Origin of the sequence: Facklamia sp. P12932, from assembly GCF_050409545.1 — a bacterium.
Taxonomy (GTDB): domain Bacteria; phylum Bacillota; class Bacilli; order Lactobacillales; family Aerococcaceae; genus Facklamia.
Genome location: NZ_JBNUPG010000007.1, coordinates 1 through 57,671 on the forward strand (window position 1 = coordinate 1; position 57,671 = coordinate 57,671).

The 57,671-nt window shown below is 35.6% G+C and carries 52 protein-coding genes and 1 pseudogene (1 of these 53 running past the window's edge); 10 read left to right on the forward strand and 43 right to left on the reverse strand.

The window, feature by feature from the left end; translation table 11 throughout:
- Positions 1-1,438: 1,438 nt before the first annotated feature.
- The 3 genes from rplT to infC are packed head-to-tail and all read right to left on the reverse strand — an operon-like array spanning position 1,439 to position 2,549.
- On the reverse strand, positions 1,439-1,795 hold the full coding sequence (rplT, locus tag ACQV2P_RS04445) for a 50S ribosomal protein L20 (protein ID WP_428874468.1): 357 nt from the start codon (positions 1,793-1,795) through the stop codon (positions 1,439-1,441).
- 21 nt (positions 1,796-1,816) lie between these two features.
- Positions 1,817-2,014 (reverse strand): 50S ribosomal protein L35, encoded by a 198-nt coding sequence (rpmI, locus tag ACQV2P_RS04450; protein WP_258436501.1) that lies wholly within the window; start codon positions 2,012-2,014, stop codon positions 1,817-1,819.
- 34 nt (positions 2,015-2,048) lie between these two features.
- Positions 2,049-2,549 (reverse strand): translation initiation factor IF-3, encoded by a 501-nt coding sequence (gene infC / locus ACQV2P_RS04455; protein ID WP_258436502.1) that lies wholly within the window; start codon positions 2,547-2,549, stop codon positions 2,049-2,051.
- A 412-nt stretch (positions 2,550-2,961) separates the two neighbouring features.
- Here infC and ACQV2P_RS04460 point away from each other — a divergent pair, with 412 nt between their 5' ends.
- Positions 2,962-4,230, forward strand: a complete 1,269-nt coding sequence (locus tag ACQV2P_RS04460) for a serine hydrolase (RefSeq protein WP_428894676.1) — start codon at positions 2,962-2,964, stop codon at positions 4,228-4,230.
- Positions 4,231-4,311: 81 nt separating this feature from the next.
- On the opposite strand, the gene ACQV2P_RS04465 is transcribed toward ACQV2P_RS04460, so the two are convergent.
- Positions 4,312-5,490, reverse strand: coding sequence for an O-antigen ligase family protein (locus tag ACQV2P_RS04465; RefSeq protein WP_428874552.1), 1,179 nt, complete (start codon positions 5,488-5,490; stop codon positions 4,312-4,314).
- Positions 5,491-6,089: 599 nt separating this feature from the next.
- On the opposite strand from ACQV2P_RS04465, the gene ACQV2P_RS04470 reads away from it, so the two are divergent.
- The 3 genes from ACQV2P_RS04470 to ACQV2P_RS04480 all read left to right on the forward strand — a co-directional run bounded on the left by ACQV2P_RS04470 (position 6,090) and on the right by ACQV2P_RS04480 (position 8,128).
- Positions 6,090-6,248 carry a serine hydrolase gene (locus ACQV2P_RS04470; RefSeq protein ID WP_428874555.1) on the forward strand — a complete coding sequence of 53 codons (159 nt, stop codon included), beginning with the start codon at positions 6,090-6,092 and terminating at the stop codon, positions 6,246-6,248.
- A gap of 237 nt (positions 6,249-6,485) precedes the next feature.
- On the forward strand, positions 6,486-6,653 hold the full coding sequence (locus ACQV2P_RS04475; protein ID WP_428874550.1) for a hypothetical protein: 168 nt from the start codon (positions 6,486-6,488) through the stop codon (positions 6,651-6,653).
- Positions 6,654-6,889: 236 nt separating this feature from the next.
- Positions 6,890-8,128 carry a D-alanyl-D-alanine carboxypeptidase family protein gene (locus ACQV2P_RS04480; RefSeq protein ID WP_428874549.1) on the forward strand — a complete coding sequence of 413 codons (1,239 nt, stop codon included), beginning with the start codon at positions 6,890-6,892 and terminating at the stop codon, positions 8,126-8,128.
- Between the two features lie 18 nt (positions 8,129-8,146).
- Here the strand turns inward: ACQV2P_RS04480 and ACQV2P_RS04485 are convergent.
- The 19 genes and pseudogenes from ACQV2P_RS04485 to pepA all read right to left on the reverse strand — a co-directional run bounded on the left by ACQV2P_RS04485 (position 8,147) and on the right by pepA (position 30,420).
- Positions 8,147-8,678, reverse strand: a pseudogene (locus tag ACQV2P_RS04485) (ABC transporter ATP-binding protein).
- Between the two features lie 9 nt (positions 8,679-8,687).
- Positions 8,688-8,858: a hypothetical protein gene (locus ACQV2P_RS04490; protein ID WP_428874846.1), complete on the reverse strand. Its 171-nt coding sequence runs from the start codon at positions 8,856-8,858 to the stop codon at positions 8,688-8,690.
- A 243-nt stretch (positions 8,859-9,101) separates the two neighbouring features.
- On the reverse strand, positions 9,102-11,042 hold the full coding sequence (gene thrS / locus ACQV2P_RS04495) for a threonine--tRNA ligase (RefSeq protein ID WP_428874847.1): 1,941 nt from the start codon (positions 11,040-11,042) through the stop codon (positions 9,102-9,104).
- A gap of 330 nt (positions 11,043-11,372) precedes the next feature.
- Entirely contained in the window at positions 11,373-11,570 is a 198-nt protein-coding gene (locus ACQV2P_RS04500; protein ID WP_428873625.1) for a hypothetical protein, read from the reverse strand.
- A gap of 25 nt (positions 11,571-11,595) precedes the next feature.
- A complete protein-coding gene (gene dnaI, locus ACQV2P_RS04505) occupies positions 11,596-12,525 on the reverse strand; it encodes a primosomal protein DnaI (RefSeq protein ID WP_428873624.1) in 930 nt (309 codons plus the stop codon).
- Between the two features lies 1 nt (position 12,526).
- Positions 12,527-14,062, reverse strand: coding sequence for a DnaD domain protein (locus ACQV2P_RS04510; protein WP_428876503.1), 1,536 nt, complete (start codon positions 14,060-14,062; stop codon positions 12,527-12,529).
- Positions 14,046-14,537, reverse strand: a complete 492-nt coding sequence (gene nrdR / locus ACQV2P_RS04515; protein WP_428873622.1) for a transcriptional regulator NrdR — start codon at positions 14,535-14,537, stop codon at positions 14,046-14,048. Before nrdR ends, ACQV2P_RS04510 begins: the two co-directional genes overlap by 17 nt.
- Before the next feature lie 49 nt (positions 14,538-14,586).
- Entirely contained in the window at positions 14,587-15,180 is a 594-nt protein-coding gene (coaE, locus tag ACQV2P_RS04520) for a dephospho-CoA kinase (protein WP_428873621.1), read from the reverse strand.
- A gap of 37 nt (positions 15,181-15,217) precedes the next feature.
- Positions 15,218-16,069, reverse strand: coding sequence for a DNA-formamidopyrimidine glycosylase (gene mutM, locus ACQV2P_RS04525; RefSeq protein ID WP_428874850.1), 852 nt, complete (start codon positions 16,067-16,069; stop codon positions 15,218-15,220).
- A 128-nt stretch (positions 16,070-16,197) separates the two neighbouring features.
- Positions 16,198-18,213, reverse strand: coding sequence for a DUF2079 domain-containing protein (locus ACQV2P_RS04530; RefSeq protein WP_428894677.1), 2,016 nt, complete (start codon positions 18,211-18,213; stop codon positions 16,198-16,200).
- A gap of 8 nt (positions 18,214-18,221) precedes the next feature.
- Positions 18,222-21,002 carry a YfhO family protein gene (locus ACQV2P_RS04535; protein ID WP_428874852.1) on the reverse strand — a complete coding sequence of 927 codons (2,781 nt, stop codon included), beginning with the start codon at positions 21,000-21,002 and terminating at the stop codon, positions 18,222-18,224.
- Positions 20,999-21,940 carry a glycosyltransferase PgfS gene (pgfS, locus tag ACQV2P_RS04540; RefSeq protein ID WP_428894678.1) on the reverse strand — a complete coding sequence of 314 codons (942 nt, stop codon included), beginning with the start codon at positions 21,938-21,940 and terminating at the stop codon, positions 20,999-21,001. The genes ACQV2P_RS04535 and pgfS overlap by 4 nt, the downstream gene beginning before the upstream one ends.
- Positions 21,937-22,338, reverse strand: a complete 402-nt coding sequence (locus ACQV2P_RS04545) for a GtrA family protein (protein ID WP_428873616.1) — start codon at positions 22,336-22,338, stop codon at positions 21,937-21,939. Before ACQV2P_RS04545 ends, pgfS begins: the two co-directional genes overlap by 4 nt.
- A 225-nt stretch (positions 22,339-22,563) precedes the next feature.
- On the reverse strand, positions 22,564-23,718 hold the full coding sequence (locus ACQV2P_RS04550) for a DUF819 domain-containing protein (RefSeq protein WP_428874854.1): 1,155 nt from the start codon (positions 23,716-23,718) through the stop codon (positions 22,564-22,566).
- 214 nt (positions 23,719-23,932) lie between these two features.
- Positions 23,933-26,608 carry a DNA polymerase I gene (gene polA / locus ACQV2P_RS04555; RefSeq protein ID WP_428894679.1) on the reverse strand — a complete coding sequence of 892 codons (2,676 nt, stop codon included), beginning with the start codon at positions 26,606-26,608 and terminating at the stop codon, positions 23,933-23,935.
- Positions 26,609-26,671: 63 nt separating this feature from the next.
- Positions 26,672-28,006: a UDP-N-acetylmuramate--L-alanine ligase gene (gene murC, locus ACQV2P_RS04560; protein ID WP_428873613.1), complete on the reverse strand. Its 1,335-nt coding sequence runs from the start codon at positions 28,004-28,006 to the stop codon at positions 26,672-26,674.
- On the reverse strand, positions 28,006-28,674 hold the full coding sequence (locus ACQV2P_RS04565; protein ID WP_428873612.1) for a hypothetical protein: 669 nt from the start codon (positions 28,672-28,674) through the stop codon (positions 28,006-28,008). The genes murC and ACQV2P_RS04565 overlap by 1 nt, the downstream gene beginning before the upstream one ends.
- Before the next feature lie 29 nt (positions 28,675-28,703).
- Positions 28,704-29,333, reverse strand: a complete 630-nt coding sequence (ytpR, locus tag ACQV2P_RS04570) for a YtpR family tRNA-binding protein (RefSeq protein WP_428894680.1) — start codon at positions 29,331-29,333, stop codon at positions 28,704-28,706.
- A gap of 13 nt (positions 29,334-29,346) precedes the next feature.
- Positions 29,347-30,420, reverse strand: coding sequence for a glutamyl aminopeptidase (gene pepA / locus ACQV2P_RS04575; protein ID WP_428873610.1), 1,074 nt, complete (start codon positions 30,418-30,420; stop codon positions 29,347-29,349).
- Positions 30,421-30,617: 197 nt separating this feature from the next.
- Between pepA and ACQV2P_RS04580 the strand changes: the two genes are divergently transcribed.
- From ACQV2P_RS04580 to trmB, 3 genes are all read left to right on the forward strand, one after another.
- Entirely contained in the window at positions 30,618-30,944 is a 327-nt protein-coding gene (locus ACQV2P_RS04580) for a hypothetical protein (RefSeq protein WP_428873609.1), read from the forward strand.
- A 178-nt stretch (positions 30,945-31,122) separates the two neighbouring features.
- Positions 31,123-31,902 (forward strand): phosphotransferase family protein, encoded by a 780-nt coding sequence (locus ACQV2P_RS04585; protein WP_428894681.1) that lies wholly within the window; start codon positions 31,123-31,125, stop codon positions 31,900-31,902.
- Between the two features lie 12 nt (positions 31,903-31,914).
- Positions 31,915-32,592 carry a tRNA (guanosine(46)-N7)-methyltransferase TrmB gene (gene trmB / locus ACQV2P_RS04590; protein WP_428874857.1) on the forward strand — a complete coding sequence of 226 codons (678 nt, stop codon included), beginning with the start codon at positions 31,915-31,917 and terminating at the stop codon, positions 32,590-32,592.
- Between the two features lie 43 nt (positions 32,593-32,635).
- On the opposite strand, the gene pepF is transcribed toward trmB, so the two are convergent.
- From pepF to spxA, 4 genes are all read right to left on the reverse strand, one after another.
- Positions 32,636-34,450: an oligoendopeptidase F gene (gene pepF / locus ACQV2P_RS04595; protein ID WP_428874859.1), complete on the reverse strand. Its 1,815-nt coding sequence runs from the start codon at positions 34,448-34,450 to the stop codon at positions 32,636-32,638.
- Between the two features lie 122 nt (positions 34,451-34,572).
- Complete coding sequence (locus ACQV2P_RS04600) at positions 34,573-35,688, reverse strand: competence protein CoiA (RefSeq protein ID WP_428873605.1); 1,116 nt, start codon at positions 35,686-35,688, stop codon at positions 34,573-34,575.
- A 58-nt stretch (positions 35,689-35,746) separates the two neighbouring features.
- The gene (locus tag ACQV2P_RS04605; protein WP_428874861.1) at positions 35,747-36,502 is read right to left on the reverse strand and encodes an adaptor protein MecA; all 756 of its coding nucleotides are present in this window, start codon (positions 36,500-36,502) and stop codon (positions 35,747-35,749) included.
- Positions 36,503-36,664: 162 nt separating this feature from the next.
- Positions 36,665-37,063: a transcriptional regulator SpxA gene (gene spxA, locus ACQV2P_RS04610; RefSeq protein ID WP_428873603.1), complete on the reverse strand. Its 399-nt coding sequence runs from the start codon at positions 37,061-37,063 to the stop codon at positions 36,665-36,667.
- A gap of 333 nt (positions 37,064-37,396) precedes the next feature.
- On the opposite strand from spxA, the gene trpS reads away from it, so the two are divergent.
- Entirely contained in the window at positions 37,397-38,386 is a 990-nt protein-coding gene (gene trpS / locus ACQV2P_RS04615) for a tryptophan--tRNA ligase (protein ID WP_428874862.1), read from the forward strand.
- 48 nt (positions 38,387-38,434) lie between these two features.
- Here the strand turns inward: trpS and ACQV2P_RS04620 are convergent, their stop codons facing one another.
- The 9 genes from ACQV2P_RS04620 to ACQV2P_RS04660 form a co-directional block, all read right to left on the reverse strand.
- Positions 38,435-38,893 carry a Fur family transcriptional regulator gene (locus ACQV2P_RS04620; RefSeq protein ID WP_428874863.1) on the reverse strand — a complete coding sequence of 153 codons (459 nt, stop codon included), beginning with the start codon at positions 38,891-38,893 and terminating at the stop codon, positions 38,435-38,437.
- A 127-nt stretch (positions 38,894-39,020) separates the two neighbouring features.
- Entirely contained in the window at positions 39,021-40,514 is a 1,494-nt protein-coding gene (gcvPB, locus tag ACQV2P_RS04625; protein WP_428873600.1) for an aminomethyl-transferring glycine dehydrogenase subunit GcvPB, read from the reverse strand.
- A complete protein-coding gene (gene gcvPA, locus ACQV2P_RS04630; RefSeq protein ID WP_428874864.1) occupies positions 40,514-41,863 on the reverse strand; it encodes an aminomethyl-transferring glycine dehydrogenase subunit GcvPA in 1,350 nt (449 codons plus the stop codon). The genes gcvPB and gcvPA overlap by 1 nt, the downstream gene beginning before the upstream one ends.
- Before the next feature lie 119 nt (positions 41,864-41,982).
- Positions 41,983-42,342 (reverse strand): glycine cleavage system protein GcvH, encoded by a 360-nt coding sequence (gene gcvH, locus ACQV2P_RS04635; protein WP_428873598.1) that lies wholly within the window; start codon positions 42,340-42,342, stop codon positions 41,983-41,985.
- An 83-nt stretch (positions 42,343-42,425) separates the two neighbouring features.
- Positions 42,426-43,562 (reverse strand): glycine cleavage system aminomethyltransferase GcvT, encoded by a 1,137-nt coding sequence (gene gcvT / locus ACQV2P_RS04640; protein ID WP_428894682.1) that lies wholly within the window; start codon positions 43,560-43,562, stop codon positions 42,426-42,428.
- Positions 43,563-43,580: 18 nt separating this feature from the next.
- The gene (locus tag ACQV2P_RS04645) at positions 43,581-44,207 is read right to left on the reverse strand and encodes a cyclodeaminase/cyclohydrolase family protein (protein WP_428873596.1); all 627 of its coding nucleotides are present in this window, start codon (positions 44,205-44,207) and stop codon (positions 43,581-43,583) included.
- A 9-nt stretch (positions 44,208-44,216) separates the two neighbouring features.
- A complete protein-coding gene (locus ACQV2P_RS04650; protein WP_428873595.1) occupies positions 44,217-45,071 on the reverse strand; it encodes a bifunctional 5,10-methylenetetrahydrofolate dehydrogenase/5,10-methenyltetrahydrofolate cyclohydrolase in 855 nt (284 codons plus the stop codon).
- Between the two features lie 94 nt (positions 45,072-45,165).
- Positions 45,166-46,836, reverse strand: coding sequence for a formate--tetrahydrofolate ligase (locus ACQV2P_RS04655; protein ID WP_428873594.1), 1,671 nt, complete (start codon positions 46,834-46,836; stop codon positions 45,166-45,168).
- A gap of 300 nt (positions 46,837-47,136) precedes the next feature.
- Positions 47,137-48,252, reverse strand: a complete 1,116-nt coding sequence (locus ACQV2P_RS04660; protein WP_428873593.1) for an ATP-NAD kinase family protein — start codon at positions 48,250-48,252, stop codon at positions 47,137-47,139.
- Positions 48,253-48,396: 144 nt separating this feature from the next.
- Between ACQV2P_RS04660 and ACQV2P_RS04665 the strand changes: the two genes are divergently transcribed.
- Together ACQV2P_RS04665 and ACQV2P_RS04670 are read left to right on the forward strand one after the other, a co-directional pair.
- The gene (locus ACQV2P_RS04665; RefSeq protein ID WP_428873592.1) at positions 48,397-48,948 is read left to right on the forward strand and encodes a chromate transporter; all 552 of its coding nucleotides are present in this window, start codon (positions 48,397-48,399) and stop codon (positions 48,946-48,948) included.
- Between the two features lie 4 nt (positions 48,949-48,952).
- Positions 48,953-49,507: a chromate transporter gene (locus tag ACQV2P_RS04670; protein WP_428873591.1), complete on the forward strand. Its 555-nt coding sequence runs from the start codon at positions 48,953-48,955 to the stop codon at positions 49,505-49,507.
- Between the two features lie 158 nt (positions 49,508-49,665).
- Here ACQV2P_RS04670 and ACQV2P_RS04675 read toward each other — a convergent pair whose 3' ends face one another.
- The 7 genes from ACQV2P_RS04675 to ACQV2P_RS04705 form a co-directional block, all read right to left on the reverse strand.
- Positions 49,666-50,544: a M15 family metallopeptidase gene (locus ACQV2P_RS04675; RefSeq protein ID WP_428874865.1), complete on the reverse strand. Its 879-nt coding sequence runs from the start codon at positions 50,542-50,544 to the stop codon at positions 49,666-49,668.
- Between the two features lie 129 nt (positions 50,545-50,673).
- A complete protein-coding gene (locus ACQV2P_RS04680) occupies positions 50,674-51,996 on the reverse strand; it encodes a nucleotide sugar dehydrogenase (RefSeq protein WP_428894683.1) in 1,323 nt (440 codons plus the stop codon).
- Between the two features lie 48 nt (positions 51,997-52,044).
- Positions 52,045-52,806, reverse strand: a complete 762-nt coding sequence (locus tag ACQV2P_RS04685; protein ID WP_428873588.1) for a glycosyltransferase family 2 protein — start codon at positions 52,804-52,806, stop codon at positions 52,045-52,047.
- Between the two features lie 13 nt (positions 52,807-52,819).
- On the reverse strand, positions 52,820-53,887 hold the full coding sequence (locus ACQV2P_RS04690) for a hypothetical protein (RefSeq protein WP_428894684.1): 1,068 nt from the start codon (positions 53,885-53,887) through the stop codon (positions 52,820-52,822).
- Positions 53,884-55,185 carry an O-antigen ligase family protein gene (locus ACQV2P_RS04695; RefSeq protein WP_428873586.1) on the reverse strand — a complete coding sequence of 434 codons (1,302 nt, stop codon included), beginning with the start codon at positions 55,183-55,185 and terminating at the stop codon, positions 53,884-53,886. Before ACQV2P_RS04695 ends, ACQV2P_RS04690 begins: the two co-directional genes overlap by 4 nt.
- 35 nt (positions 55,186-55,220) lie before the next feature.
- Complete coding sequence (locus ACQV2P_RS04700) at positions 55,221-56,633, reverse strand: lipopolysaccharide biosynthesis protein (protein WP_428894685.1); 1,413 nt, start codon at positions 56,631-56,633, stop codon at positions 55,221-55,223.
- 3 nt (positions 56,634-56,636) lie between these two features.
- Positions 56,637-57,671: the 3' portion of a glycosyltransferase gene (locus tag ACQV2P_RS04705; RefSeq protein ID WP_428873584.1), read on the reverse strand. Its footprint extends 141 nt past the window's final position; the window shows 1,035 of its 1,176 coding nt (coding positions 142-1,176); the start codon falls outside the window, past its right edge; it ends in the stop codon at positions 56,637-56,639.

A 57,671-nucleotide genomic window follows, 5' to 3' on the forward strand; every position in this document is an offset into this window, starting at 1 on the left:
CATAAGCATGCCATTTTAGAAGCACCTTGTGTAACATATGTTTGACAACTCTAGATAAAACAAAAAACCAAAATCAAGATTCCCTTGACTTTGGCTTCAACATATTATGATTCTATAAATTATAGGGATCATTCACAAAAACACAGACATTTAATGTATTAAAAGCATGTTCTACTATATAGAAAGAAGTCTGTACATGACTAATAAGATAGAACAGTCCTCAATACTAAAGACCCAAACATTAATTTCTCTCATAATTGAGTCGCACAAGTCAAAAATAATCACTATATTTCTTGCGCCTTAAGTTCTCCTGTTCACCCTTTTCATCCTTGCTCCTACTATCATAAGGAAAAGACTGTCATTAAAAGGCTAACTATTTACCTATTATTAGCTCCTTATAAGGCTTAGGAAAGGTCTGTTTTTGTCTGAACAAACAAGCTTTGATCACCACACTTTCCTGCTCAGAATAAGCCCTTGTAGATACATTGTTTCATCTCTAGTGCTACCAAACAAAAATAGCGTGTTTAACAACCCACACGCCCTCAAAAAAGATGATTGCTTATCAAACATATCTATCTATAAGTGCATCATGTCATAATTGCCTTCGCTTCCGTTTCTCATAAACGGCCACCGACCCTCCTTTAAAAGATTTGTTTGATAAGTTTAAGTCAATTCCAACAGTGAAGGGGGCTATAAGCTTTGCTAGTGCAATGTCATTCCCCATCAAGTCATAGATGTTGTAGAAGATGTCACTTAAAATATCTAAAAAAGTGCTTTTACCGTTATAGTCATCATGAATAAAATAAGGTAAAAACTATTTTCATTGACTGATACACAGCCTACATTGCCTTAACTTGCCAATTGAGCCCTAATACTTTGATTATTATTGAACGGTTTCATATCGTTGTTCAATCCCTTAATCCTGAATTAAATCGGTTGCACATTCATTGGATAAATCAAGTACATCATAGAGACAAGCGCTCTACAATAAATCAAAAGATATTGGGGGACTGTTTTTGAACAATACCGACAATAGGGACAATGACCTATAAAATCAGAAGCAAGTGTTTAAAAGCATCTATCAAATGATACAAAAGCTACACTATCCCTTAGAAAAATTTAGTCACAAAGCATTTAAGGTCTTACTCCGTGACAATTCAACCTCCCGGCTATCATCTAGGTTAAGAAGAACCTTCGGAATCCCAACAACTTTCTTGAGATTACCTTCAACCATCCTGAACTAACTAAGGGGTGATCAATAAATTTAAAGTGCTTAAGCGCAATGTCCATGACTCCCGAAACTATTGTCATTTTAAAGATAAAATCTTTTAACGCGAGACAATTTGTATCCGAAGAAAAAGAAAAAGAGACCAAACAGATATTAACTGCTTAGTCTCCTTAATTTATCATCAACCCTATTTGATATAGAGTCTATTTTTTAAACTAATGCTTTTTTGGCTTCCTCAACCAAAGCAGTAAATGCTGCTGCATCATTGATAGCAATATCTGCTAACATTTTACGGTTAATTTCGATTCCGGCTTTTTTCAAACCATTCATTAATACAGAGTAACTCATATCATTTTGACGAGCTGCTGCATTAATACGTGTAATCCACAAACGACGGAAATTACGTTTGGTTTGACGACGGTCACGAAAAGCATACATGTATGACTTCATAACTTGCTGCTTAGCTGTCTTAAATAATTTTGACTTTGCTCCGTAATAACCTTTAGCTAATTTTAATGTACGTTTACGACGTTGACGTGTAACATATCCACCTTTTACGCGTGCCATGATTTTCTTCCTCCTTTATTCCTATAAAGCTGAAATTTGTTGCTTAATACGTTTCATATCTGAAGCAGAAACTAAAGCTGATTTTCGTAGTTGACGACGTTGCTTTTTAGTTTTACCGTGGAAACGGTGGGAAGTAAATGCACGTGAACGTTTCAATTTACCTGTACCTGTTTTCTTAACGCGTTTTGCTAAACCGCGGTGAGTTTTTTGTTTTGGCATAATAATCCTCCTATATTCCTACTTATTAATCGTATTATGATTCTGACGAGGGTGCGAGTATGGTAAACATACTACGGCCTTCCATTTTAGGTTTTGACTCAACGGTCGAAACTTCTTTTGTATCTTCAATAAAGTCTTCCAAAACATCTAAACCTAAATCCTTATGGGTAATTGACCGTCCTCTAAACCGGATACTTGCTTTCACTTTATCGCCTTTTTCCAAGAACTTGATTGCTTGACGTAATTTCGTCTGGTAATCATGGTCATCAATTGAAGGACTGAGACGTACTTCTTTAACACTGACTACTTTTGTATTCTTACGTTGTTCTTTTTCTTTTTTCTGTAACTCGTAGCGATATTTACCGTAATCCATAATCCGTGCAACTGGCGGATTAGCTTGCGGTGAAACGAGCACGAGGTCCAAATCAAAAGATTCAGCAATCGTTAAAGCGTCTTGTAGCGATTTAACTCCAATTTGTTCTCCATTATCACCGATGACGCGCAATTCCTTAGCGCGAATTTGCCCATTAATCAATGCTTCTTTAGCGATATGAGTCCACCTCCATAATTTTTATGAGTGACAAATAAAAACAAAAAACAGCCCGTTTGTATACGTGCCGTCTCTATCAATTTACAAAAACAGAATTTTCTGCTCCATAAATGATTTGCCCTACATCTTCTAATGTCCGGCGAGAAACGGTTTGTTTCTACTTGTTTTCTCAACTTATACATTGTATCACACTTCATTTGATAAATCAAGTTAAAATTCTTAGAGCATTCTAGAGTGTCTAGAGTTGTCAAACATATGTTACACAAGGTGCTTCTAAATGGGCATGCTTATGTCTTAACGTCTCGTCCTCAAATTCTTAGAGCGCAAATTTCCTTTAGCTATTAATCATAATTGATGATATAATACTGCAGAAATCTAAATATTAGGAGTTTTTTTAATGGACTTAAAAAAAATTATAATAGGAACGATTATGATAGGGCTGTTAACAGCTTGCCAAAATACCTCATCCCCTGAAGTGAAAAGCTCTTCAGTTGACTCATCTAACAATCAAGCTTCATTAGAGGATTCTCAATCATTACAAAGTCAACCTTCTTCCTCACTTGAAAAGTCAGTTGCTGATGAAGATGATCAAATATCTTCTACTAAAGAAGAGAGTAGGGAAACAACTTTATCCAAAACTGACAAATTAAGAAAAGCAATTATAAAAAAGCAAAACAACTCAAACGATGATAAAGAAGAGACAAACGAAGACTTAGAAGTTTCTTCCATAGAGCCTAACGAAAGTACCGAAACAGTTAAAAAAGATAAACCAATAGTTGAAGATGACGGAACAACCGATAAGGAAGAAACCACCTCTGCAAGTGGTGGAAAAACAACTATTGAAACTACACAAGAAGATGATACCGAACAACAACCAGCCGCTTCATCATTTTCCTTAGATTACGATCAATATAACTCCGTTCAAGAAATTATCGAAGATTTAATTGATGAATATGGCGTTGATTCTTCTAAACTAGGTATTGCTTATCAAAATTTTGTAAGTGAAGAATCCTATTACTTAAACGAAAATGAAGCACGTCATGCAGCTTCTACCAACAAAGTGGGAACCTCCGTCCTATATCTCGACCTAATTGAAGCAGGTGTCCTAAGTTGGGATAGTCAACTGCCTGCTAGCGAAAAGGATTTAGAAGAAGGTGATGGTAGAATCACCAATAATCCCTTACGCTCATATTATAGCTTAGAGGAATTGATTTCTAACCTTCTAGTCTATTCAGATAATACTGCCTGGAACATTTTAATCGATTATTATTACGAAAATTATGGTGATTATCGCAATGACTTAATCGAACTATCAGGCATTAATAATAAACCGATTGCTTTAACTCAAAATATGAACTATGCGACACCCAATATGCTAATCGGTTATCTTAATAAAATTGCTTTCGATGATAGCTATCAACCTATTATAAACTACATGTTAATCGCACAAAAAGGACAACGATTCAAGCTGTACGTTGATAAAGGAATGGCTACTAAATATGGTCAGTATGGTAATGGTTATCACGATACAGGTATATACTTCGAAGACGGAAAGCCTATATATAGTCTAGTGCTAATGACCAACGATCTGGGTACACTCGATAATTTTATGGGGGATTTAAATTTACGCGTAAATGAATGGTACCATTACCAACAGATTCAATAATAATCACATCACCCACGCAACTTCTTCAACAAAAGTTGCGTGGGTGAATTTTGTATTCAAAATTATTTGATCAACATACTTTTAAACTTCATTTTCCAATTGTTCGAGAACACAAAAAGGGACCACTAGAATACTTAGTAAGATATAGCCTGTTTGTATCCAAAAAATTCCCACATCCATCATACCGTGAAAAAGAACGATTACTAATATTGACACAATGAGACCTAATTCTAGTCTAATTTTAGGTTGGAAGACTCGTTCAACTACATTCCTAAAGTAATGACTAAAAGCCATTGTTAAAACCATTAGACCTACAATACCGTAATTAGCTAGTGTATCAATCAATAACTGGTGGGCATGCATTTTTCCTTGATCTGCAAACAAATAATAAAAGGTAACATAAGCCATAGGCCCTCTTCCGATTAAGGGACTTGTTATAAATATTTGCCATCCAGTATACCAAATTGCAAAACGGTCATCAAAAGCATGCGCCAAAGTAGTAAACCTAGGTAATAATTCAGGTTTTATAAACAAAGTTAAAAAACCTCCTGCTAAAGCAAAACCAATCCCCCATGCTATTTTAGGCTTTAAGAAAAATACCATAAGGACAATCCCTACAATACAAGTAGGAATAGACCATCTCGAAGCAGTTAAAAATAAACTAATTAAATTTAAGAAGATGACTATCATCGATAACCAACGATCAAGTGGTCGCTTTGTTTTCGCCATTAAATAAATAGCCATTACTAAAACCATGGCAATATATAGTCCATAATAATTAGGATTAAAAAACGTTGCTTCTGCACGAATTTGCGGATTATGATACTTAAAAATATAAAATAAATCGTAACCATTCATAAAAACATAGTAAGTATATCTTACAAACGCTAGCAAAGCTAACGGGATAGACCCCCATGTGAAAATTTTTATCTGTTTTAAAAAAAGCTGAGGAGTAATTATTTGAAAATAAAAATTAAATAGTAAAAAAAGTAAAAAAAGAACAAATGTGACGGCAACTCCGATATAATTCCTAAAGTAGATTGATATGATTAAACTATATATCAAAAAGATAAATAACCAACTCTGTTTGCGCATTATCTGTCTCAAGTCTCGACGGTGTTGAAATAGAAGATATAAGGTTGTTAAAAAAATAACAGCGCTACCAACATAAAAAGGTAATAAGACTGAAACTGACACCAATAAGAATAAATTACCTTCAAGATTTTCACTTTGAGTCAAAGATTTCAAATTCACTACCATCCACCTCCATGACTAATATTTATTATTATAGCAAAAGATGCTCTATATATTCATTAAGTAACAACAGATTTTATCTTGAAGATTATTCATAAAGTAGTTATTATTAACCAAATACAGTTCATCTCAAAGCTTAAATGGACTCGTTATTTAGAAATAAGTTCAATGTTTATGTGGTTGACACCGTATTTCTTACATTATCTTAGGAAATGCTCATGTCGATAAAAAACTTTTTATTAGCTTTTTTATGATATTTCTAGTTGACTGTCAGCAGGACTCTCATTCTCCTTCTGATAGCGAAGAATCTATTACAACTGCGTCAGAAAGACTAAGTACAACTATTGAGACTCAAGAAACCAGCATGGATGAAAAAATCGGATTGAAGAACATCAAGTTACATCCTATTCAAGAAATTATGATTCCTATCGTTCAGTTACTGATTTAGTGAATGATTTAATAAATGACTATAATTCCCCATCTTCTCGTCTAGGCATTTCCTACTATAATTTTTCACTAAAGAATCTCACTTTTTAAACGAAATTATCGGCCAATATGCTCCTTCTAGCAATAAAGTTGGAACGGCTGTTCTTTACATCTAATTAATTGAAGAGGGAAAACTTAACTGGAAAAGTCAATTGCCTGCCAGCAATGTTGATTTTGAATCAGGTGCAGAAAAAAATACCCATAGTCCCATTCAGTCTGAATACCAATTAGAAGAGCTGATTGAAAATTTATTAGTGTATTCAAATAACATCGCTTGAAACATTCTGATTAATTATTATCAAAACAATTTTGGAGACTTTAAACGTGATTTGGTTGAAAAATCAGGGGCTAGTCAAAAAACAGAAAGTCTTTATGATCAATATAACTATGCTACTCCTAATACTTTATTAGTTTAACTAAAACAAATTGCCCAAGATAAAGAATATTTACCTCTAGTTAGATACATATCCATTTCTGAAAAAGATCAACACTTTAAGCTTTATATCAAAGGTGGTATGGCTGCTAAATATGGACAACTGGATTATGCCTATCACGGTACAGCTATTTATTTTGAAAATGGACACCCTATCTATGCTCTGGTTCTAATGAAAAGAGAAATTGGGACAGTGGATCAATTTATGGGAAAACTTAACCTTATTATCAATGAGTGGTCTCTCTATTAAATTTCTCCCAATAAATAAAACTATTTTATCAAAAATTACTATGTTGTAATCTCTTTTATTTTTACCAATCAACATTTAAAATTGCGCTTTTCATAACTGTGAACGAAATTTGATGCTTCTTTGATTTTTTTAAATTTCATATCTCAATTGGACTTAAATTGAGATTTCGCTATAATAAAGAATAGTTTATTGACTAGTTTTAACGTTAGTCACACCCATTTTAAGGAGGACAGCCTATGCCTATACATTCAATAAATTGGCAAAAATTTTTTAAAAAACTTGTTTTAGTCATGCTTTTTAGCAATTTATTCAATCAAGCTATTTCAGCCCAAGTTGAAAATTTATCTAAATTACCTGATCTGTCTAGAGATATTAATAAGGCCAAAGAATACAAGACGGTCGTCATGCCAGATGATTACCCAGAGGAGCTAACCAGCTTTTTTGATAGTTCAATTAGTTCAAGATCCTTCATTGTGGTAGATGTTGAAACAAATCGAATTTTAGCTCAAAGAGGAAGTAATATCCCCTATCCAATTGCTTCTACAACTAAAATTCTTACAGCCTATCTTACTTATAAAGCAATTGAAGATGGGAAAATAAAAATTACAAGTGAAATTGAAGCTCCCAGTGATCTAACTCAAGCACTCTCTGATAACCCTGAGTTAACTAGCACCCCTTTAATAGCTGGTCAAAAATATACTGTAGATGATTTACTTCATGCTTTAATTATGCGTTCAGGGAATGATGCAGCCTCTTTACTGATGCGAGAAATCTATGGTTCAGAAACTGCAGCTGTTCAAGCGATGATCGACCAACTTAATAATTGGGGCTTTGTAGATTTCGATTTATACACAACTTCTGGTGTCCCTAATGAATTTATACCTGAAGATTGGCGTATGGCTGGGTCTCTAGCTAGTAATGAAAACGCAATGTCTGCTCAGGACCTAGCTTTGATGACTCAAAATGTCATTAAAGAATTTCCAGAAATTTTAAATATTTCTTCTGCTAAAACTTATGTTTTCCAGGAAGATGGCGACTTTAGCCAAGTTTTTAATACCCCTAACCCTCTTTTACCTGGTCAATCATTAGGAAGAGAAGGAATTAATGGCCTTAAATCCGGTCTCACAGATGGTGCAGGAGACAGTTTTGTAGCGACAGGCAAGGAAAATGGGCGTGAAATTATTGCCTTATCCATGGGGAACTTTATCCAAGAAGATGGAAGTTATTCTTCTTCTTATGATCAATTAACCTTGATTCTTGATGCTTTAGCTGAACATCCTGATTTATATCAAAATGAAAACTTACCCCTTAACCAAGTCACTCAATCCAAAGTTGAAGAAGAGCTTAATGAAACTTCCATAGATGGTGAAGAAGATAATGAGTCTCAAACCGAACAAGAAAAAAACACTTTAGAAAATCGAAGAGATAATCCAATAACTAACTTTATTAAAAGAATATTTGACAATTTTAGATGATTAAAAAGCAGATCTCCTTTAAAAAGGAAATCTGCTTTTTAAATATTCATTGCTATCGGCTTCTTCTAATTTTCCATCTATCATTTTAAAAAATCGGTCACATTTAGATATTAGCCGCGTGTCATGCGTCACCATAATTGTTGCTTATGCTATTTCCTTAGTCATTTTTGCTAAAAGATCCACTACCTCGAAAGCACGTTCACTATCTAAACTAGCCGTCGGTTCATCAGCTAAGCGGAATTGATCTTTAACTTTTAAAAAGGAATAAGATTCGAGGCTTGTAAAATTAAACCTATTTTATCAAAGCGGCGTTTAGTACGTTCTTTATCACTTAAAGCGGAAAAATCTTCTTTTAAGTAGACTTGACCTTTTGAAGGACTTTGGAGCCCTCCAATAATCGATAATAAAGTACTTTTACCAGAACCAGCTGGGCCAATTATGGCCACAAATTCGCTTGGTTCAATCTCAAAATTAGTCTGTTTCAAAGCTTGAATTGTTTTGTCACCATCTTTAAAACTTTTTCAATATTTTTAATTTCTATGGCTTTCACGTTTATCTCCTAAGATATCGCTTGACTTGGATCAATGCGTACAATTTGTCTAACTGAAAGCAATCCACCTAAAACCGCAAAGACAATCATTAAGACCATTGTAATTCCAATTAATTCCCATGAAAAAGCAAAAGGTACTTTTGCTGGTAAATAAAGGGCTGTTAAAAGAGTAAATATCAAACCGAGCGTGGGCTCCTATAACCGCCATTAGTAAAGTTTGGTAGACGACTGAGCTGCCGATAAAAAAGCTTGAAATACCCTGTGCCTTCATGACACCTATACAAGACTGCTATGATCATTGCTAATAACTGCCGCCTTATTAGAAAATAATTTTTGTGAATTAAAAAAACACTTAGTCTCAAATTTGCCTTTAAGTAGTTAATAAAGACAATTTGGGCGATAAGTGTTTAGAATTATAATTTTTTATTTTTTCGATTTATTATTAATATCCGCTAAAATCATTGCAATGAAATCTTCAACCGAAACTGATTCTGAATTTTCTTGACCGTAACGACGAACATTCACATTACCAGATTCAACTTCTTTGTCCCCAATTACTAATTGGTAAGGAACTTTAGAAGTTTGAGCTGAACGAATCTTATAGCCAAGTTTTTCATTGCGCAAGTCCATTTCAACGCGAACACCAACATTTCTCAAAGCATGATAGATTTCTTCTACTTTTTCACCATGGGCTGCGAGATTAACTGGTAAAAGAACAACTTGAACTGGAGCTAACCAAGTAGGGAAGGATCCCTTGTACTCTTCAATTAAGTAGGCAACGAATCGTTCCATAGTTGAAACTACACCACGGTGGATAACAACCGGACGATGGTCATTTTGACCATCCTCACCTACATAAGTTAGGTCAAAGCGTTCTGGAAGTAGGAAGTCTAATTGTACTGTGGACATGGTTTCTTCTAAGCCAATAGCTGTTTTGAATTGAACATCTAACTTAGGCCCATAGAAAGCTGCTTCCCCTTCCGCTTCAAAGTAATCCAATTCTAATTCATCCATAGCTTCTTTAAGCATAGCTTGGGCTTTTTCCCACATCTCATCATCATCAAAGTATTTCTTAGTATCCTCAGGATCACGGTATGATAAACGATAACGATAATCTGTAATGCCAAAGTCCTGATATACCTCAGAAATCAACTGTAACACACGCTTAAATTCCTCTTTAATTTGGTCAGGACGAACGAAAATATGCGCATCATTAAGTGTCATTTCACGAACACGCTGCAAGCCTGATAAAGCACCCGATTTTTCATAACGATGCATCATCCCTAATTCTGCAATTCGAATAGGTAGTTCACGATAGGAATGAATATCATCTTTATAAATCATCATATGGTGTGGACAGTTCATCGGTCTTAGAACAAGCATCTCACCGTCACCCATATCCATAGGCGGGAACATATCATCTTGATAATGATCCCAGTGTCCCGAGGTCTTATAAAGATCCGTCTTGGCCATGATTGGAGTGTAAACATGTTGATAACCCAATGAAATTTCCTTATCAGTAATATAGCGTTCGATGGTACGACGGATAGTTGCTCCATTAGGTAGCCAGAAAGGTAAACCTGATCCCGCTTCCGGACTAATCATGAATATGTTCAATTCTTTACCTAATTTACGGTGGTCGCGCTCCTTGGCCTCTTCACGTAATCTTAAGAATTCATCTAGATCTTCTTGTTTAAAGAATGCTGTTCCATAAACCCTTTGCATCATCTTATTATCAGAATTGCCACGCCAATAAGCTCCAGCGAGTGACAAGAGTTTAAAAGTCTTAATCTTACCAGTTGAAGGCACATGAATTCCACGACATAAATCAGTAAAATCTTCTTGCGTATAGACGGTGATAATTTCGTCTTCAGGTAAATCATTGATTAACTCTTGCTTGTAAGGATCATCCTTAAAAATCTCTAAAGCCTCTTGACGCGATACTACTCGCCGTTCAATTGGATAATTGGCTGAAATAATTTTTTTCATTTCCTTTTCAATTTTTGGCAATTCTTCTTCGGTAATTGGATCTGGTTTGTCAGTATCATAATAGAATCCTGAATCAATGGCAGGTCCTACACCAAAGTGAATACCTGGATACAAACGAGTCATAGCATGAGCCATTAAGTGAGCGGTTGAGTGACGCATAATTTGTAAAGCTTCGTCGCTTTTATTAGTGATAATCTCAATTGACCCATCCTTTTCAATTGGTCGATTATGGTCAATAATCTCTCCTTCAAATTTACCTGCTAAGGTTGCTTTAGCTAAAGAACGAGAGATAGATTCTGCTACTTGCATAGGTGTGATGCCTGATTGATATTCTCTTACAGCACCATCCGGTAATGTTAAATGAATTGTTGACATATAAGATTCCTCCTCCGTACTACTGAAACTTAAAACAAAACGTCCCATTGGCTATTACTAACCAATGGGACGTGTATTCGACGTGGTTCCACCCAAGTTCATTATCTTTTATAAGATAATCTCATAGAGTTAACGCCTCCGACGTCTCGACTTACCACTCATGCTTGAGTCGAGCATTCAAGAAGGGGTAAAGCTAATTATCATTAAGGTCTTCCAGCAAACGACCTCTCTCTTGAAATGAGGGAATTAAACTTCGTGACTTCTCATTAATTTCTTATCTTGAGTTAAATTCATTAAACCATCAATCTTAAAAAAATGCAAGAATTAGTTTCATAATTGCATTAATCTGCCAATGCCAGTCAAATTAGCTAAAATCCCTAAAAACATAGGAAATAATAAAACAGTTTGCTTTTCCACAAAGAAATACAACCCTGCCACCGTTATTTGAATAATCAGTGCAATAGCAAGGACTAGCAATATAAACCTTTGCTCTTTTTTAAAATCTGTTGATTTGAATCCATCTCTCATACATCGATTTCCTCTCTTTAATAAATTAACGGTTAGATAAGCGGCGATTTTCTCCCGTCAATTGCCATTCCTTAGTTAAAAATTTAATTCTTTCCATGATTCTTGCCGCTTTCGTCACGTCGGAAGCATTACGACTAGAAGCTAAATGAACTTCTAACTCTGCCATTGTGAAGTTGGAAGTGAAAAATGTTGGTAAGGATTCCTTCATCCGATGTTCGAGTATAACCCCTAATAAATCATCTCTTAACCAAGCTGAATTCGATTCCGCCCCAATATCATCAATAATTAGAACTGTTTTCTTCTTAATTTGCTCTAACATCATAAATAATTGATTGTCTTGCCCAATCACAGCCTTCATTTCCATCGTAAAGGTTGGGTAATGAATCATCGATACTTGATAACCCAAACTGGCTAGAGCATTGGCTAAGGCCCCTAATAAATAGGTCTTTCCAACACCAAACGGTCCAGCGATATACATACCTCTGGCTTGACGAATATTCACTTTAATCTCTTCAATAAAAGTTGTGACAGCTTCCATCAACACTAAACGTTGCGGACTGGTTAAGTCGTAATCTTCAAGCCTTGCTTTTTGAACATCTAGAGCCATCATCCGATTATCAATTAAAGCAGCTGTTTTTCTTTGGGCCTGTTGATGTAAATAACTTTGAGTGGGCACATAGGTAACATCTATATAGTTATAGTTGATAAAAAGTTCCGGTGTAAAACCAGGGTTTTGCCCTTCTTTACCTGCTGCCATGGCTTCTTTTTCCATCCGATACTCGTTGAGTTTGGATAGAGAATTCATGATCATTTCTAGTGAAATTTTGTCCTGATTAGCATTGATAAAATCCTTAATAGCAGGATAATTGAGAAGCACTTTTGTCATTTCTTGACTTGAAGCAGATTGGGGTGTTTGATTTTCAAAATCTTTCATCAGCTGTTTGATGGATTGCATCTTAATCTTCCCCCTTATTTAATAAGTTCTCTAGTCGTTTGCGAATTTCTTCTTCTTTTAATTGTGACGAAGGTTTTGCGCCTTTGTCTATAGAGTCATCATCTATCTCCTTTGACAATGCGTTCTTACCATTTGTCTCAACTGGTTTACTGCTAGCATTTTCTTGAGAAGTGGCTTTTGGATTTTGTTGTTCCTTCAACCAACTAGGCACCAACTCTTGATATTTTTTTTTGTTAGTCCAATTGTTCTTTGATGATTGTGCTTTTTGCTTGTCTTTAATTTTACTTTGTTTCTCTTTAAAGAGTCTCTGCTTATGTAAGAACTCCAAGGCCTCTGCAGGATTGGATAGTCCCACTTGTTGCCACTCATTAGCCAATCGATTCGATCTTCCTTTTTCAAAATTGGCGTGCCCTTCCATAACGATTAAATAATAAACTAAAAAGTTCAAGACAGCTTGTGGCAGACGTGATTTCTCAATTAGTTCTTTTAAATAATAATGTTCAGAACTCGTCGCAAATCCGCCTGCTTCTTCTTTAATTTGATTTAAAAATTCACTTGGATTCATTTGCTGACAGATAAGTATAATTTCAATTTCTTGATCGGTAAAGCTTGGATAGTTCGTTCTTAAATCATTTTTCAAATTAGCAAGTTCTTCGTGACTTGCTTTGACTGACTGGTCGACTAATTGATCATAATATTCGCGTTTCTTAAAATACTGATATTTTGCTGCATAAGTTCTTAACAATTCAAGATCAATTTGTTGTGTGACTGGACTTTGAGCGAGTTTAACAACTTGCGCCATAGCTTCCTCATCCAGTTCATAAAACTGACTTAAGCTAGCTATTTGGTTCAAGACAGCTTGGCTTATCAATTCTTTAGCAACTTGTTTACTGGCTAGTATCTGATAAAAGAAAGATAAATCAAATCTATCTTGAAAGTTGTCTTCATCAAGCTCAAAATTTGAGTATTGGTCTTGGAATTGTATGCCTTCGGTCGCTTCAAATAATTCACTACGACGAAAGTTTTCGCTTTTAGCATTGATAACCTCAGCGAAAGGTAAGGTGATTTCGCTTAATGCTGTCTGCCCTAGGTCTTCTTTTTTCCACAGACGAATCAAGCCATAATAAGACTCATCACCTATTTGATTAAAAAGAGCTAATGATAATTGGGGATGTTTAAAAAAATGTTCCACTGACAAAGGCATTTGCATTTCATAGAAAATAGTTTGCCGTGTATAGTCATCATGTGACTTTTCATCTCGATAAGTTCTTATAAGATTCACAGCTTCTAAATGAATGCGTGCTTGATTGAAATCCCCTATACCCATATTAAGAACAGGTAATAATCGAGAGTGCATCGTCCGATAGGTCCAATTAAGTTTTTCTCTCGGTTGGTGAGCCAAAGTTAAATATAAACTGACTGCATCGGCCCCAATAATCGGTTGATAAAGTTGAGTTAAACATTGAAGTTGCTGAAATGATAAAGGAAGGCCTAATTTGACTTGATAAGGTTGATAAGGATTAATCTGTAAGACCATGGTCCTCTTGCTCCGATGATTTTGATTGTAGCGTTAGGGCTTCAAGTTCTTTAATAAACATTTCACGTGATTGGAATTCACGGTATACCGAAGCAAAACGAATATAGGCCACTTCATCTAATTCCATTAATAAAGGCATTACAAATTCACCGATATCTTTACTAGCAATTTCTTGTTCACAAATTTCTCGAATTTTATTTTCAACGTGACCGACCACTTCTTCCATTTGCTCACGACTAATCGGTCGTTTTTCTGCCGCTCTAACAATACCACGCAAGAGTTTATCACGATTAAACTCTTCACGTGTTCCATCACGTTTAACTACTAATAAAGGTGTTCTCTCAATACGTTCATAAGTATTAAAACGAAAACCACAAGTCATACACTCTCTTCTACGTCGGATAGATGCACCATCTTCTGCGGGTCGGGAATCAATTACTTTGGATTGTTGCTGATGACACTTTGGACATTCCATCAAAGCTCCCCCTTTCTATATAAATATATTAAAGTAATTCCTAATTCTATTATAGCTTATTTAATAAGTCTTGTAATGCTTGATTAACTTGTTCAGCAACTGTCTCTTTGTCAAACTCAGTATCAATGACAAAATCAGCTTGCTCAATTTTTTCGATAGTGGGGATTTGACTAGAAATTTTTCTTTGAGCCATTTCTAGATCGATTTGATCTCTTTGAGTCAAGCGTTCTAATTGCTTATGATAAGGCGCATAGATCACCCACACCTGATCAAAGAAAGCTTGCCAACCCACTTCATATAACAAGGGCACTTCAACGAATACCAATGGTTCAGATAACGTTTTAATTTGACGTCTTAGCTCTTCAAGAATCAAAGGGTGTAAAATTTGATTAAGGGCTTCTAAAGCTTGAGAATCATTGAAGACTATTGCCGATAAAAGTGGACGGTTTAAATGACCTGAGCCCAATAGGATTTTTTCAGAAAATCTTTCAACCAGTCTATTTAATCCCTTACTACCAGGCTTAACTACTTTCCTTGCAATTAGATCCGTATCAATAACTGGATAGTTTAAATTTTTAATTATTTGAGCCACGGTTGATTTACCGGTTGCTATTCCTCCTGTTAATGCTATCAAAAACGTCATACTATACCTCCTGTTTAGTCGATCATGTTTGTTTTTACTAAGTAAAATATCTCTGACACCTTGGACAGTAATGTGTGCCTCGTTGAGCCAACTGAGTTTTTTCTACGGTAGTACCACAACGAAAACAAGGCTGTCCCTTGCGCCCATACACTTGCAATTGTTGTTGAAATTCTCCTGCTTGTCCTAAACTGTTGCGGTAAGTTCGAACGGATGAGCCTCCTGCCTTGACCGCTTCATCAATCACCTCAATGATTGATTGATGTAGATCTTGCATATTACTTAGTGGAACAGACCTGGCCAAACTAGCTGGATGGATTCCTGCTCTAAATAAGGATTCATCAACATAAATATTTCCTAAACCTGCCACTGTTTTTTGATCTAAGAGAACAGGTTTAATCATACGATTAATTTTGGATAGGTCTTTTTGAAAACTTGCTAAATCAAACTCATTTTCTGTGGGTTCTGGACCTAAGTCCTTGGCGAGAAAATAATTTTCTAGCTCATTTTTCGCTATTACTTCAATCCGACCAAACTTTCTAACGTCATGATAGTTCAATAAAGTTTCATCAGTGAACATAAATTCGACATGAGTGTGCTTATCTTTTTGATAGGATGTCAATTGATCTTGAGGAGTGTATTGATATTTACCTTCCATTCGCAAATGCGAAATCATAACCTTATCGCTAAGAATAAATATTAAATATTTTCCTCTTCGTTTGACTTCAATGATTTGTTGGTCGATTAACTGATTAGCAAACAATTTTACTTCTTCAGCATTTTCAGCCCCTACTATTCTAGGCCAATAAACATTTACTTTTTTTATGGTCTTTCCTTGAACCAACTGATTCAATCCAATCATGACAGCATTTACTTCTGGTAATTCTGGCATTTAACCCACTCCTAAACTGAAATCTATTTTTATTTTATCATGAAAGAAGAACTTTGTCGGTTATGTCGAATAATAAAGATGATATCGTCTTATTTTAAAAACCACCTAGGATTAGGTGGTTCAAAAATTTATCTAGCTTCTAAAATAGCAACATCCCTACCTGAAAGATCACTTTCAATATAGCCTGAAGCAAGATATTTTTCAATTACTTGTTTTTCTTCTGATTGACCTTCTAAAATTGAGCGATTAAAAACAACATAATCAATAGTAAGGTCTACTTCTCGATTATTATGATAGAAAAGATCATAAAGTTCTGAATTTTTTGATAAAGGTGTCGTATATGAGGATACCGTCACAACTCTACTATTTTTTGGTATTTTAGCTAAGGTCTTTTGAATCGATTGATAAAATTCAGTGTCGTTTTGATAGGATTGATAATCATACTTTCTAGGGCCTATCATTGTTACAAAAAACGAAAGGCTTGCTAATATTGATAAGGTGATGAAAAAGCTTGATAATTGTTCAAATGAGAATTTTTTGGTTCGAAACAGATACACTTTTCTTCTTTGCCAATGTTCAATGGTTATGATAGACATAAAAAGAATAAGCGTGCTCGACCCAAAGTGATATTGTTTAAATAAGTCGACTTGATAAGGCCAGTCACTGACAAGATTGATGACCAAAAGGGGTAACAATAAAATATACGGGCGCCATGAAACTTGTAGCAAGGGTAAAAAGGCCTGGCTTGCAAAAATAATCAAGAGATACTTTAACTTTTCATAAGTAAAAATACTTGCTAATGTGAATGCGGGGTTTTTTATGGCATTAAAGACCGCATGGATTAAACCCTCTTGGTCTGTCAGCATAAAATTGGCAAAGCGACTAGTCATTGCCCCAGTGCCAAAGTGTCTTAACCAAGTAATAGCAAAGAAAAAATAAGCTATTGGTATAATAATCTGAAGCCCCAGTATTACTTTTTTTACCTTAGACGTTTGGGGCCAAAGATTTTGTAATAAAAAGAAAGCCCCGATACTTATTACATAAACAATCGCATCTTCTTTGACTGCTAATAATAATAGGGTTGCTACCGCCATCTTCCAGCTCGATTGACTGAGGTCGGCATAAATTAACCATAAAACTAATGGTGCTAAAAAACAATTTTCATGATAGTCATAGAATTGACCGCTAGTCAATGATGGCATCCATAAATAGAGCAAAAGAAAGACAATTCGATACTTCACACTCCACTTTAACTGATTAAGTATTAAATATAAAGGTATGACTCCTGACATTACAATGAGAACTTGAAGCGCTTGAATAGTCAAAGGACTCGGTAATAGACAATAAACAGGCAGAATTAAATAATGAATAGGAGAGAGATGCACTGCAAAATGTGACAACTTTTCTCCTCTTTCTAAAGTTGTAATAGGCCCCATCCCATTCGCCATACTCTCAAACATCTGCGAAAAAATGCCCATATCATAAGTCGGTGAAGCATAGACTAAAACTCTAGCAATTACCCATAAGCCAACTGTTGATGCATACAATATAATGGACAGAAAGAATATTGCCCATAAACTCCCTGACCTCATTCTTAAATTTAATCGTTCCAGAAGACTTCCACGAGTTAAGAAGTAAGCTAAAATAGCACTTAAAATAAATAAGATTAATAATTTTTTATCCATTGATGAACTATTTGTTACAAATGTTTCTTCATTCAAAAAAACAGCCAGATAAATGAAGCGTATCGCTAAGATAAAAGCTCCTCCCAATACAATGAATTGTTTCTTAAGTCTATTGAAAAAGAGATAGCAATAGTAGGTCATTAAAAGAAAAAACACACCCAAGACGATTACTAAGGATGAGTTTTGCCATGTAAAGAATAGACAAAATATTACTAAGACAATAGTAAAAAATTCTCCTCTTAAATCTTCTCTTGAAAAATGAAAATCGCCCGCTAATAAAAGTGAAAAAACTAAAACAAGCATACTTAAAAAAGAAAATATGGACACTTGATTATCCAGAATGACCAAAACATTGAGTTCAGGACACATCATAATGTTTAAAATCGCCGTTATTAGATAAGCTGATAGAAAGTGAAAGCCAAGTGACCAAGAAATAATTAAAGATTTTTTCTGACTCATCTTGAAATTTACTCCTCTACTTTAATGTCATTCGTTGGGTCTTTTGTAATTTTGAACCTTTCAACCTGCTGGTCAGTAGGAGACTTTTTGGCTGAGCGACCAATTTGTCGTTTATTTAACGACTCACCATTTAGATGAAACATTAAGAACTTGCCGTACTTTTGCTCTAGAAGAGCCCAAGCAATTAAACTTAAGGCAGACAAACTAGTAATGCATGCTCCCAATAAAAGGCCTCTCGGCTGAAAGATCATTTCAAGTTGATGTTCGCCAGCTTCTACTTGAAAGGCCAAAAGAGAATCCCATATTTTTTCGTCTTCTACAAGTTCTCCATCGACCTTCACTTGCCATCCTTGGTCGTACGGAATAGAAGTAAACACCCAAGGGCTATCTTTAATTGTAATCGAACCTCTCACATAGTTGGAGCCCCACTCTTCTATTTGTATGGCCTCTGACTGCCGGTCTTCGATTATTTGGTTAACCTTATTTTGATCCATTTGGTAAATCTTCAGATCTGTCAAATTGAATTGTCGGTCAGCCTTAATAATGATCTCCAACTCTTGTTCTTGACCTTTGGCTTGATGGGCAATATTAAAGACTTGATTGGCTCCGAATTTAGAGCGATAATCGTAATTCTGTCCATTTAATAAAATGTCGACTTCTCCCTTATAGGTTGATAAACTGCGCGGAATATCGACAAAGTAGGAATCATCAGTAGTTGGCGTAAAAATCAACTTCATTGAACCATCCAGTGTATTATCTTCACGAGAAAAGATTTGACCTCCTGATTGTGTCGCTCCATGAATTAAGTTGGTTAAAGTCACCTCGGTCTCAACCAGTTTGAAAATTTCTGTATCATCTGATAGGAGAGCTTGAGCAATCGCATTTTGGTTAGCGATCGGTCGGTTTTCAATTAAATTCAATTGAGCTAACTGATTACTTACTCCAAAAGCAATCGGCAATGTTTTAGGAGTTTGGAAAATGGTAAATCGATCGGTTTCATCTACCTTATTCGCCTCATTAGTAATATCTAGGCGTGTCACATCCGTTGGAAAAATATAAGTCTGATCAATAACAGCTTGATCATCACTTGAAAAGGGTTCATTATTTACAAAATACTTCACTCCGAATAGAGCATCAGTTAAAGGAGTACCATAATAATAAATAGATGCATCAATCGCTGAATTTCCTAGTTCTTCGAACAAATCTCGTGTAGAGCCTTCTAAACTAGAGGTGAAGGTTGTCATTCCAGGATAACTAAAAGTCATCGGATCATTTTTAGACCGATAGAATGTTTTAGAGATACGGTAAAAATCGCTTTTGTCTGGACGAATTTTATCAATAGATTCGTCAATGACATCCAGTGCATTTTCAAATTTAAAAGCATTGTTATGATTTAGTCTTCCCTGGGAAAGATAGGCATTGGCACTTAACTCTCCAAAACTTAATAATAAAACTAGCAGCCATTTAAAGTGAGGCTGTTTTACTAAATAAAGAACCAACCACATTAGCCCAAAAATAAAGGCGGAAGCTTGTCTTTGTTCAGGAGTCAGGAAAGAATATTCCTTGACCATCACTACAGACTGAATTAAGAGGGCAATAGCTATTCCAATGAAAACTTCCTGGCTTTCAATCACTTTATCCTTGAGTCCTTGATAAGCTAATAAGATAAGGAAAAAGACTAGAATCCAAGAAAAACGATAGAAAAAGCCTGCTGGATTTTGTCCCATATGCCAAATCTTGCTAGTGAATTCATGGGTCATAGAAAAGAAGAAGATAGTTAAAACTGTAGCGCTCGCCCATTTATGGCTGGTTTTAATTGTTTTCGATAGGAAATAACTGATTACCCCCACCATAGCTAAGGACCCAACATATATGTTGGGTAAGTTCGGTCCCGCAGACCATGACTCATTATCAAAAGCCCCTATCATTAACTTAGCAAAGATATCTAATGGATTTATTTGTAATTCCCAATCAAAAGATAGAGTCGATTCCAAAGCAGCTTTTGAAAAGAGTAAGTTATAAATGTTAGGCACTAATAATAGAGCTGACAGTCCAATTCCTATTAAAGAAAACATACCTAAGCGAACAACATTTTGTCCTAAAAATTTAAAATAATGGTCTTTATGTACTTGGTAATATTGAACAAACAAATAATAAAAACTATAGAATAAAATAAACAAGCAAATCATATAGCCCATATAATATTGAATGATCATAGTCGAAGCCAAAAGAAAAATGTAGGTGTAAGGCTTTTTACCATCCAGTACATTTTCTAGCGCTACAAGTAGCAGAGGCATTAGCCATAATGCATCCATAAAAATAGGTGTCATTTGATAAGACACAGCGAAACCATTCAAGGCATAGGTGGTAGCCAAAATCAAAGTCAAATAAGGTCTTTTTTGGCCACCATGGCGTTTAATAAGATAATAAGCCATGGATAAGCCCATAGCCCCATACCGCAACCATACCGATAAAAATATAGCATAGGTTATCCATTTCATGGGTAAAATTAAATAAAATATATTGAAAGGACTCATTAAGTAATAAGCCCAAGCCCCAATCATATTTCCTCCAATTGATTTGGTAAAAGAATAAAACAAAGCGCCAAAATCACCTGAATAAAAAGAATTTCGCATAAATATATATAAATCAATAAATTGCTGATTAAAGTCGATAGCTAAGAAAGACTTTTCTCCAAAAGGAAAGAAATCATTAATAAACCACCCTACTAGCATTAAGGCCAAAGGAGCCAAGCCGCTCATTCCATAAATCCATGTTTTTTTCTTCATTCCTGGTCCCCCTTCTTAATATTGCTTTCTTCAATAATATAATGAGGCCTTCCCTTTACCTCATAGAATATTTTACCAATATATTCACCTAAAACCCCAATGGAGACTAATTGAACGCCTCCAAAAAATACAATTGTAAAAATAGTGGTGAAGTAACCTGATACTGCTTGACTCGGATCACTAAAGTAGTTAAAAAGTAACAATATAATATAGAGTCCGGCAATTGCAATACAAGTTAAACCTAAGCCAAAAATCATTCTTAAGGGATGATTAGAAAAGGATAGGATTCCATCTAAAGCGTAGTTTAAAGACTTTTTGAATGACCATTTTGTTTGTCCTGCTTGTCGTAATTCATTTTCATATTCAATGACCGTTTCCTTAAAACCTATCCAAGAAAATAATCCTTTAGAAAAACGATTATACTCTCTTAATGAGGTAATAGCATTAATGGCTGGCCGTGATAACAGACGAAAATCCGAAACACCATCCGTCAATTCGACATCCATCATGGTGTTGGCAACTTTATAAAAGATTTTTGCAAAAAAACTGGTTGTTTTTCGTTCGCCATCTCGACTTCGCTTGGCATTCACCACATCATAGCCTTCTTGATATTTAGCAATCATTTCTTTAATTAAATATGGCGGATTTTGTAAATCTCCATCCATAATAATAACTGCTTCGCCACTGGCATGATCAAAGCCCGCTAACATTGCAGCCTCCTTACCAAAATTGCGACTAAATGAAAGGTATTTAACTCGCTCATCTTGTTCAGCAATTTTTCGCATCAATTCTAAGGTGTGATCGGAGGAGCCATCATTCACATAAAGTAATTCAAATTCGAACTCAACCATTGTTTTCAATTCTTTACTTAAAACTTGGTGAGTCTTTTCGATCATTTCTTCTTCATTATAAAAGGGAATCAAAATTGTTATTTTCAATGTAGGTCTGCCTCCCCTTCAAAATAAATTTTACGTGTCACGAAATTAAAAATCATCACAACAATACCGATCAGTACCTTAGAAATCATTACATCCCACTTGAGCCAATCTACAAAGATCACCAAGCCGATTAGGGTGATTAGCAATCCGATAACACTTAAAATGAAAAAAGCCAGGAATTCTTTATGTCGTTCTCCTGCTTCAAACTTACTTTTAAAAACAAATTTCATAGACAGGTAATAGTTATAAAAGGTAGCTACTACAAAAGCAATGGTTGCGGCAATATGGTGATTAACACCAAATTGATAATTAAGCAAATAGAGGATCCCCATATCTAGTAGGGTCGCTGTCCCTCCAACAAAAACAAAACGAGTGATTTGCTTCATTAATTTTATCATAATTTCCGTCCTTTTCTTTTATGTACACCAATTATTATATACTAAGAGGGGGGGACTTTCATCCTAGCTTAGAAGCTTCAAGCTATTTTAAAGATTTTGTCTTAATAAGGACACAAAAAAGACGATTGAATTTCTGATATGCCCCCTGTCAAGTAGACAGATAAAATATCATTCAAACAATCGTCTATTGTTGTCACATCTTAAAAGATACAGTTTTTAAAGATTTTAAGCTAAAAATGCTAAAAGATTTGAAATTAGTATTCCAATAAATGTTCCCGTACTTACACCTATTAAGGCCATTAATACAGCAATAGGCACTAAAGATTGAGAATAAGCCGCTGCTAAAACTGGTGCAGATGCTACTCCACCTATATTAGCTAATGAAGCCACCCCACATGTGAATAAATCCAACTTAAAAAGCTTAGCTATAATTAACATTAATATGCCGTGAACTAACAAAATAACAAAACCAGTTAAAATATAAGCTGGGGCTTGGGTTAATTCGGCAAAATTTGAAGTAGCTGCAATTAAACCAATTAATAAATATAACAAAACATTAGATAGCTGTGGGGCACCCGGAATCTTACCTAAAGGTGTCATAGCGCACGCTAAACCAATAAAAGTAACGATAATGATTGTCCAGCCTGTTTCAAAGTTACCAGGTAAGTAGCCAGCTATCGTTTGTGCTAGGGCAGTAAAACTAAAAGCTAAACCTAATAACAGTAGAATATGATGATGCTCAATGGCTGTGCTAATTTTATCAAATTTAATAGTTAAATTTTCATTCACTTTATCTATGACAGAGGTGTCAGCCTTGGTCCATTTATTAAACTTTTTAGCAAAAGGTACCATAGCTAACAAGAACATTATCCACATTGAATAATCAATCGAATCAATCAAAAGAGTGTATCCCATACTTTCACTATTAAGATTTAATGATTCCATAACAGCAGACATATTTTGGACGCCACCTACCCAACTACCTGCTAAGGCACCAAGCGTGAGCGGAGCATCCGGCGATAGGATTCCTTTGAATAGGGTGAAAGCGATTACAAAGCCTATTGTAATCGTGATTGTTGCTGAGAAAAATGATAGGATCATTTTCCAGCCTAACTTGGCAATATCTCTTAAATCAGCTCTTAGAAGCATTAGAAAGATCATAGCTGGAAGAATAGCATCCTTAATCGCTCCCCTTGCACCCAAGACTTCCTCCCCTTGCCAAAAACCAAAGGTTGAAAATAACATCGTTCCAAAATAAACTATTATCAGTGCTGGTACATAAGTAAAGAACTTCGAATCCTTATACTTGCTTTCAAGCCAAACCATTACACCTATGAAAAGTAACATGAAGGCGATAAAGTGAAATCCATTCGTAATCATAAAAAACCTCCTTTTATTTTACCACTGTTTGACAACGCTTTCAAAGTGGCTAGTTTTATTTTATATTAATTTTAAAAGTGCGTCAATGAAAAATTTAAGTTTCTCAATATAACAAAAATTAGTAAACTTTTACATATGATAAATCAAAAACTCACAAGTTAAATTCTTAAGAATTTTCAAGTTCTAAGACATTTTGTTGTGAGTTTATTTCTATTTATTTAAGCTCCAACCAAGAATCTCCATAATGATAGTCTACTTTTAGTGGAACACTCAAATCAGCAGCCTCCTCCATCACTTGTGGAACTATTTTTTCTAAGATCGACATTTCTTCTTCTGGTCCTTCAAGGATCAATTCGTCATGTATCTGTAAAATCATGCGTGATTGAAGGTCTTCCTCTTTCAAGCGCTGATCTAAATTAACCATGGCAACTTTAATAATATCAGCCGCACTTCCTTGAATTGGCGAGTTCATAGCAGTTCGTTCTGCAAAGGAACGAACATTAAAATTGGTAGCGTGAATATCCGGTAAATAACGCCGGCGATTGAAGAGTGTTTTTACATAGCCTCTTTCTTTAGCTTCTTCCACAATCGTTTCCATAAATGTTTTGATGCCCGGAAACATTTCAAAGTAACGATCAATAAAAGCCTTGGCTTTTTTACGGGTAATGTTTAAATTTTGTGATAAACCATAATCAGAAATTCCATATACTATTCCAAAGTTAACTGCCTTGGCTTGGCGACGGTGGTCTGCATCTACTGCCTGATCATCTTCTAGGTTAAAGACTCTTCTAGCCGTAGCAGAGTGGATATCTTCATTATTTCTAAACGCTTCTTGCATGTGTTGATCTTGCGAAATATGAGCTAAAACGCGTAATTCAATTTGTGAATAATCCGCCCCAAATAACTTCCAGCCCTTCTTGCTTGGTACAAAAGCTTGACGCACTAGCCGTCCTTCTTCGATTCGGATTGGTATGTTTTGTAAGTTAGGATCAGTGGATGAAAGACGTCCTGTTTGAGTTAAAGTTTGGACAAAGCGTGTGTGAATCTTACCATCTTCTTTAATATAGGGTGGAAGCCCTGCTAAATAGGTCGACTGTAATTTTGCAATCTGTCGATAGGCTAAAATAGCTGGGACAATGGGATGCTTGTCTTTCAACTTTTCCAAAACATCAGCTGCTGTAGAATACCCGGTTTTTGTTTTCTTGATAATAGGCAAGCCTAAATCTTCAAAAAGAACAATACCCAATTGTTTAGGAGAATTCACATTGAAAGTTGAGCCAGCCATGTTATGAATTTCTTCTTCCATTTTTTGCATACGAATTAGAACTTGCTCATTTTTTTCATCTAGAGTTGAACGATCAACCTTTATGCCACCGATTTCAATCTTGGCTAAGGTTTGAGCCAAAGGTAACTCTATTTCATGATAGAGGTCTGTCATCTCTAGTTCTTCTAAACGATTTTCTAATGGTTGTTGAACTGCTTTTAGAGTTTGTAATTTATTGGCTAAATGTTGGTAAAACTGATCCTTATTTTCAGGTAAAGCTCTTTTTGCTCCCTTACCATAGATCGTTTCATCGTATTGCACTGTCACTGGCAGATTTAAAAGATTAGCCACATCCGCAAGTTCTTGGTTGTTTTTTGTATCAATTAAATAAGTGGCAATCAAAACATCCATCATTATGCCATTAATTTGTGTATCGTAACGGGAAGCTATGACCGCTTCACGTTTATAATCAAAAAAGATTTTTTGCTTGTCTTCGTTAGTTAACCACTCTTTAAAAACTTGACTGCTAAAAGCTAAGTCTTCAGGAAGGATGTACAATTGATTTTGTTTAAAATCTAACCAAGCGACCGCTTTAATAGGGGCAAAGTGATAATTGTCCTGTAAGATTTCACTGTAATACACTGCTTGATCAGGTAAGATAGTGGGTTCAATCCGGTCTGCTGAATCGATTACTTGGATGGAAATTTCAGGTAAATCTTCTGCTGCTTGATTAATCGTACTCGACTCCCCTTGCTCAACTTGCAAGTCTTTCAAGAAGGTTTGAAAGTCCATTTGACGATAGAACTCAGCTAAAGCTTGGTAATCTGGTTGGTGCAAAAGAGTCTCCTCAATTGTCAATTCTATCGGTGCATCATGAAGAATACGAGCTAAATCTTTACTCATCCTTGCATTAGCTTCATCATTAATAATGTTTTCTTTCATTTTAGAAGCTTTTAACTCATCTAAGCGATCATACATGGCTTCTACTGAACCAAACTGATGAAGTAATTTAAGTGCTGTCTTCTCACCCACTCTAGTAATACCTGGGTAATTATCAGATGAATCCCCCATAAGACCTTTCATGTCAATAATTTGTAAAGGCTCAATCCCCCATTTTTCTTGGATTGATTGAGGGGTGTATGCTTCTAGGTCAGAAACACCTTTACGCGTAATATACACAGTTGTTTTATCACTGGCTAATTGAGTTAAATCTTTATCTCCAGATAGGACAATAACTTGATCTGCTTGGCCTGCTTGATAAGCAAGAGTTCCTATAATATCATCCGCTTCATAATTACTTAAAGAATAATGTTTAATACCATAGGCTTCTAACAGCACACGAAAATATGGCATCTGCTCTTTGAATTCAGTAGGTGTCTTTTGGCGTCCACTTTTATAGTCTTGATATTTTTCTGTCCGAAAAGTGCCACCACTCTTATCAAATGCCACTAAAACATGGGTTGGCTTAAATTGACTCAAGACATTATCTAACATTCTCTTAAAAGTGAAAAGAGCATTAGTATGAAGACCTGATCGATTTTTAAAACGTTCAATATCAAGGATTGAAAAGAAAGAACGAAAGGCTAAACTCGATCCATCAATTAAAAGTATGGTACGTTTTGACATTATGTCACTCCTTTATTTATGCAAAAAGCCAACGAATTCGCTGGCTTTAAGAATCAAATTACATTATAAATTTTTTACATGAAGACTCGCATAGGCTGTTTCAAATTGACGAGCTAAATGGTCGATATCTCCCGCTCCCATGAATAAAAGGACTTCATCTTTGTAATCCATAAGCGGTGAAAGATGATCTTTCGAAATAATTTCAACTTTTTCATTAATCATTCTAGCTAAATCTTCAATTTTGACATCACCTGATTGTTCTCTAGCTGAAGTAAAAATATCAACTAAATGAACATGATCTGCAATTGATAAAGCTTCAGCAAATTCATTAAGCAAAGCTACGGTACGACTGAAAGTATGGGGTTGAAAGATTGCTACTACCCGTCGATTAGGATATTTTTGTTGAGCCGCATCAATTGTTGCTTTTATCTCACTTGGATGGTGGGCATAGTCATCAATAATAATTAAATCTTCAACTTGTCTTACTGAAAAACGACGCTTCACCCCCTGAAAGCTTGCCATTTGTTCAGCAATGTCTTTAGCCTTAAATCCTTCTAAATAGAGTAAGGTAATAACCGCTAAGGCATTTAAAATATTATGCTCGCCATAAGCAGGAAGGTGAAAGTGTCCAAATTTTTCTCCTTTAATATATACGTCAAAATCAGAGCCTTTTGGCGTACGTTGAATATTATCAGTATAAAACTCTTGGTTATCATTGAGGCCATAGCGATAGACAGGAACATTTGATTGCAATTTAGATAAAAATGGGTCATCCCCCCAAGCGATAATTCCTTTTTTTGCTTGGTGGCTAAAGTCATTAAAGGCTGAAAAGACATCTTCAATGGATTGATAATAGTCTGGATGGTCGAAATCAATATTGGTGATAATCGCATAATCAGGTTGATAGGCCATGAAATGACGGCGATATTCACAAGCCTCTAAGGCAAAGTAGGTAGATTCTTCATCGCCAAAACCCGTACCATCACCAATGAGATAAGAAAGAGGAGCTAGTTTTTTTAAAGTATGGGCCAGCAAACCAGTCGTAGAAGTCTTACCGTGTGAACCTGTGACAGCAATTGAAGTGTATTGTTTTAATAAGTCACCAATAAAGGTATGGTAGCGATAAATAGGTAGACCTAATTCTCTCGCTTTCACTAACTCAGGGTGTTCATCATTAAATGCATTGCCTGCTATAATCGTTTGCCTCGCTTGGATATTATCGGCTGAAAATTCTAGAATTTTGATGGATTGATTTTCTAATTCTTGTTGTGTAAAGAAATAAGTAGCTACATCACTGCCTTGTACATGGTATCCTTCACCATGTAAAACCAAAGCAAGGGCAGACATACCAGAGCCTTTTATTCCCACAAAGTGATAAACAGTATTTTTATCTAACATTATTCATTATCCTCCTTAGTAAACAAGAGAAAGGATTGCTTGTCTTTCACTAAACGTTTGAGTATCTGACGGTCAACTTTTTTCATAGTCCAACACTCTTGATGCCCTTCTTGCATCCGTTGAACTGCTTTCAAGGAATGATCAATATTGGCTAAACGTTCTTCTATTACTTGATTGCCTTGTTTAGTTTTTTCTCTTTCGCTTGTAGACAATGAGTTATTATAATCCTTTTGCAATTTGTTTTCCATATTATTCCTACGATAATCTTTATTATGCAAGAAAGGAATATCATAAGCATAAGAAAACTTTGTCTCATTTGGCTCATTTTCAAACTGTTCATCTAAAGTTTTCTTGCTTTGCATGGCTTGACTAGCTTTTTCAAGTCGGTAATGCTTTGCTTCCCGTCCATAAGCTGTTTGATAAGAGGATGATAGTGGTTTGTCTGAAAAGCTTTCTAATATTCCTGAACCGGATTCAAACCACCGATCAGAAGGTCTATCTGACATTCTATTAGATTCTATCTTCTTTTGAACCTTTTTAAAAGCGGGCTCTTCTAAAGCGTGTTCAGAACTACGATGACTCCCCATACCAAGATGAAATTTTCTTTTCTTGTTTCCAGCTAAGTGATGACCTTTTTTGAAAGCTGGACCTTTATATTCAGAAGTCATAGCGATCTCCTTTGTGATTTTTCTCTAAATTAATAGCTTTGAATTACTTCTGCTAAACTTGTTCCTACTTCAAAATGATTCGGCAATACCCAGATGCCTGGATCATTTTGAATATCTTCTAAACCAAGCTCTCGGGTAGAACAAATCATACCTCTAGAAGGAACACCTCGTAATTCACCAGGCCATATAATTGCGCCCGAAGGCATCACTGCACCTGATTTGGCCACTAAAACTTTTTGACCCTGCGCAATATTAGCTGCTCCACAAACAATTTGTAAGACTTCATCTTCGCTCACTCGTGTTTGAGTAATATTTAAATGGTCAGAATCTTCGTGAGCTTGACATTCTTCAACGAATCCAACCACAAATTTTTCTTCTCGATCGATTTCGACCTCTAAATCAAAGCCTGCCTCTTTAATGAGGTTTTTAACCAGCATTTCTTGTTCTTTATTTAATTTAACAAGACCTTGACCCTCCACTTTAAAATGCTTAGATAAACGATGAATATTAATACCCATCACTTGATCATTTGTCTGATCTCTAATTATGGTAACATCCCCTTTGCGTTCGTAGCTAAGATGATCTTCATCCGTTATTCCATTAGTTAAAAGAAGTACATCGCCAATTCCTTCTTTACTATAAAATGCTAAACTTTTCATTTAATTGCTCCTTTTATGATTTAATAATCGTTTCATAAGTCGTGCGATCAAAATTACGTACTAAATGCAAGAGCATTTCTTTGGCTGCTTCATAATCTGAGATAGTAAATAAAGTTTGATGGCCGTGAATATAACGTGCTGGAACTCCAATCACTGCACTAGGAACACCCTTATTCATAGTATGAGCAGCTCCAGCATCAGTACCACCTTTAGAGAAGAAACATTGGTAGGGAATATTATGGGTGTTTGCAGTATCTTCAATATACTCGCGCAAGCCTTTGTGAGTAATCATACCAGGATCTTGGATTCTCAGTAAGAACCCTCCACCTAATTGCCCTTCACTTTGAGTCGCTTTTTCAATATCATTTGCTGGTGAACAGTCCACCGCTACAAAAAGATCCGGTTGGAATTCATGAACGCCCCCTCTAATACCTCTTAAACCAACTTCTTCTTGAACACTTGCTCCAATAATTAATTCATTATTGAGTTCTTCATTTTGAATTTCACGAAGCGTTTCTAATACAACTGTACATCCATAACGGTTATCCCATGCTTTAGACAGAATTGATTTACCGTTTGCTGTCTTAATAGTTTCCACTTGGGGTACAATTGGATCGCCTAATCTCACTCCAAATTCTTCTGCTTCTTCCTTAGAAGTAAATCCTGCATCAAAAAGAATAGAATCAGCCTTAAGCTGTGATTTAGCGCCTTTTTCTCTTAAGAGATGAGGAGGAACTGCTCCAGATACAACCGGATAATCGCCTTTTTTAGTTTGCAACGTAAAGCGTTGGGCTGAAATCACATAAGGGTTCCATCCACCAATTGGGACTACTCTGAAAAGGCCTCGATCGGTAATTTCACGAACCATAAAGCCCACTTCATCCATATGCGCTGCCACCATTAAACGAGGTGCTCCCTCTTTCTTACTATGTTTGATACCAAAGATATTTCCTAAACTAGACTGATGTATTTCATCAACAAGCGGAGACATTTCTTGATGCATGAAGTCTCTAACACGTTTTTCGTGACCTGAGATTCCTTGTAATTCAGTTAACTTTTTTATTAAGGCAAAAGTTTGATCGTTCATAAAATTTGTGGCTAAGCCACACCCTCCTCATCTTTATTTGACTTATTATTCTCCTTTTATTCTGTCACAAAAATACTTTAAAAGCAATTGGCGTACAAGTTTGAAAAGTATTCTTTAAATAAAATTTATGGTATGATCAAGATAAGTTTCAAAAGCGATAAGAAGTTAGATTACTTATCACAAATAGGAGGAAAGATATGTCTCAAAACAAAAATTACAGCTTACTAGGAACAATTGTGTTGATATCTGGAATTGTTATTGGTGCTGCAGGTACGCTATTATATAAGGAAAATCGCCCCTTAAACGCTGGTAAGGTATTAGAAAGTATTCGTGAAGCCTTCGCGCTTGAAGGAGAAATCACAGGTTCTTGGATCGATTATGACCCTATTGAATATACTACCTACAATTCCCGTCCATTGGTATACACAGGAGGCATCTCACGTAAGGAAAATGACCAGATCGTTCACTACCACTTTGTTGCAGATATCTATACTGGAGAAATTTTAAATACCTTCGAAGCTTAACTTACATACATTTTCTAAGCACTTTAAGGTGCTTTTTCTTATGTTCAAATTTTACTAATCCATTTATACTTTTAAAATAATCTATATATTATTATTTATAATCAAAAATAAAAGCTGTTGACCTAAAAGATTAGCATGTTAGAATAAAGAGTATCACTTTAATGAAAGGAGCGAGGTTATGTACCATGATAGTGAAGAATGGCAAATAACCCCATTGAGCGGAAACACTGGTCAAGCTTATATGGGCGTCAGTAAAGACGAAAAAGTCTTTTTTAAACGTAACACCTCGCCCTTTATCGCTGCTTTAGCTGCTGAAGGTATTACCCCTAAACTAAAATGGACTCAAAGAACTTATACGGGAGACATATTAACTGCTCAAGAATGGGAGGAGGGTCAATTATTAAATAAACAGGATATGGCTAACCAAGAAGTCATTGATTTGATCCGCTCTATCCACCAAAACGATTCTCTTTTGAATCTACTCAAACGCGCAAAAGCTCAGGAGTCGTCTCCTCTAGATTTAATAAAGGATTATTATCAAGGTCTACCCCATTCATTAAAGTTTCACAGCTATTTTAATCATATTATCCAGCAGATGGAGCACATGATTGATCGAGATTTTTTAGAGATAGACTACTGCATCTGTCACGGAGATCTTAATCATAATAACTTTTTGTTAACAAATGACCAACATTTATACTTAGTCGATTGGGATAATGTTAAAATTGCTGATCCACTATTTGATATCTGCTATCTACTTTGTCATTATTTTTCACCTACAGAATGGATGCAATGGTTTAATCTCTATGAATTTCCTATTACTGACTCCTTTCAAAAACGGGTAAAATGGTACAGTCTCCTAGCTTGCCTTAATCTGATTAAAGAATATTATGCAGAAGATCGTCATTATCAAGTCAATGAAACTATTGTTTTGCTAAAAAACATCTATGAAAATTAAAAAGGAGAGACTATGAGATTACGTCATAAACCATGGGCCGCTGATAAATTAAAGGCCTATCCAAAATATGTTACTCAAAACCCCCAAGACTTTAAGGGGGAATGGCAAAAGCGTTTTGCTAAAAATCAACCCATTCATATTGAAGTTGGATCAGGTAAAGGACAATTTATAGTTGAAATGGCTAAAGCCCATCCTAACATCAACTATATTGCCATCGAATTACAAACTTCAGTAGCTGTTTCTATTCTGGATTTACAACTAAATACCCAACTAGAAAATTTACAAATTATTAATGCCCACGGTGGCGATTTGAACCATTTCTTTAGTGATGGAGAAGTCAACCGTGTATATCTTAACTTTTCTGATCCTTGGCCCAAGGCTCGTCATACTAAACGACGTTTAACTTCCCCTAAATTTTTAAGCCAATACCAAACAATTTTAAAACTTGATGGGGATATTCATTTCAAGACAGATAATATGAGTCTCTTTCAGTATTCTTTAGCTTCTATGAGTCAATATGGTTTCGTTTTTCGTCAAGTATGGTTAGATCTTCATCATAGCGATTTTCAAGGAAACATACAAACTGAATACGAGGAAAAATTCTCAGCCAAAGGTCACCCAATCTATCGCTTAGAGGCCTATTTCCCACAAAAAAATAATAGCTTGCTAAACACACAACCCCCTCAATAGGTATTCGTCTATTGAGGGGGGTATTTATTTAAAACTTTTCTGATTATGAACGGTGTTCTTTCAAGATTGACTCAAACTCATCGAGCCTTTCTTCAAAAACATCAAGCGTCGCTAAAATATAATTTGCTTGAGTCATATCTAAGCCAGCGTCTTTCATAGTATCTACAGCATATTTAGAAGACCCTGACTTTAAGAAACCTTTGTAATTCTCTAAAGCTTCTTTATCTCCTTGATAGATTTTAGCTGCAAAGTAAGTTGCTGCCGAGAATCCTGTGGCATATTGAAAAACATAATAATTATAGTAGAAGTGAGGAATACGTGACCACTCTAGCACAATCTCAGAATCTGAATTAACTGCCTCCCCGTAGTATTTAGCATTTAACTCACGATAATTTTCTGAAAGAAACTCCTGTGTTAAAGGTGTGCCTTCAGCATCTGCAGTATGCATAAAGTGTTCAAATTCAGCAAACTGTGTTTGTCGGAAGACGGTACCTTTAGCTCCGTCTAAGAAATGATTTAAGATGAATAGACGAATTTCGGGATCTTTATATTTGTCTAATAAGTAATAAGTTAATAAGTTTTCATTAGTAGTCGACGCAATTTCTGCTAAGAAAATAGAATAACCAGAATAGATATGCTCTTGGTTATTGCGACTTAAGTATGAGTGTGCAGAATGCCCTAGCTCATGAATTAAGGTATAAAGGTGATTAATTGAGTCTTGCCAGTTCATTAAAATATATGGCTTAGAATCATAGGTTCCTGAAGAATAAGCTCCTGATCGTTTACCGATATTTTCATAAAGGTCAATCCAACGGTCAGCAAAAGCTTCCTTCATTATTGCCACATAGTCTTCACCCATTGGTTTTACAGCTTCCAAAATAATCGACTGCGCCTCTTCATAAGTCACTTTAATTGGAGCTTCACCTAATAAAGGTGTATACATATCGTACATTTCTAAATCTTCAACACCTAGTAAGTCTTTACGAAGTGCTACATAACGATGTAAAAGATTTAAACGTGAATGAACAGCCTCTAACAATGTATCATACACTGACTCTGGCACATTGTTTTGGAAAAGAGCAGCTTGTCGAGCAGAGTCAAAGTGACGTACTTTTGCTTGATAATTATGAGCTTTCATTTGACTAGAAATTAAGCTAGCATATGTATTTTTAAATTGGTCGAAAATACTATAATATTTTTGGAAAGTTTCTTTTCTAACGCGACGGTCAGAAGATTCAAGCATCTTTCCATAAACCGAGTGCGTTAACTCTACTTCATGGCCTTCTTCATCCTTGATAGTAGGAAACCTCAAATCGGCATCAGTCAATAAGCCAAATGTTTTGCTTGGTGTGGCAAAAATTTCACCCGCTTTAGCCAACAAAAGCTCTTCTGCATGGCTTAAAGTGTGTGGGCGAAAACGTACTGCATTATCTAGAAACTGACGGTATTTTTTTAATGACTCATTGGTCTTAATAAATTCCTGTAGTTTCTCCTCATCAATCGCTAAAAGCTCAGGATCAAAGAAAGCTGTAGCTCCATCAAATTCAGTAATTAATTGCAATGTACGCGCTTGTAAGCTTTGTGAAGCAGAAACGGTTTGATCTTGATCACTGATTAAGTGACTATAAACATATAAGTTTTCAACGATTCTCTCAGTTTCTTTCATCGTTTCAATCGCTTTAACAAGCTGATCTGCACTTCGACCTAGCGTGCCCTCTAAGTCCTTCAAATCACCAATCATTTGTTGAGCCTTTGTAAAATCCGATTCAAAAGCTTCTTGGTCTTTATACATGGATGACAAATCCCAGGTATATTTTTCTTCTATCTCAGAACGCTTACGTGCTTTATGTGTAGACATAACATTACTCCCTTTTCTTATGATAATCTTAGTTTATCATAATTAGATCCTAAATGGGAACGGTATCATTAATTAATTAGATGATTTAAAAAAATTTTTTCTGACTCTCTAACAAATCGTTTTTACTCCATTAATCTTTTTAGAACATAATAAAGAATATATAAAGTTTCTTCTAATATAGTTTTAGATTGGCCCATTAAAGGAAAGTGAAACATACTAAAGTGGTTGTTATCTAAATGTTCATTCATCCTCGAGGAAAAGGAAGAAAAGTTTAACCCCTCTCCTTCAGGGTTGATTTTCAAATTTCTATTCAGCCATAACATTGATTCAAAGGCCCAAATCCAAATCAGCCAGCCAGGCTCTTTCATCGCTTGCACCTGCCAATTATTAAAAACCCATCTGGGTATTTCTTCCAAGTTAATTTGATAGTTGTAGAGCTGGTTTAAGAAAACACGATAAGAAAGATTGGATTTTATTGATTGAATAATAAAAGAATAGTCAATTAGAGAAATACTCCTAGACTCGCTTCTTTTCAAATAAATATTTTTTACATCGCTCTTTGCTTTTAAGCTTCCATTAAGTGCCAATAGCCAATTTTCTTTATAAGAATAGCTTGTAAGCTTAATATCTAAATTATTTAAACTATAAACTAAAGGTATATGGTGATAACATTTTAATTCGTACTGATTTAAATCTAAAGTCCAAACGTGATAACCAAGTTTCTTTGAATATGCGATACAACGTCGAACCCATGTACTTAAGCCCCGTTGTTTAAAATAATAATCATCAATTAACCATTGAACTTGAAAACCGAGTGCTTGATAATTTTTTTGTCTTTTATCCATATCAATTGATGAAATGACTGATTTTTGATACTCAACTATCCAAGCGCAAGAGCTATCTTCGACCATAAGATCAGCAATCTGATTTATTTTTTCAAAAATAACCTCTTGCGCACATTCATAGCCAAAGTTTCGGAAATTATCTCGTAATAAATTTTTGGCCTGCTTATGTTCTTTACTTTCTCCTCTGTGAGTCTCTTTTAAACCAAATTTTAAATAAGTACCCTCATTTTTACTATCTAATGAACAAGCTTTTAAATGTCGGAAGTAAGAACGCCCTTTTTCTTTATTAATTAAAACTACTTTAGTTAAGCAGTACGGACAAACATAAATCTGATCCTTTTTTGCTTCTTTTGCATAGATTAACTCACCAAATTGATTTATTGCCGCGTACATTAATAACCCCCCTTTAATCTGAAATACAGATCTAAAGGGGGTTAGGTGTTTAATTGATTTAAAATTGATTTCCAAAGAAGAAGAGTGCATCTTCTTTTCTTAATAACTCACCGTGTTCTGCTAGAACAGATGCAGTGACCATTGATATTTCTCCAAACTCGAAGAGAGTCAATAACTTAGTTGCAAGTTTATCTTTACTTACTGTTCGTTCTAAATCATAGAGAATCAAGAAATAATGCGAATTCATATAATATAGATCTGAAACTAGCAATTCGCTTGGTATTTCACGAGCTAGTCTTAAAAAATTATCCAATGAACTAAAACGAATGACTCCTTCAATAGGTTGCTCTTGTGATAAGTCTTCATCTTTTGACTCAGACTTAGGATTAAATAAATTCATCATCGTCTCAATCGCCGTCTTCTTAGTTTTCTTATTAGTAGAGGAGCTTACTTGTTGATTCGATTCAGCAGTTGAATCGATCATATTTTCACTAGAGGATTCCTTCAGGGACATTTCTTTGCGTTCTTTAAGACGCTTCGTTAGTTCATCTTCCCAAACCTCATCAAGTTCCTCAACATTGGCACGGCTAATATACAATTCTAAGCCTTCGCTGTTAGGAATCACTTGGAATGTCACAGCTTCTGAATCGTGAAAATGATGGTCAATATCCACTTCTTCTAAAATTGAGTAAAAGAATTTTTCAATCCGTGATTGGTCCCCTATTAGGTCTAAAAAGTCGATACCCCGTTCTTCTAGATCCTCAGATCCAATTAGAACTTTAATTAGGTTATCATTTATATGCTCCATTTCCATAGCAATTCACCTCCACCTTCTTATCCATTATACTACTTACAAACAGACATACCAAGCATTATGTCATGTTCCGTAATTTTAGCAAAAATACATTGTCTATGCAAGCTTATCCAATGCAATTCTATTTATTCAAAAAAAGAGCCCGAAGGCTCAAATTTTTGTTTATTCATTTACCAAAGCACGAGCGTGACGCAATGCGCGAGCTCTTACTTCTCGAGGCAAGAAACGTCTGATTTCATCCTCGTTGTAACCAATCTGAATGCGTTTATCATCTAAAATAATTGGTCGACGCAACAAACCTGGTTGATTTTGAACTAACTCAAAAAAATCATTTAAAGGTAATTCGCTGATTTCTACATCTAATTCTGAATAGGCTTTTGACCGAGTTGAAACGATATCCTCTGTCCCTTCCTCTGTCATACGCAAAATACCTTTTATTTCGTTTATCGTTAAAGGTTCAGTGAAAATATTGCGCTCTTCGAATGCAATATTATTTTCTTCTAGCCATGAACGGGCTTTTCTACATGACGTGCAACTTGGAGTTACATATAATGTTACCATTAAAAGATCATCCTCTCTTGTGAACATTCTTCTCTCTTAAAGACACGTACATATTCAATTATTGAACTTAAGATTTTATCATTTAACAATCAAATCTATTCGATACAATAAGTGAGTTTCACAAAGTATTTAGTACTACATATAGAATTATAGCAACAAAAATGCTTTAAAGCAAACTATAATCAATGATTAGTGTGTGACATTTATTAGAATTACTGATGAAAAACTGCCAGTTTGTGAAAACACTCAATCTTTTTTCATAAAAGCTAGCATTTAATTTTAGATAGGTTATAATTATTAATGTAAATATAAGCCATTAGAAAGAGGAAGATCATGAAAGAGACCATTTTTTCCGGTGTACAACCATCCTCCATACCTACTCTTGGAAACTATATTGGAGCCATGAAATCATTTGTTGATTTACAAGATAAATATCAAGCAACCTATTGTATTGTGAATCAACATGCCATCACAGTCCCACAGGACCCTGAAATATTGGTAAGACAAACTAAGCAACTAGCTGCCCTTTATTTAGCGATTGGTATCGATCCGAACAAATCCACAGTATTCGTACAATCAGAAGTACCTGCTCACTCTCAAATTGCTTGGCTCATTACCTGTCAGATTGGCGTAGGTGAGCTAGAACGAATGACACAATATAAAGACAAGTCTGCTAAACAAGAATCAGTTGGTGCTGGCTTACTTTGTTACCCGGCATTAATGGTTGGTGATATAGTTCTTTATGATGCTAAATATGTTCCAGTAGGTGATGACCAGCGTCAGCATATTGAATTAACAAGAAATTTTGTAGACCGTTTTAACAACCGCTACGGAGAAGACATATTAGTTAAACCAGAACCTATTTATCCAAATGCTGGTAAGCGAGTTATGAGTCTGCAAGACCCAAGTCGAAAAATGTCCAAATCAGATGAAAATGAAAAAAGTAAAATCTCAATGTTGGATGAACCGCGTCAAATCATTAAGAAAATTAAATCAGCTGTTACTGATTCAATTGGAGTCGTTAATTATGACACGGCTAACCAAGCTGGATTATCCAACTTAATTGAAATTTACGCAAGCTTAAGTGCACAGCCAATTAAAAAGATCGTTAATCAATATCATGACTTAGGTTATGGTCGCTTTAAATCAGACTTAGCTGATTTAGTTGTATCTGTCTTAGAGCCTATTCAAAAGCGTTATAATCAGCTAATCGCAGGCGATGAACTTTATGATATTCTTTCTATAGGTGCAACTAAAGCTAATGAAACAGCTTCTCAGACATTGGCTCGTATGGAGAAAGTAATGGGTATACGATATAGATAGTACATAGCAAAAAAACTGCCAACTTATTCAACAAGTTGGCAGTTTTCTTTAATTGTTTTGTGCTTCTTTCTCATAACACTCTTGACAAAACCCATAAAAGGATACTTCCATCGCTCTTACCTTAAATTTACCTAACTCTTTTATTTCGGTGTATATATCATTAAATTGATTTAAAAAAACATCTTCAATTTTTCCACAAGCTTCGCAAATTGTATGTCCGTGGGGATGCACATTAATATCATAGTGTTTTGTTTTTTCATCAATGTTCAACTCTTGTAAAATGCCTGCATTCACAAAAGCACGAACATTATTATAAACTGTTGCTAAACTCATTTGTGGATAGTCTTGTTGAACTTGCTGGTAAATCTCTTCAACACTTGGATGCTTGACTTTTGTCAAGATTGTTTTTAAGATGGCTCGTCTTTGAGGAGTTATACGAACTTTACCCTTCTTCATTTTTTCTAAAAGTTGATTAATATCGGATTCAATAGCCTTTTCTGTTTGCATGGACAAACCACCTTCTAATATGTTTATATAGAAATGAATGATAATAAATTGAAGCTGTTACAATTTAACATTTTAAATTATATCCATCAAAAAATCAACTGACCGAGATCAGTTGATTTTGATTTTTTTATTCTACTTCAGCAGATTCTGATTCATGTTTCTCAAAAGTATATTTTAGAACTGGCTTACGAGAAGCTCCTGCTTCATCCAAACGTCTTACGGGTGTATTATGTGGAGCTGTTTGAACAATTTCAGGATTATTAATAGCCTCTTGATTAATCTTAATTAAGATATCTGCTACATAATCTAAGTCTTGCTTAGATTCTGTTTCAGTCGGCTCAACCATTAAACATTCATTAACATGCAATGGGAAGTAAGTTGTTGGAGCATGAATACCAAAGTCTAAAAGTCGCTTACCAACATCTTTAGCTGTTACTCCATAATCTTTCTTGTGACGACTTAAGTCCAATACAAAGTCGTTTTTGTTGAAGTTAGGGAATGGTGCATCAAAGTATTCATTAACACGTACTCGTAAATAGTTAGCATTAAGAACAGCATCTTCAGAAGCACGACGTAATCCTTCAGCTCCCATTGAGCGAATGTATGTATAAGCACGAACGTTTACACCAAAGTTTCCAAAGTTTCCTTTGATACGACCATAAGATTTCTCAGGTGTTTCAAGCTCATATTTGTCGCCATTTTTTACCACATTGGGTCCAGGAATAAATGGTGCTAATTTATCCACAACGCCAATTGGTCCTGATCCTGGTCCTCCACCACCATGAGGTCCAGTAAAGGTCTTATGTAAGTTCAAGTGACAAGCGTCAAAGCCCATTGCACCTGGAGAAGTTAATCCCATAATAGCATTTAAGTTTGCACCATCATAATAAGCAAGTCCACCCGCTTCGTGAACAATATCTACAATTTCCTTAGCATCTTTTTCAAACAAACCAGCTGTTGATGGGTTTGTAATCATAATACCGGCAATATTTGGCCCTACAGCAGCACGCACTGCCTCGACATCAATAATCCCTTCTGGAGTGGAAGGAAGCTCAACCGTTTCGAAACCAGCTACCATAGCTGTGGCTGGGTTTGTTCCGTGAGCAGAGTCAGGAATTAGTATTACTCGACGTTGCTCCAATTCTCCAATGGATTCAAAATAAGCTTTAAAAGCTAATATTGCTGCTAACTCACCTTGAGCACCTGCAGCTGGTTGTAAAGTTAATGCTGGAAATTGAGTGATTTCCTTCAAATATTCTTGTAATTCATACATTAATTGTAGTGCACCTTGAATAGTGTCTGGATCTTGTAAAGGATGAATATTCGCAAAGCCATCCATAGCAGCTACATCTTCGTTAATCTTTGGATTATACTTCATTGTACATGATCCTAATGGATAAGGACCTGATTCAACACCAAAGTTACGGTTTGAAAGTGCTGTATAGTGACGTACAATTTGTAGTTCAGAAGCTTCTGGTAAACGCGCAGGTTCTTGACGTGCATATTCTCCTAATTCTGATAATAAGTCATACTCTTCTACTTCAGAAACTGGCAAATCATAAGCTGTGTGCCCTTCTTGCGAAATTTCAAAAATCAATTTATCATAATCTTGTAAGATCATTATTTTGCCACCTCCACTAAAGCAGTTACAAATTTATCCATTTCTTCTTTGGTACGCTTTTCAGTTACACAAAGTAGATAGGCATTATCAACACCAATTGCTTTTGAAGCATCAAAGCCACCAACAAATCCTTTTTCAAATAATTCTTTATTGACTTGACGTACATCTTTATTTAGTTTGATAACAAACTCGTTGAAAAACGGTCTAGTGTTAAGAACTTCAAAACCTGCTGCTTTTAGTTCTTTCGCAAGATAATGTGTATTATTGATATTAGCCTGTGCTAATTCTTGAATACCAACCTTACCGTATGCTGACATAGCAATAGATGATGCTAAAGCGAATAAAGCTTGGTTTGAAGAGTAGTTAGAGGTTGCCTTTTCACGACGGATATGTTGCTCGCGTGTAGAAAGGGTCATAACGAATCCACGTCTACCTTCTTCATCTACTGTTTCCCCGACAATACGCGAAGGAATCTTACGCATTAACTTGTCATTAACGGCAAAGTAACCACAGTGAGGGCCACCTAAAGACATTGGTATACCGAAAGGCTGAACATCTCCAACAGTAATATCTGCTCCAAAAGCACCTGGTTTTTCTAGTTTTCCAAGAGCTAATGGATTAGCAGAAACAATTAACAATGTTTTTGTTCCTTCTAAAGCTGACTTAATTGCTTTTAAATCCTCAACCGATCCAAAGAAGTTTGGATATTGAACAATAACTGCCGCTACTTCAGCATCTAATTTAGCTTTTAAATCTTCAAGACTTGTGACTTCATTTTCAAGTGCTATTTCTTCAACAGCGTAATCTTTACCGAAACCGTAAGTTTTTACAGTTTCAATTGCTTGTGGGTTTAACCCTTTAGAAACTAATACTTTTTTAGACTTCTTAACATGGTTAAACGCAAGGTTTGCTGCTTCGGAAACTGCGTTATATCCATCATACATACCACAGTTTGCCAAATCCATACCTGTCAGTTCAGCAATCATTGTTTGCCATTCAAATAATGCTTGCAATTCTCCTTGAGATACTTCTGGTTGGTAGGGAACATAAGCAGTTAAGAACTCTTGACGCATAATAATATGATTAACAATCGAAGGTACATGGTGGTCATACGTTCCAGCACCTAAGAAAAAAGGCATTTGACTGGACGAAGTGTTTAGAGCCGACAATCTAGTCAGTTCTTTAACAATTTCCAATTCAGAAAGTGGTTCAGGTAAGTTCATTTTGCCTGTACGGCGTACATTTTCTGGCAAGTCAGAGAAGATATCCATAATATCTTTAACGCCAATTGTTTCTAGCATTGCTTGGCGGTCTTGGTCTGTGTTAGGTAAATATCTAAATTTTGCCATGATCTGCTCCTTAGTCTATTTTTTTCTTTAATTCGTACTTTTTAAATTAATAGCAATTTTGACTTAAATATTAGAGTGACATAGAGTCACTCTAATAAACAAACCTTTAAAATTTATGATTATTCAGCTGGCTCTTCAGTTAAGAATTCTGATGTATCGATGTCTTCTTCAGTTTCAATTTCGAAGAACCATCCTTTACCTTGAGCATCTTCGTTAACTGATTCTGGTGCATCTTCTAACTCTTCGTTCACCGCAACTACTTTACCTGCAAAAGGTGCGTATACTTCAGATACAGATTTAACAGATTCTACTGTTGCGATTTCTTCTTCAGCATCGAATTCATCGTCGACTTCTGGTAATTCAACGTGAACGATATCTCCTAATTGCTCTGCAGCAAAAGCAGTGATACCTACACGTGCTTTGTTAGGTGCTAAAATTTCAATAAACTCGTGTTCTTCTGTAAAAAATACTTGTGACATTATAAATGACCCCTTTTCTTAAAATTGTTTATGTGCTCATTTTATCAAACATTTAACAAAAATGAAACCACTTTAGTTTAAATTTACTTACTAGCAGCTAACCAGTCTTTCTTAGTTAATTCTGCTTCAATTTCTTTACCGCGGATATCGATAATTACTTTATCACCAACTTTATAATCAGTGGCAACACGCATGAAACCTAGAGGGTATCCTAATGTAGGTGATTTCGTTCCTGATGTTACTACCCCAATCTTTTCACCCTCTTGATTTTTAACTTCCATACCATGACGAGCGATTTGTTTGCCGTCAATCTTAAATCCTCGAGACGCTTCTTTCTTATCGCCGGCGCGATAAGCAGCAATTGCTTCTTTTCCGATGTAATCTGCTTCTTTAGCTTTTGGTGCTGCAAATGCAATACCACCTGCGATTGGGTTGACGCTCTCATCGAAGTCATTGCCATACAGTGGTAAACCAGCTTCAAGGCGTAAAGTATCACGTGCTCCTAGCGCACATTCTTTAACACCTAAATCTTGACCTTCTTCAACTAATTTCTTCCAAATCTCAAGCATATGTTCAGCTGGAATATATAGTTCGAAACCTTCTTCACCGGTATAACCAGTACGTGAGATTTGAACACGATCAAAACCAGCTACTACTTGATCTTGCTTATAAGAATAATATTCAATCTCTTTCAAGTTAGTATCTGTAATGCGAGCCAATAATTCTTCAGCATTTGGTCCTTGAACAGCGATTAATCCCCAGTCATAAGTTTCATCTGTGATCTCAACTTGACCCTCTTGATTATGATCATGCATCCATTGAACAATCTTTTCACGGTTAGAGCCGTTTGGAGTTGCAACAAACTCGTCATCATTGCGGCGGTAATAAATCAAATCATCTAAGATGCCGCCATCTTCTTTACATACAGCGGTATATTGAGCTTTTCCGTTGAAAGTAGCTTTATGCACATCATTAGTGATTAATCCGTTCCACCAGTCATAAGCATTCATCTTAGCCGATTTAACACGAACCTCTCCCATATGTGAAGCGTCAAATAAACCTACTGCATTACGAACTGCCTCGTGCTCCTCAGCAATTTTGGTGATTTGAATTGGTAATCCCCATCCACCAAAATCTGTAATCTTGCATCCTTTTTCGATGTAATAGTCATACATAGGTGTTTTTTTCAATCCATTTTCATCTAATTGAACGTTTGTCATTATACTATCTCCTTCGCCTTACTTGATTAAAATATCTTTGACTTGTGCGTAGTATTCATCTAATTGAGAGGACAATTCAGCGACCTTGTTGTTAGCAAGCTCATAATACTCTTCTTGCTTTTCCTTATCCTTAAGCTGTCCTCCATTAATATATAAGTTTAATGAAGAAGCCTGAACAGCCGAACGTAACATTTGAAGACCTACACCAACATCGGAAACGATGATTTTTTTAATTAAAGGAATAACCTTGTCAAAGCCCTCCACAATTTGGCTGACTTCTGAAATCAAGTCAACTGGAGGTTGAGATGCAATTACTAACCCACTTTGAATTGCTTCATTACGCACTTGTTTTTCTACGTCTGTTGCTCTCGGCATACCATACGCTTTAGAAAGTGGTTCAAACTCAGTTGCATCGCGGTCGATAATGTTCACAAAAATCTCTTTACTTTTTTCAAACTCTTCAATTTTTTTAGCAAGAAAAGTTTGATCCTCTTTAGACAATTTATCACTTTGCGAGAAAATCATAGCCATCAAAATAGCACCAATACCCAATCCAGCTGTAACGCCCGCTGCAGCCCCTCCACCAGGAGTTGGATCATTAGAAGCTAACTTGTCAATAAATTCTGTGACTTTTAATTCTTTCATTACGCGCTCCTATTCTAAGCCATTTAGAAGCTTAGCACCTTTAACAACTTGTGAAGCCAGAACACCTGTTGTTACAGAACCAACACCACCTGGGACAGGAGTGATAGCACTTGCTTTAGGTTCAACTTCATCAAAGCGAACATCTCCAGTTGCCTTACCATCTTTGTAACCAAAGCCAACATCAATTACTGTTGCACCTTCTTTAATGTAGTCAGGGCCAACAAGTCCTAAAGCTCCGGTAGCTGAGACCACAATGTCAGCTAAAGTAGTGTGGATAGTGTTGTCTTTAGTATAGACATGTGTATTTGAAACAGTTGCATTACGGTTTGATAACATAACTGCTAATGGCTTACCAACAACTGGTGATGAACCAATAACACAAACTTCAGCACCCTCTAATTCATAGTCATAGTAATCAAGAATTTCGATACAAGCTTGTGCTGTAGAAGGAGCCATTGCAGTTGGATCATTGTTAATTAGCTTACCTAAGTTAACTGGGTTCAAGGCATCTACGTCTTTATATGGATTTAAGCGCTCAGCAATTTCTGCTCGCTCAATTCCTTCTGGGAATGGTTGCATAATGATAACGCCTGACACAGATTTATCTGCATTTAATTCATCGATAATTTTTAAGACATCTTCGGTGGTCTTAGCATCCAATTCAGTACGAGCTTCTGCTTCGATTCCACATTTTTCCATTACTTTCATAGCATTTTTTTCATAAGCCATGGAAGAAGGGTTTTCATCGACACGTAACACTACTAATTTAGGAACAATCCCTTTTTCTCTTAAAGCTTCTGCTTCTTGACGAGTACGCTCGCGAATTGCTTTCCCAACTTCTTTACCATCTAAAATCTTACCCATAAGATCCTCCCTTTTCTATTCAATACACTGTAAAAGTCGAACGAGCAAAAATTTACTCGCTCGACTATTAATTTTATCTTAGAATCAATTCTTTTTAGAACAATCCTTCAATGTTACCTTTTTCATCAACATCAATACGGTTAGCAGCTGGTTCTTTTGGTAAGCCAGGCATCTTCATAATGTCACCTGTCATAGCAACTAGGAAGCCTGCACCAGCAGAAACGGTTAAGTCACGGATAGTAACAGTAAATCCTTCTGGAGCTCCTAATAATTTAGGATCATCGGAGAATGAATATTGCGTTTTAGCCATACAAATTGGTAATTTACCATGTCCTTGCTCGGTGAATTGCTTAATTTTCTTCTTAGCTACTGAAGTAAACTCAACTTTTGCACCACCGTAGATTCTAGTTACTAATGTTTCAAGTTTTTCTTCGATAGAAGCTTCTACATCATAAGCAAACTTAAAGTTGCTTTCTTTTTCAGATGCTTCAACTACAGCCTTAGCTAGTTCAGTTGCACCTTCACCTCCATCAGAGAAGTGAGTTGAAAGAACAACTTTAACGCCTTCTTTTTCACATTCTTCACGTAATGCTTCAATTTCGGCATCTGTATCAGTTGGGAACGCATTGATAGCTACTACTGGGTTTAATCCGAACACATTCTTAATATTGTTAATGTGACGCATTAAGTTAGGCATACCTTTACGTAAAGCTTCTACATTTTCAGGTCCTAATTCTTTTTTATCAACTCCACCATGCATCTTCAATGCACGGATTGTTGCAACGATTACAACTGCTGAAGGAGCTATCCCTGCTTGACGACATTTGATATCTAAGAATTTCTCAGCACCTAAGTCTGCACCGAAACCAGCTTCAGTAATTGTGTAATCTGCATAATTCATTGCTAGTTTCGTTGCAATAATTGAGTTGCATCCGTGAGCAATGTTTGCGAATGGTCCACCGTGCACAAAAGCTGGTGTCCCTTCTAAAGTTTGTACAATATTTGGCTTGATTGCATCTTTAAGTAATGCAGTTGCAGCTCCAGCACCATTAATATCTTTAACAGTAACTGGCTTATTATCTTTACGAGTGTAAGCAACGATCATATTACCTAATTTTTCTTTTAATTCTTGTAAATTATTAGATAGACAGAATGCTGCCATTACTTCAGAAGCTACAACGATGTCGTAACCATCTTCACGTGTTACTCCATCAACACGACGGCCTAATCCATTTACAATATTACGTAATTGACGGTCGTTCATATCGACAACACGACGCCATACAATTCGGTTTGTATCAATATCTAATGCGTTACCATGGTGGATGTGGTTATCTAATAAGGCAGCGATTAAGTTAGTTGCTGCTCCAATCGCGTGGAAGTCTCCAGTAAAGTGTAAGTTAATATCTTCCATTGGAACAACTTGTGCGTATCCACCACCAGCTGCTCCACCTTTAATACCAAATACTGGTCCTAATGAAGGCTCACGTAAAGCAACTGCTGTTTTCTTACCAATTTTAGACATTCCGTCTGCCAAGCCGATTGAAGTAGTTGTTTTACCTTCACCAGCAGGAGTTGGAGTAATCGCTGTAACAAGAATTAATTTTCCTAAGTCCTTGTTATCCATATCTAATTTAGTAAAATCGATTTTAGCTTTTGTTTTACCGTAAGGCTCTAATACATCATTAGAAATACCTAACTTTGCAGCCACATCTTCAATTGGTTGCAATTTAGCTTCCTGTGCGATTTGAATATCTGTCTTCATTAAAATCTTTTCCCCCTTTAGATAAATCACATAGTATCTCTATGCATCTTTCATCATACCATAAAACGTTAGGAAACTCTTACATTTTGCAGACAGTTTTTAAAAAATTGCATTTTTAGCTTGCAATTCAGTTTTTTCACAAACATTTTTATGTAAGCAAGTACTAAATTTGTTTATATTATCAATAAAGAAAGTTAGTTGTGCTTTTCACAACCGCTATTTAATAGATGAAAGTTGTTATTAATATAGTGATAACCACTTGGTCAACTTAATCTTTTTTCACAAAATTTTCGTTATTTCTTAAATTGCACTTACCTTATACATTCTGGAGTTATGGTATCCTAGTAAAATTTTATGATAACCAGCTAATTTTTCATCAATTTCACGATTACCTGTATAAACTAAAAGCGGTTGACCTTTTAAGGTGTTTAATTTTCCTGGTGTTGCAACGATTATAATATCCTCTTTATCTAGCTTGGCAAGAACCTTGTCAGATAATTGATGATTGCCTCGGCCAAAGAGATATCCTTGACCACCCATCGGTGTAACAATCAATTTAGCTGGCTTGTCCCCAATGATATCCAAAATCTCTTGTTCATAGACATCTTTTTTTACAACTTTTTTATTTCGAATGATATCAACACCTAATAATGTTGGTTCCAGACCTAACTCTAACATTACCGGAGCAACTGTTGAACCAGAGCCAATAATGTAGAAGACATCTTCTTCCATTCTATCTATAATATCAAGCGCTATAGAAACTCTTGCTGCCTCATCCGATTGAGGAGTAGGTGATTTCAAATTTTGTAAATGACTTTCATCATAAGGAACACTTAGGTATCCATAGACTTTAGTAATTATTTCATCCCTACGGAATGCATCTTCTTCAATATCAATAACTTCCTCATCTTTTAGAGACAATTCCTTGTCTTTCAAATACCTCAAAGCTAACTTACCGGCATGTTCCGGTGTCACTGCATAAACAGGAGAATGAATCTTAACACCCGCTGGTATCCCAATCGTTGGAATAGCAAGTTGAGTAACTGAAGCAATATCACGTGCCGTTCCGTCGCCTCCTGCAAAAAGTATTAAATCCACCTCTCTCTCTTGAAATTTTTCAACTAAATGAATGGTATCCTTCGCCATACTGTCACCATCGATTTGATGAATCACTTCATAATTCAATTCGGTTTCTTTTACTAAATCTTCTCCCATTTTACCAGAAGCAACATATACAATTAATTCTTCTTTAAGAGGAGCTAATTCTTTGAGCGCTTTCAAGGCTTTTAAAGGGGCCTCAGGATTAGCTCCTCTCTTAATCGCCTCAGTTAATACATCTTTACCATCGGTACCTTTTAAACCAACTCGTCCTCCCATACCAGCAATGGGATTTACTACAATTCCTAATTTTTTCATTAATTCTCTCCTCTCAATAATCTTCTATTCTATTATAGGTCTTATAAATGTTCTTGTCATACCTAAGCTCTAGTTTACAATTTTTACTTTTCTTTCTATAATTTAAATTGTCTGATTTTACAAGTTCCTTGTAGGAGTGATTTTTTGCAAAAAAATTTGAAATTTTATATCAAATTGTTTAGAGTGACTTTTCTATTAAGTGCTTTTACCTTTGGTGGAGGTTATGTAATTGTAAGTCTTATGAAAAAGCAATTTGTTGATGACTATCATTGGTTTGAAGAAAATCAAATGCTCGATTTAATCGCAATCGCTCAATCTTCTCCAGGGGCAATCGCTATTAATGCCGCGGTGATTGTAGGTTATCAATTAGCAGGATGGCTCGGTGTTCTCACCACTGTTTTTGCCACTATCCTTCCTCCTTTTGCAATTATCTCTATCATTGCACATTTTTATCAGGTCTTTATTGAAAATCAATGGGTGGCTTGGATGTTAGAAGGAATGCAAGCGGGAGTAGCAGCGGTAATTGTTTCTGTTGTTTATACCATGATCAAAGATCTTGTTAAACAAAAAGAAAAGTATCTAATTCTCATTTTTATAAGCGCACTCATTTTAGTTAGCTATTTTAACTTCCCGATTTCATGGTTAATTCTTATTTCTTTATGTGGTGGCTTTATTTATTCTTATTTGAAGAGGTGATTACTTGATTTATTGGGAACTATTTCTTACTTTTTTAAATATTGGCTTACTTTCTTTTGGTGGTGGCTATGCTGCTTTGCCTTTGATTGAAGACTTGGTTGTTCACCAAGAGCATTGGCTATCTTTAGAAGAATTTGGTCATCTAATTACAATCTCACAAATGACACCTGGTCCAATTGCTATTAATGCCTCTACTTTTATTGGTACTCAAATCGGTGGTGTCAGTGGTGCAATAGTTGCTACTATCGGCTGTACCTTACCATCGATAATTATCGTGACTTTTTTAGCCTATCTTTATCAGCGTTTTCAAAAACTAAGTTTAATGCAAGATACCCTTTTTATCCTTAGGCCTATAGTGATTGCCTTAATAGCTAGTTCGGGCTTATCAATTTTTGTGAATGCTATTTGGCAAAAAGAGACTGTTGTTTGGATGGACCCTAATTGGTTAATGTTGGTAATTTTTATTATAGCCATGCTATTACTTAATAAGTTTAAAGCTAACCCCATCGTGATTATGATTTCTGCAGGGATTGTTAATTTGATTTATCATGCATTTTAAAAAATTAGTTGTTACTCATTTGTCCTTTTTAGGGTTATATTAAACAGAAGGTAGGCAACTCTTTGTTTATTTAATAAAACTAAAACACCGTCCTTAACGCTGTTTAACAGTGTTAAGGACGGTGTTTTAGCTAACTTCGGTCACAAGCTCTTTGTCATTTAATCAGTTGATGAGTTATAAAACAGTTTATCAATCGTTTTCTTTTGTTCTTCTAACCACCTTTTTGCTTCATCAACCGCTTGATTTTCAGCCGCTTGTTTTACTTTTTCAATTTTTTTACGCCGGTCACGTTCTTCAATAAGGGCTAGGTACTCTTCAAGAGTAAGCCCATGTTCCATCATAAATTGCGCATTTAGTTGACCTACATAGCGATAATGCCAAGGTTCAAAATTAAAAGTAGTCATTTCTGTCTTATTTTGAGGGTATCTTAAAATAAACCCAAAATTGGCTGCATTTTCTACTAACCATTGGGCCGATGCCGTTTCGCTATAATTTTCAGTTAAGCCTCCTCCTATGCTGGTCCAATCTTGACCTAATATATCAATAGCGAGCCCAGTCATATGCTCTGTGGCATTTGCTGGTGCTGTATATAAATTGGTTAAATATCTCGCTTCTGATTCACTATAACCGACCGCCATTAAAGACTGTTTTCTAGAACTTTCTAACCCTGCTTGCTGATTTGTCGAACGGTATCCTGAAATAATTGTAAATAGATAACCATCCTCCAAACCTGCTTGTAACAGCTGACTAAGTTTTTCTTCAATGTTAGCAGCATATGGAATTCCTTCAATTGAAGTAACTAAATCAACTTCAATTTGATTGTTGATTGGGTTGCTTGGATTCACCAAAAGTAAATTGGGATCATTTAAATTTCCCTCAGCAGGAATTGAATCAATTAATTCATCAACACTAGCATTTGATTTTATCGCATCAATCTGACTCAATTCTGGTAAATTGTATTTAGCTAAAGCCACCGCTTTGTCAAAAGGAAAAATAAGTAGAAGTAAAAATATTAAGAAAATTTTCTTAATACTCATTTTTATCACCTCATATTTGTTTTCAAAGGATCAAGTGTTCCAATAATAAACATTCTGATACGCAAACTACTTAAGGAAACTCTCAAACTATTTATCCTGTTCGATAAAGTGCTTAAGAGCCAGCTATTATTATAAGCGCCAAAAAGTATAGCCAGCTTCCTTAAAATAATCAGCATCCAGTATGCTTTTGACATCTATAAGAACTCTTTCTTTAGGTGTTAATTTTGCATTAAACAATTTTTCGATGCTTGTATTATTTAGTTCTCGAAATTCCTGATGAGCTACTGCAAAGATAACAGCATCCGCATCCTGAACTTGATCGAACGCTGTTAAATCAACATCATATTCTGCTTTGGCATCACTTGATTCAGCCCAAGGATCTACTACAACAGGCTCAATATCGAAAGTCCTTAAATAATTGATAATATCGGCAACTTTTGAGTTGCGCGTATCTGGTGTATGTTCTTTAAAAGTTAGACCCAAAATAACTACTTTAGAGTCTGTTACTTTTTTACCCGCCTTAACCATGAGCTTAATCAACTTATCACCAATAAAATCTCCCATTTGATCATTTATTTGGCGACCAGAAAGAATAATCTGACTATGATAGCCCAAGTTTTCTGCCTCGTAAACAAAGTAGTAAGGATCTACACCAATACAGTGTCCTCCCACTAGTCCTGGTGTGAAACCTAAAGCATTCCATTTGGTATTCATGGCATCAATAACATCTTGCGAATCAATTTCCATTCGATCAAAAACGAGAGCTAACTCATTCATAAATGCAATGTTAATATCTCTTTGACTATTTTCAACAACTTTAGCGGCTTCAGCAACTTTAATACTTGGTGCACGATGAACACCCGCTTCAATTACTAGTTCATATACTTTAGCCATTGTATCTAAAGCATCAGCAGTTGTAGCAGAAACGATCTTTTTAATTTTTGGTAAAGTATGGACCTTATCTCCTGGATTAATTCTTTCAGGTGAATAACCTACCCAAAAATCAACACCATGCACTAATCCTGAACTTTCTTCAAGTTCTTCAATACACATTTCCTCAGTAACCCCAGGATAAACCGTTGACTCATAAGCAACTAAAGTCCCTTTAGACATGTTTTTCCCTACGGTTCTTGTGGCTGAAATAACCGGATCTAAATTAGGTGTCTTATCTTGATTGATAGGTGTTGGAACCGCAACAATAATAAAGTTCGCTTCTTTTAGCCTACTTTGGTCGTAGGTGAAAGCTAAATTTGTATTCTTGACTGCTTCATCTCCAACCTCTAGAGTTGGATCGATACCCTGCAAATATTGCTCCACTTTATGAACATTGTTGTCATAGCCAATTGTTTCAATGTGCTTAGCAAATTCTATGGCAATCGGCATACCCACATACCCTAAACCTACAACTGCTAACTTTGTTTTACCTTCAATTAAATTTTGATATATATTCATTTTTTTCTCCTAACCTTATTTAGCTATCTTATATAATTGCTTGTTAAATTATAACCGCCTTTTAATTGCCTGAAAAACATAATGACTATAATAATATATGCACTGATATAGTGGTAATTTTTCTAAATGGCGATAAGTGTACCATGTTCGCTTAAGAGCTGAAAGCTTGTTGGAGGAAATAGAACCAGAAACTTGACGATAGTGATTAAGCACTTCATTTAAAGCATAAGCTTCAATTTTTCGTTCACGCATTAACATTAGCCAAGTTGCTGTGTCTTGTCCTTTCCGCACTAAAGGCATTCTAAAGTCTCCTATTTTTTCACGATCAATCATTACTGTAGAGCAAGCAATGGCTGTGTTTTTTAGAAGGCCATTATAATCTAAACGTTCTGGTAAATCTACTGTTTCTTTAAGGGTTTCTCCACTTTCATCTATTAAGGAAAAATTTGTATAAGTAAAAGATAGCGCCTTTTCTTGCATAAATGCTAATTGTTTCTCCAACTTACAATATTCCCAAACATCATCACTATCAATAAATGAAATATATCTACCTCTAGCCAATTCAAGCCCCTTGTTTCTTGCCACTGCGGCACCAGAGTTTTTTGATAAATTAACCAATTGAATACGGCTATCTTCTTGTGCAAATTCTTGAATTATTCTCACACTAATATCATTTGAGCAATCATTGACTAGCAACCACTCCCAATTCTGATAACTCTGATTAAGCACGCTCTCGATGGTTTTTTTTAAGAATCTTTCTGCGTTATAAACAGGGGTTATTATCGACACCAATCCTGATTTTGAATTCATCTCACAATTCTCCTTAAATAATCTGAATTATCTTGATTCTTGCTTGATAAAGCTCTGCCAATTGGCGTTGGTCATTATACCACTTTTTATCGGTAATATTAGCGTCTAAGACGATAACAATTTCATTTGGTGAAAAGTTTGCATCAAGACTTGCTAAGTTAGTCGCTTGCACTCCGTAGGTGTTTCCTTCAGGAGAGATTAGTTCTTGAACATTCACTTCTTGATGCTTTTGTTGTCTAAGGATTACTCGCTGACTATCACTAGGAGTTCGAATTAATTTTTCTAAGACTTCTCGATTATCTTGACGGTTATAAATAAAATGCAGATCATTAATTCCCCAAGTATAATCAAAAGCATAGCCTATTTTATGTCTTCGATAATGTGCAATCATGCTCCAAGCTATCGATAAAATAGCGCCTAAAAAGAGACCCAATAAGCCATAGATAATACTTCCTTTAGCCTCTTTAGTTTGAAATGGGGTCAAAGTTTCCCTACTAGGAACTTCTTCGATCAAATCAATTGGAATCATTTCTCCAATTTCTGGTGACCGAATGATTGAGACAGTATTTTTCCCGAGGAAAGGTAGCTTTTGTTTTTCTAATAATTCAGCATATGCTTCGGCTATCTTTAAGTTTTCTTCAGCATTATTCCCCACCAAAAATCTTAAAGTAATAACATTTGAAGCGGCATCTCGAATTCCTGCAAGCCCACCTCGAAAAGTGTTGGTCTTATACATTTCAAGTTTTTTTTCTGCTTGAAGCCATTTTCCAAATTCGATACCAGTTTCTGCTTCAATTTGTTTAATAATAGTTGGTGTCGCAAAATAGTCATCAAAGACAGCCGCAGTTGAAAATAGACTGCCATCTTCCATTGTAACAATCACTTGGAATGAAGCTGGGTCTTGTTGATAGGCATGGGCTAGATAATTATATGATTCAATTTTATCACTATTTATTAAGCGGTTGACGACATACCTTCCTCCTACAACTAATAATGAGATAATAACTGATCCAAACATAATTCTTCTAAAATAATTTTTAATAAAGCGGTATAACTCGTGAAAAACTGTAGCTAAGCTCATATTCCTAAACTCCTTTTACTTTTAAAATCCTGCGTTTGTTCTTTTGTATCGATTATTTTTACCCAACTTATAATTAAAGCAAAAAATACCCAGTGCCATTCAATCAACATATTATTTGCACTAGTAATACTTGCTAGAATAAAAATAATTAAAAAACTATAGAATACAAAAGAAATATTGCTTTGTAAAACAGAGGTCTTTCTCCCCACTCTAGCAACAAACTCCAACCGTCTTATCATTCCAATGTATGCCCATAAATAAAGTAACAGTGAAAGAATGCCGTTAGAAACTAAAATTTCAAGCCACCAATTATGCATATTGGTTATTTCATTAGTTGGCCAGATAGGTCTTACTTTAGCCCAATGCTCGATATTCCCCGATCCAACCCCTAAGCCAAAAGTTTGGGTCAAATAAAGTAAACCATTTCGCCAGATATTCATTCGCTTAGTATCACCAGATAAGCCTGCTTGTGGACCACCTAGAAAAATCACTTCAAAAACTTTTTCACGTATAGGTGGAATTAACATCATAAAAATAATAAAGGCGGTCATTATATAAAGTCTTTTCCCTTGGAAAAGATCCAACTTGAAGTTGCGAACTAGTTGTAAGCCGATAAAAAGAATTAAACATATTAAGGACATTCTTGAGCTAGTTTGGTAGATTAAAAATGTTGTTAATGCAAACATTAATAGTAAGAACATCCTTTGCCAATATCTTTGACTGTAATAGTATAGAACCATACAGAGGGTGACATACGCTAAAAGTAAAGTAGCATAGTCATTTTGATTGGCAAAAAAGGTGATTGGAATCCGAGTCCAGGGTTGGGAATCAAAAGTTCCATATTTATCCAATTTGGTCATATCTGCAAATACATAGATATTACCGATAATTTCGATATAGCCCCAAAATACTAAGGCAGTCATCATCCCCCACATGGCTTGAGCCAGACGAAACCACTGTCTTTTAGTACCCACCCAAAAATAAATAGCCACAATTGATGCCATGCCAACCGTCATTAAAAATGAAACTTGCAGCCAATCTTTAAAATTTTCAGCCCAAAGACCTGTTGTTAAAGCAATTAACCACCAAGCTAAAAAACAAAAAAGCATACGTGTTGAAGCAGAGGGTAACACCAATAAAAGCTTTCGATCTTTTTGTAAAATTTGCCAAGCAAGAATCAGAACAGAAAAAAGAGCAAGAATTCGGTAAAGGGTAATTTGAGCAATTGGCGTTTCAACGGCTAAAATTTGCGAACCTAAAAAAACACTCGTAACTAAAAGTAAACAATATAGAAACATGGGCCACTCCTTTCTTACTCTTTCTTTTCGAACAATTAATTAAAATCCCATTTCTCAGGATTACGCCAGATTTGATAACCATCTTGGATGGTCGAAAACTGAATAATGAGACAGACCAAAGCTAAGCCAAATGTTACAGACAAACGATAAGCATAATCACTAGTGTTAACGAAGGCAGCAATAAACATTAAACAAATGGACATGAGATGTTTACTTTGTTTGAAATAAAAGCCTGTCCGACTTGAAAAATAAGTTCTAGCTAGATAAAACATGATGTAAGCTCCGGATGACGCGGTGGCTGCTCCTAAAGCTCCCCATCTTGGAGTGAGCCAGAGATTAATAAAAAAATTAGGAATCAAAGCCAATAAAGAAACCAATGTATTAAAATAGGTCTTGCGTGAAAAAACAATTCCCAGTGTCGTTGTTTCAGAAAGTGTATACATAATATGAGGAAAACAGAGCAAGCCAAGAATATACTGAACAGAACGATAGTCCTCGCCTAAAATCATCATAATCAAGGGGCGAAATACAAGAATCCCAAAAAAGATACCCGTTAAAACAAAAAGAACAGCGTCTGAAATAAATTTATAATGCTTCATTGACTTGCCTTCATCATGCCATCGATAGGCAGTAGGAACCCAAAAGGTTGCAAATGCTGTCTTTAAAATACCAATCATATTGACAATCGCGATGCCTGCAGCATAAAACCCTAATTCTTTTTTGGTAGAAAAAGACCGAAGCATTAAGCTATCAATTGTATTGAGCACCGAATTAAGAGACATTGCAATCATAAGCGGAAAACCAAAAGATAATAATTTTTTTATGAGGTCATAGTCAACAACAAAATCATTCCACGATAACAAATCTCTATAACGTAAGAAAAGAAAACTATCCCCTATAAGTTGACCAAAAATCATTCCAAAAACCACTACACGAAAATCGCGAATGCCCAAAGCAATTATAGACAAGGAAACTGCAAAAATTAAACTCTTTAATAAAATGGTAAAGCCAGAATATTCTTTTGCTTTTTCTTGCATACGAATAGAAATGAGTACGAAGCGTTCAATAATCATTGAAATAAGTAAAATTGTACTCCAAATCACAATATAGCCTGCGTTAGGATCACTAAACAACCAATTCGCAATGGTCTGATTAAAAACAAGCATAACAAATGATAGAAGGATTCCCATCCCGATCGGGATAATAATTGCATGTTGAAAAAGGTGTTTTTTAGATGCAGCTTGATGAAATTCACGAGAAAAAGCCTGATCGAGACCAATATAAAGAAAATTAGGAATGTTTAAGATTAAGTTTCGATACAATCCTGAAACCCCATATTGGTCTGCTACTAACAACTGAGTCAAAATGCGGATTTGAATCAGTGAAATTAATGCACCAATAATCGGTCCTAAGGAAAACCCTGTTAATCTTTTCATAAAATGTTTCATATATTACCTCGAATCTATCCGAAAATGGCTCACTTGATGATCTAACACCTGGCGATACAGCTTGGCTGCAGCTTCATTAGTAAGGGACTTAGCTTGTATACTTCTAAATCGTTCTTCATCAGTGGGAATTTTAGTTGAACTTTGATGATAAAATTCAATCAGCCTTTGATACCATTCTTTAGGTTCACAATTTAAAGATAAAAATTGAATCAACCCCAAGCCCAAGTCTACTTCTTGACTTATTTGATCGCTGGCAAGCACGGGAATGCCTACCGCTTGAGCTTCAATGGCTACCGTGCCAAAACCTTCAGAAAAAGAGGGCATAATTAATAAATCGATACCGGCTAATAAATTAGCAACCGGACTAATTCTGCCAGCAAAGAAAACTTGGGCATCAATTTCTTTTTTTTCTACCTCTTTTTCTAAAAAATCCCGATCTTCCCCCTCACCAGCAATCACTAAACGCAAGGGATGATGCTGCTTTTTACTATAAGCTATGACTTCTAAGGTCAAAGGATGATTTTTAATTGCCGTTAAACGCCCCACTTGTCCAATTATTAGACTTTGTTTACTTTTCTTAGTGAATTTGCTTAGCCAATATTTACGACTTGTTCGCTTCTTTTCAAAATCGATAAAGAAATCATTGGGTTCTATGCTATTTGGAATAACCACAGAGGATTCTCCAACTTTCAAAGCAAACAATTCTTCTATTGAAAGTTGAGAACATCCAATCGGTAAACGAGACAATCTTCTATTGACTTGCGCATCAAAAACTTGCATCAATTTATTTTTTAAAGCTGTATTTTTGTCATAACGGTAATGCCCATGAATATAGAAATCAAAGGGCGTATCCTTTTGGAATTGATGGGCTAAATAATAATAAATGACTGAACGGTAACCTGCAATATGACTATAAACTACTTGGTAGGCATTCTCTTGAAAAGCTTTAGCAAAACTATTCTTAAAGGATTGCCAAGAAGTTTTTTTGGGGTTATTCAGAAAATAAATCTGACCACCCGTCTCTTCAATCGTCTGTTT

Bases quoted from the DNA above. Each gene is read 5' to 3' on its own strand.
- dnaI (WP_428873624.1), bottom strand. From the start codon at position 12,525: ATGCAATCCATCAAACAGCTGATGAAAGATTTTGAAAATCAAACACCC.
- coaE (WP_428873621.1), bottom strand. From the start codon at position 15,180: ATGACGTTTTTGATAGCATTAACAGGAGGAATAGCAACCGGTAAATCA.
- pepA (WP_428873610.1), bottom strand. From the start codon at position 30,420: ATGAACGATCAAACTTTTGCCTTAATAAAAAAGTTAACTGAATTACAA.
- pepF (WP_428874859.1), bottom strand. From the start codon at position 34,450: ATGTCTACACATAAAGCACGTAAGCGTTCTGAGATAGAAGAAAAATAT.
- thrS (WP_428874847.1), bottom strand. From the start codon at position 11,042: ATGTCAACAATTCATTTAACATTACCGGATGGTGCTGTAAGAGAATAT.
- ACQV2P_RS04510 (WP_428876503.1), bottom strand. From the start codon at position 14,062: ATGGTCTTACAGATTAATCCTTATCAACCTTATCAAGTCAAATTAGGC.
- ACQV2P_RS04660 (WP_428873593.1), bottom strand. From the start codon at position 48,252: ATGAAAAAATTAGGAATTGTAGTAAATCCCATTGCTGGTATGGGAGGA.
- ytpR (WP_428894680.1), bottom strand. From the start codon at position 29,333: ATGAAAAGTTTAGCATTTTATAGTAAAGAAGGAATTGGCGATGTACTT.
- rplT (WP_428874468.1), bottom strand. From the start codon at position 1,795: ATGGCACGCGTAAAAGGTGGATATGTTACACGTCAACGTCGTAAACGT.
- rpmI (WP_258436501.1), bottom strand. From the start codon at position 2,014: ATGCCAAAACAAAAAACTCACCGCGGTTTAGCAAAACGCGTTAAGAAA.
- ACQV2P_RS04600 (WP_428873605.1), bottom strand. From the start codon at position 35,688: ATGTACGCGGCAATAAATCAATTTGGTGAGTTAATCTATGCAAAAGAA.
- trpS (WP_428874862.1), top strand. From the start codon at position 37,397: ATGAAAGAGACCATTTTTTCCGGTGTACAACCATCCTCCATACCTACT.
- gcvT (WP_428894682.1), bottom strand. From the start codon at position 43,562: ATGACAAACGTTCAATTAGATGAAAATGGATTGAAAAAAACACCTATG.
- ACQV2P_RS04530 (WP_428894677.1), bottom strand. From the start codon at position 18,213: ATGAGTCAGAAAAAATCTTTAATTATTTCTTGGTCACTTGGCTTTCAC.
- ACQV2P_RS04460 (WP_428894676.1), top strand. From the start codon at position 2,962: ATGGACTTAAAAAAAATTATAATAGGAACGATTATGATAGGGCTGTTA.
- ACQV2P_RS04680 (WP_428894683.1), bottom strand. From the start codon at position 51,996: ATGAATATATATCAAAATTTAATTGAAGGTAAAACAAAGTTAGCAGTT.
- gcvPA (WP_428874864.1), bottom strand. From the start codon at position 41,863: ATGGCAAAATTTAGATATTTACCTAACACAGACCAAGACCGCCAAGCA.
- ACQV2P_RS04480 (WP_428874549.1), top strand. From the start codon at position 6,890: ATGCCTATACATTCAATAAATTGGCAAAAATTTTTTAAAAAACTTGTT.
- ACQV2P_RS04650 (WP_428873595.1), bottom strand. From the start codon at position 45,071: ATGGGTAAGATTTTAGATGGTAAAGAAGTTGGGAAAGCAATTCGCGAG.
- ACQV2P_RS04465 (WP_428874552.1), bottom strand. From the start codon at position 5,490: ATGGTAGTGAATTTGAAATCTTTGACTCAAAGTGAAAATCTTGAAGGT.
- gcvPB (WP_428873600.1), bottom strand. From the start codon at position 40,514: ATGATCTTACAAGATTATGATAAATTGATTTTTGAAATTTCGCAAGAA.
- ACQV2P_RS04655 (WP_428873594.1), bottom strand. From the start codon at position 46,836: ATGAAGACAGATATTCAAATCGCACAGGAAGCTAAATTGCAACCAATT.
- ACQV2P_RS04700 (WP_428894685.1), bottom strand. From the start codon at position 56,633: ATGAAACATTTTATGAAAAGATTAACAGGGTTTTCCTTAGGACCGATT.
- ACQV2P_RS04585 (WP_428894681.1), top strand. From the start codon at position 31,123: ATGTACCATGATAGTGAAGAATGGCAAATAACCCCATTGAGCGGAAAC.
- ACQV2P_RS04500 (WP_428873625.1), bottom strand. From the start codon at position 11,570: ATGAGAGATGGATTCAAATCAACAGATTTTAAAAAAGAGCAAAGGTTT.
- mutM (WP_428874850.1), bottom strand. From the start codon at position 16,069: ATGCCAGAATTACCAGAAGTAAATGCTGTCATGATTGGATTGAATCAG.
- trmB (WP_428874857.1), top strand. From the start codon at position 31,915: ATGAGATTACGTCATAAACCATGGGCCGCTGATAAATTAAAGGCCTAT.
- ACQV2P_RS04550 (WP_428874854.1), bottom strand. From the start codon at position 23,718: ATGATTACGAATGGATTTCACTTTATCGCCTTCATGTTACTTTTCATA.
- ACQV2P_RS04685 (WP_428873588.1), bottom strand. From the start codon at position 52,806: ATGAATTCAAAATCAGGATTGGTGTCGATAATAACCCCTGTTTATAAC.
- ACQV2P_RS04535 (WP_428874852.1), bottom strand. From the start codon at position 21,002: ATGAAGAAAAAAACATGGATTTATGGAATGAGCGGCTTGGCTCCTTTG.
- nrdR (WP_428873622.1), bottom strand. From the start codon at position 14,537: ATGGAATGTCCAAAGTGTCATCAGCAACAATCCAAAGTAATTGATTCC.
- ACQV2P_RS04620 (WP_428874863.1), bottom strand. From the start codon at position 38,893: ATGCAAACAGAAAAGGCTATTGAATCCGATATTAATCAACTTTTAGAA.
- murC (WP_428873613.1), bottom strand. From the start codon at position 28,006: ATGTTAGATAAAAATACTGTTTATCACTTTGTGGGAATAAAAGGCTCT.
- ACQV2P_RS04695 (WP_428873586.1), bottom strand. From the start codon at position 55,185: ATGTTTCTATATTGTTTACTTTTAGTTACGAGTGTTTTTTTAGGTTCG.
- ACQV2P_RS04645 (WP_428873596.1), bottom strand. From the start codon at position 44,207: ATGAAAGAATTAAAAGTCACAGAATTTATTGACAAGTTAGCTTCTAAT.
- spxA (WP_428873603.1), bottom strand. From the start codon at position 37,063: ATGGTAACATTATATGTAACTCCAAGTTGCACGTCATGTAGAAAAGCC.
- ACQV2P_RS04545 (WP_428873616.1), bottom strand. From the start codon at position 22,338: ATGATAAAATTAATGAAGCAAATCACTCGTTTTGTTTTTGTTGGAGGG.
- ACQV2P_RS04690 (WP_428894684.1), bottom strand. From the start codon at position 53,887: ATGAGCTTAGCTACAGTTTTTCACGAGTTATACCGCTTTATTAAAAAT.
- ACQV2P_RS04605 (WP_428874861.1), bottom strand. From the start codon at position 36,502: ATGGAAATGGAGCATATAAATGATAACCTAATTAAAGTTCTAATTGGA.
- polA (WP_428894679.1), bottom strand. From the start codon at position 26,608: ATGTCAAAACGTACCATACTTTTAATTGATGGATCGAGTTTAGCCTTT.
- ACQV2P_RS04675 (WP_428874865.1), bottom strand. From the start codon at position 50,544: ATGAGTATTAAGAAAATTTTCTTAATATTTTTACTTCTACTTATTTTT.
- ACQV2P_RS04475 (WP_428874550.1), top strand. From the start codon at position 6,486: ATGGCTGCTAAATATGGACAACTGGATTATGCCTATCACGGTACAGCT.
- ACQV2P_RS04565 (WP_428873612.1), bottom strand. From the start codon at position 28,674: ATGACTTCTGAATATAAAGGTCCAGCTTTCAAAAAAGGTCATCACTTA.
- gcvH (WP_428873598.1), bottom strand. From the start codon at position 42,342: ATGTCACAAGTATTTTTTACAGAAGAACACGAGTTTATTGAAATTTTA.
- ACQV2P_RS04580 (WP_428873609.1), top strand. From the start codon at position 30,618: ATGTCTCAAAACAAAAATTACAGCTTACTAGGAACAATTGTGTTGATA.